Raw genomic sequence first — 57671 nt, 5'->3', positions numbered from 1 at the left:
GCGCTCAAGCGCCGCTACCGTGACGAGCTCCGGTCCGCCGCGACCGAGGTGTGGTGCCTGTACCTGGCCGTGAACCGGGACATCGCCCGGGGCCGCGTCGCGGGGCGCACCGGGCACTTCATGCCCGCCGCGCTCGTCGACTCTCAGTTCGACGACCTGGAGCCGCTGGAGCCGGACGAGCCCGGCGCCACCATCGACGCAGCGGGGGACCTTCACGTCACCCTCTCGCGGGCCCGTGCCGCCGTCGCGCACTTCGACGGCCGTACAGCGTCCTGAGGAGCTGAGCCGTCATCATCCTCCTCCCAGCAGCACCGCCACGTCCCCGTCCTGCGGTGTCGGTACGGCCGCGCGCGTGACAGGGAGCAGCCGGCCGTCGCCACGCACCAGGAAGAGCAGATCGGTGCCGACGGGGAGAGGGCCCCTCACGCGGCGCGTCAGGACACGGGCACCTCGGTCGTAGCGGCGAGCCAGCTCGGCTCCGGTCAGTGCCGCTCCGAAGAGCACGTCGCCATCCGAGTACGGGGCGAAGACGCCTTCGCTGTCCATGGGTGGCCTCAGGCGGTGGACCGTGCCCTCGAAGCCGGCAAGATTCGTGGCGGCCAGGGCGTTGAAGTCGTCCTCCTCGGTGAGCAGCAGGATCCCGGTGAGACCTTCCAGCTCCGCACCGGCGCCGGTGGCTGCCGCGAACAGTTCGCCGCGGGCGAGTTCCAGGCGGGCGGCTCCGATCCTCTCCCGCTCCTCTTCACGCCCTGCCCACATGAGGACCTCCAGCCCCGCCGACCGCAGCGCCTGCCCCAGATCGACCACCCAGGGAGCGCCGCCCACCAAGAGTGGCCGGGAGCGTGCCGAGCGCACCACGTGCAGCCGTCGCGCCATGGGCGCAGCGGTCAGCCCGTACAGCGTGACCGTCGCCACGATCACCACGAACGTGGCGGGCAGAATCATCGAAGCGCCACCGATCCCCTCGTCGACAAGCGACATCGAGAATGTGGAGGCGGTGGAAGCGGCCACGATGCCGCGTGGCGCCATCCACCCGAGGAAACCCCGCTCCCCGCGCGTCAGGTCCGTACGCAGGGATGCCACCTGCGCCGCGACGGGTCTGGTCACCAGGACGAGGACGGCGACGACCCCGAGCGTCGGCACAATGACGTGCTGCAGTGAGTGCGGGGTGACGGTCGCCGAGATGGAGACGAACAACAGCCCGATGACCAGATGGACGAGCCTTTCGAAGAAGGGCTTGTGGGCGGGCACGTCGGCGCCAGGCAGGTTCGCCATGGCCAGACCCATCAGGACGGCGGCGATGAGCCCGGTGTCGTCGCGGACGATGTCGCAGGCGGCGGCGACCCCGACCACCGCCGCCAGCTGCACCGTTGTGCCCAGCACCTCGGCCAGTCGCAGCCTGCGCAGCATCAGGAACAGCACGGCCGACCCGAGGACACCGCCCGCTACGCCGACCGCGGCGCTGGTGAAGAAAGCCGCGAGTTGGCTGCCGAGACCATGTCGCCCGCCGGCCACCACGGCGTGGAAGACCAGCGCGCCCAGGATGCCGCCCACCGGGTCGATCAAAGACCCCTCCCAGACGAGGATCCGCTGGACGCGGTCCGTGGGGCGCACGAAGGTGAGCAGCGGTCCCACAACCGTCGGCCCGGACACGACCACGATCGCGCCGAGCATCACCGCAGCGCTCCATGACATACCGAGCAGTGGCATGGCGAGCAGCGCCGCCGACAGCCACGTGACGAGCACACCGAACCACAGCAGGCGCAGCACGACCCGCCGGGTGTGCGCGGCAAACCGGCGCAGATCGAGTCCCAGCCCCGCGTCGTACAGGATGACAGCGACGGCCAGTGAGACCAGCGGCGAGAAGGTGCTGCCCAGCAGCCGCTCGGGGTTGACGTCATCGGTCAGAGCGCCGGCGGTGAAACCGACCGGCAGCAGGACGACCAGCGCCGGGATCCGCAGTCGGCTCGCCAGCACCTGTGAGCCCACCGCCAGTACGACGATCAGGCCGAGGCCCGTGAGTACCTGGTCGGTCGTCACCGCGGTGCCGTCCGGATGTCAGCCAACGGGTCCCGCTTCTGCAGCCCGCCGCCGGCTGCACGCGCTCCGTTGTGGGAACGTTCGTCTGCACGACGAGGCGCGTCGGCTTCACGCCCGGCCGGTCCCCGTGGCTGCGATACTGCGTCTGCGGCGGTGGCGGCCGGCTCTACGGCCGTCACGTCACGACGCGGCCTCGGCCGCTTCGAGCGAGGCGAGGACGTCCTGTACGGGGAGCCGCCCGGAGGCGACCAACTGGGCTCCGCCACGCCGCAGGGCGGCGGCGAAGGGCGCTGCCCACAGGTTCTCGTAGATCAGGAGGCCGGCGGAGTTGCCGGGCTCCACGGCGGCAGCGGCCTCCTCGAGGTCGTCCTGACCCAGCAGACCGGAGTGGACACCTTCGAAGACGGCGAGGTCGAGCCTGCCGTCACCGGTGAGATCGGCGATCTCCAGGGCGGCCACCGAGCCGTCCTCGTCCTTCCTGATGAACACCAGGTCGAGGATGCGTATGAGACCGCGGTCCACCAGATCGACCAGCAGCGGGAAGCCCTCGCCGGTCATTCGGTTGCCGGGGAACTCCACGACCACGTAGTCGATGGGTCCCATCTCGTCGTTCTTCTCGCTCACGGCGTCACCTCAGGTGCTCGTGGGCCCCCTGAACGCCATTGCATCACCGGACACCTGTCGTCGCACCCGGTACACATGTCACCCCGCCGGACCTTCCCACCTCGCTCTATGCCCCTCAAAGGGATCTCCTCGAAGGCATGACAGGCAGCGACATGCCTCGCATCTGCCGCCGGGAACGAACGCGGGCGCGCTGGCCCTGATCGCAGCCGGCGGGGCGCGGGGCGAGAGGTGGCCGCTCGGCGGGGCTGCGCCTGGGTGCGCTGGGGCGGTTCGTGCGCCGCTTCAAGCGGTGGATCGGGGCCGTGATCCCGGCGGTGGCCGCGATCGTCCTGTTCAGCTGGAGCCATCCGACGATGAGGGTCGTGATCTGGACGGCGGTGATCGTGCTGGTTGCCTTCGCCCTCCGCGAGTTCCTGACTCTGCTCCCGCGTGACGCCCTGTCAGCCTGATGGTGTCCGGTAGGCCGCGCGCTCGTCCCGGCGCTTGCCCACGCGCCGCCAGATCGCCCGCTGGCATTTGAGCGCGGCGGTGCCGACGGCGATCAGGATGCCGATGTTGAGGAGCAGCTGCAGCAATGAGCCCCGTGCCTCGCCCCAGCTGGCGAAAGCACACGAGACGCCGATGTCGGCCCCCGCCGGAATGGTGGTGACCGAGATGAAGACACCGAGCAGGGCGCTGGTCCGGGCCTCCGCCAGGGACACGATGCCGACGATTCCGGCCAGCACGGCGACCGCCACCGAGAAGAAGTTCGGCGTGTCGATCAGGCTCGACACCGGCCTGATCCCCAGCTCGAACGCCCGCGGCTGCAGGTCGAAGCCCCGGACGAGGAGGCCGAAGAGGAGGGTGGCGGCGACGGCCAGCAGGAACCCGACGAGCAGGGCGCCGAGCCCTCGCCGGATCCGGTGCCCCTCCCGCCGGTCGATGCCGAGCGCGACGCTGGTGATCGCCCCGTACTCCGGTCCGACGACCATCGCCGCGACGATGAGGATCTGGGAGTTCGTGATGATGCCCATCGCAGCGATGAGGCCGGCGATCACCAGGAACAGGTAGAAGCTCGGCGGATAGCGGCCTTCGGCCCGGATCCTGGCCTCCACCTGGTCCCACACCGGCGCTCGCAGGCGAGCCCCGAGCTGCTCCGCCCCGACCGTGGCCGCGCGGTCGGAGAAGGCGAAGTCGACCGGCGCCAGGACGATGGATCCGCGGTGCTCGAGCTCCAGGCCCCGCAAGCCCCTGAGCACTTCGTTCGCGGCCCCGGTCAGCACATCGCATTCGATGGAGTCGCCGTCGGGGTTGCGCACGCGGTCGAGGTGCAGGACGAGATTGAGGACACACGGCTCGGCTCTGAGCAGGGCCATCGCCCGCTCCGTGAGATCCGGCGGGGACACCGCCCGGACGTGCAGCATGTCCATCGCAACCTCCGGTTCTCGGGGCGCTCATCCAATTAACCCGGCGGCGCGGGGCCCCCGGCAAATCGGCGCCGCCGCTGCCAAAACCGCTCCGCGCGCGAGAAGCGGGGGTCTGCCGGATGGTGGGAGCATGCCGACGTCCAACCAGCTCAGCGAGGCCAACTTCCGGTCGCTGTACCAGCGGTTGCGAAACACCGCTCCTGGTGCCACATCCGCGCGGGGTGCCCTGGACACCCTCACCTCAGAGCGGTTGCTCACCGCCGTACGCGAGGTGCGTTCGGGTCGCACGATCTCGCTGGCCGCCCCGGTGAACACTCTCGCCGGGCCTGACGACCCGGAGCCTGCCGAGCACCGGCTCACCGCTCCGGCGGGCGGCGTTCCGAAACCGGGCGGAGGCCTGGACTTCGCCAGGGACCGCTTCGCCATGGACGTCCACGGCGATGTCAACAGCCACATCGACGCCCTGTGCCATGTCATTCACAACGGCACTCTGCACGGCGGCGTCCCGGCCGCCGACGCCCTTTCGCCCGACGGGTCGAGCGCCCTGTCACTCGACCTGGTCCGGGACGGCATCGTGGGACGTGGGGTGTTGCTGGACATCCCGGCACTGCACGGCCTGCCCTGGCTCGAACCCGGTTCCCACGTCACCGCGGAGGACCTCGCCGCCGCCGAGACCCGGCAGGGTGTCCGGGTGGGCCCCGGCGACATCCTGCTCGTACGCGTCGGACACCGGCGGCGCCGCGAGGAGCGGGGGCCGTGGGACGCTGCCTCCGCACGGGCCGGGCTGCATCCGCTCGCCCTGGAGTTCCTGGCCGAGCGGGAGGTGGCGGTGCTCGGGAGCGACGGCAACAACGACACGGCACCCAGTACCACACAGGGCGTGGCCTTTCCTGTCCACGTACTCGCCGTGCACGCCATGGGGCTGCATCTTCTGGACTTCCTGCGGTTCGAGGACCTCGCACCGGTCTGCGCACGAGAAGGGCGCTGGTCGTTTCTGTGTGTGATCGCGCCGCTGCGGCTGCCTTCCGCGACCGGCTCCCCGGTCAATCCGCTCGCCGTCCTGTAAGACCCCGGCCGCATCGCGCTCAGGACGTCAGCTGGTAGGTGCTCCTGCTCACCAGATACAGCCCCAACAGCAGTGATCCGCCGATGAGAGCCTGGTCCTGGTGAGCCTGCATCCAGGTGCGCAGCCGTCCGAGGCGCACGCGGGCGGAGTCGGGGGCGAACGCGGCGTAGATCTCCATCGCCAGCAGGCTGCTGGTGGCCAGCAGGCAGTAGCCGACCAGGGCGATGTAGGAGGAGCTGTGGGACAGGTCGGCGTTCACCACCGTCGCCGCTCCCGCCCCTACGAGCCCCCACGGCTGCAGGAGCGGCGCCAGCCCCGCCGCGGTCCACAGGGAGATCCGGTCGAACCGCGTCATCATGCCGCCGGAGGGCTTGGCCCGGTGGCCGGACCGGTGGCGGTGCACGGCGTACCAGAGCAGCCCCACGCCGATGGCGATCCTGGCGGCGAGCGAGGCCGTGGAGGGCGGGGACTTGGGAGCCGGAGGTTCACCGCCGGTGGTGAGCAGCACCGCGGCGAGAACGGCCACGAAGGAGGCCAGCCAGGCAAGGATGAAGACCAGCCCTTTCCAGATCCCGCGACGTGCCGACAGCACCAGGACGAACGCGGTCACCGGCAGCGGATCGACGGTGACCGCCAGGCCGATGATCATCAGGTCAAGCACCATCGCTGCCCCCGTGGTTCCACACGGGCCCCGCCGCGCAGTCGCTCATGGCCTCATCGTCACCGCCCCGCCAGGAGCCCACAAATCCTCCGTGCCCGGCAGACAACGGACCGGCCGCGCCTTCACCCGTTGGGCCGCCGCCGCGCTGCCGCCCCACGCGCGCCACGGGCCGCGCGGCCGCGGCGAACGGCACCCTGGCAGCATGCAGCCAGGCACGGGACCAGGACAGGACGACCTCCCCTCGCAGACAGGCCAGGAGCCCGGGCACCGGTGGGGCGCCTCGGTCCGGTCCCTGATTCTCGGGCTGCGTGCCGGGGCCGAGACGCGGTTCCCGGTGATCACGCGTCTCATGGCGCACCTGCTCTCGGTGAATGTGCTGGACTCCGCGACCCGGCTGGCCGCCCAGACGTTCCTCACGGCGGTACCGCTGCTCTTCTTGGTTGCCTCCTACGCACCGCAAGCGCTGCGCGACCAGTTCGTCAGCTCCCTGCACGACATCTTCGGACTGACCGGAAGCGCGGACGCCGAGTTGAAGAAGGTCTACCAAGGGGATACGTCCGAACTGCGCCAGAGCAGCGGGGTCGTCAGCGGGCTGATGGTGCTGATCTCGGCCACCGCGTGCAGCCGTGCCATGCAACGGCTCTGCCAGCGCGCCTGGAGCCTTCGGGCGGCGAGTGCGCGGGTGGCCGCGTGGCGCTGGCTCGCCTGGCTCGCCGCGTGGCTGGTCATGCTCGCGCTGCAGGGGGTCCTGCGGGACGGCTTCGGCCACGGACTGTGGCTGGGCGTACCGCTCCTGCTGGTCTCCGAGGTCGGCATGTGGTGGTGGACGCAGCACCTGCTCCTGACCGGCCGCGTGCCGTGGCTGCCGTTGCTGCCGGGCGCTCTCCTGACGGGAACGGCCCTGAGCGTCCTCACCGCGGTTGCGCAGCTGTACATCCCCAGGGCTCTCAACCACAGCCTCGACAATTACGGTTCGCTGGGCGCGGTTTTCACCCTGCTGTCGTGGCTGATCGCACTGTGCGTGGTGGTGACCCTCTGCATCGCCGTCGGCGCGGTCATCGCACGCGAACCCGCTCTGGCGCAACGCCTGGGCACTCCCGAGTCGCCGGGAGCATCGTCCGGAGATACGTTTGTAGACGGATAACAGCCCACCAATACCCCCGGCAGGACCGGAGCATGCTCCGAGGACGGCGGCCGGCATGAGCGACGCGCAACACTATGACGTCATCATCATCGGAACCGGCGCGGGCGGTGGCACTCTCGCTCATCGGCTGGCGCCCAGCGGTAAAAGAATTCTCATTCTCGAACGGGGTGACTACCTCCCCCGTGAACGAGCCAACTGGGATTCCACGGCGGTCTTTGTCAAGGGAAGGTACCGCGCTCCGGAATTCTGGTACGACAAACACGGAAACCAATTCCCGCCAGAGGTCAATTACTACGTGGGCGGAAACACCAAGTTCTACGGAGCCGCGCTGTTCCGGCTGCGGCCCGAGGATTTCGGTGAGCTCCGCCACCATGACGGTGTCTCGCCCGCCTGGCCGCTGCGGTACGAGGACCTGGAGCCGTACTACACGCAGGCCGAGCACCTCTACCTGGTGCACGGCCGGCACGGCGAGGATCCCACCGAGGGGCCCACGAGCGCGCAGTACGCCTACGAGCCGGTCCAACACGAGCCGCGCATCCAGCAGTTGAGCGACGACCTGGAGAAGCGGGGGCTGCACCCGTTCCATCTCCCGATCGGGGTGAACCTCACACAGGACGACCAGGGGCGGGCGATCCACGACAGCGTGTGCATCCGCTGTGACCGCGTCGACGGCTTCCCCTGCCTGGTGGGCGCGAAGTCCGACGCCCAGGTCATCTGCGTCGACCCCGCTCTGCGGTACGACAATGTCGAGTTGGTCACCGGCGCCGAGGTCCGTCGTCTCGTCGCGGACCCGGCCGGCCGGAGCGTCGCCTCGGTCGTCGCGGCTCTGCAGGACGGCTCTGCCGCGGAGTTCAGCGCCGACATCGTGGTCGTCGCCTGCGGGGCGGTCAACTCCGCCGTCCTCCTGCTGCGTTCGGCCGACGACCGGCACCCGGACGGCCTGGCCAACAGCTCGGGTGTGGTGGGCCGTTATTACATGCGGCACAACAACCTGGCGCTCATGGCGGTGTCCAAGGAACCGAACGACACCAAGTTCCAGAAGACGCTGGCCCTGCACGACTGGTACCTGGGATCCGACGACTGGGACTACCCGCTCGGCGGCATCCAGATGCTCGGCAAGTCGGACTCCGATCAGATCCACGGGGAGGCGCCCCGTTGGGCCGGGACCGTCTCCCCCGACATGCCCTTCGAGGTGCTCGCCCACCACGCGGTCGACTTCTGGCTCTGCGGTGAGGACCTGCCCGCGGCCGACAACCGCGTCACCCTCGACCGGGACGGCGCCGTGCATCTGGCCCTGGACGAGAAGAACAACATCGCCGGGCTGAAGCGCCTACGCCACAAGCTGCAGGGGATGCTCAGCCACCTCGGGATGCATGAACACCATCTGCTGTCGCACAGCATCTACCTGCACAAGGGGATGCCCATCGGCGCCACGGCACATCAGGCGGGCACCGTCCGCTTCGGCAGCGATCCGGCAAGCTCCGCGCTCGATGTCAACTGCAAGGCCCACGACCTCGACAACCTCTACGTCGTCGACACGAGCTTCTTCCCGAGCATCGGGGCGGTCAATCCGTCACTGACGGCCATAGCCAACGCTCTGCGTGTGGGCGACCACATCGCGGAGCGCCTGCAATGAGCGAGAAGCGCGTCCCGGAACTCGTACCGATCCGGTACGGCCGGATGAGCGAATACATGCTGAACTTCCGGCTGCCGGCCTCTCCGGAACGCCGCCTGATGTTCGACATCAACGACTTCGACGAGACGTTGCCCGGCCCGTGGGAGCGGGACGTCGAGCGCCTGTCCGCCAGCCTGGTCATCGCGGGCCGGGCGAACGGCTTCAGCTCCAAGGAGCGGGCGTCGGTGGTGCGGGCGGCCGTGCGGCCCTACCGCGAGCGGATGCGGAGCTTCGCGGGGCTGGGCAATCTCGACGTCTGGTACACCCGCTCCGAAGCGGACGAGTTGCAGGTGCAGTTCGCCCCGGCGCTCGGCGCCAAGGACCGCGACCGCTGGGAGCGTGCCCGGGAGCGGGCTCGCGCGCATGACACGCTGCAGGTCTTCGACAAACTCACCCGCGTCGTCGACAGAAAGCGCCGGATCGCCCCCGACCCGCCGCTCCTGGTACGGCTGGAGGATCTCGTGGGTGTGGGCAGCGTGGGGACCCGCTGCTGGATCGTGCTGTTGCTGGGCAAGGACGACGAGGACCCGCTGTTCCTGCAGGCCAAAGAGGCCGACGAGCCGGTGCAGGCGCCCTACGCGGGCGCTGCCGCCTTCCTCCCCCAGGGCGAACGCGTCGTTGCCGGCCAGCGGCTGATGCAGGCCACCAGCGACATCTTCCTGGGCTGGGAACGCACTCAGGGCATCGACGGCCGGCGCCGGGACTTCTACGTACGGCAGCTGCGGGACTGGAAGGGCATCGCCGTGGCCGGAACCATGTCGTACCTGGGCTGCGGTGACGTCTTCGACCGCGCGGTGGCGACGTTCGCCGAGTTGTACGCGGGCCAGAACGAGAAGGACCACCAGGCCCTGATCGATGCCATCCGGGCGGGAGGTGTCCCCGCCGAAGCGGCCTGAAGGGAGACTGCAATGGAACGCTACCCGCCCATCGCCGACCACGGACTGATCGGGGACCTGCAGACCGCTGCCCTGGTGACCTCCGAGGGCGTGGTCGACTGGTTCGCGGCACCGCGCTTCGACTCACCCAGCATCTTCGCGTCCCTGCTGGACCACGACGGTGGCGGACACTTCCTGTTCGCGCCCGATTCCTCCGAGGTGACGCGCCGACAGCTCTACTATCCCGACGCCGCCGTCGTCGTGACCCGCTTCATGTCTCCGGACGGGGTCGGTGAGGTCATCGACCACATGCCGGTCATCCAGTCGCGGACACCGTCCGACCGGCACACGATGGTCCGCATCGTCCGCACGGTGCGCGGTACCGTGCGCTTCACCCTGGAGTGCCGCCCGCGCTTCGACTACGCGCGGGCCGAGCACGAACTCGACATGACCGACCGGACGGCCACCTTCCGGGCTCCGGGTACGACCGCGTACCTGCAGGTCACCTTCCCGGTGGAGCGGGACGGCCGGGACGTCCGGGGCTCGGTCACGCTCGAGGCGGGGCAGGATGCCGTGGCCCTGTTCACCGTATGCGGCCCGGACGGTGCGGCACCGCCGCCGCCGACCGTCGACACGACCATCGAGGCAATGTGGAGCGAGATCGAGTTCTGGCAGCGCTGGGTGCGTACCTCCCGCTACCACGGCCGCTGGCCGGACATGGTGAACCGCTCGGCCATCACCCTCAAACTGCTCACCTACGCGCCGACCGGGGCCCCGGTCGCCGCCGCGACGATGGGCCTGCCCGAGCAGGTCGGCGGCGAGCGCAACTGGGACTACCGGTACACGTGGGTGCGGGACGGCTCCCTGTCGGTCCGGGCGCTGCTCGATCTGGGCTTCGTCGAGGAGGCCGGCCAGTTCGTCCGCTGGCTCGGCGAGCGGCTGCGGGACCGTGAGGGAATGGACGGGGAGCCACTGCAGATCATGTACCGGGTCGACGGGGACCCTCATCTGACGGAGGAGATCCTCGACCACTTCGAGGGCTACCGCGGCTCCAGCCCGGTGCGGGTCGGCAACGGCGCCGCCGACCAGTTGCAGCTCGACATCTACGGCGAGGTCCTGTACGCCATGTCCGAGGGCATGGAGGAGATCGGCCAGCAGGCGGGCTACCACGGCTGGAAGGGACTCGCGCGGCTGATGGACTGGCTCGCGGACCATTGGGACCGGCCGGACGAGGGCATTTGGGAGACCCGCGGCGGACGGAAGGACTTCACCTACAGCCGCGTCATGTGCTGGGCGGCCTTCGACAACTGCCTGAAGCTTGCCGAGGAGTTCAGACGGCCCGCCGACACCCAGCTCTGGACCCGGGCCCGCGACACGATCCTGGAGGAGGTCATGGAGCGCGGCTGGAGCCAGAAGGAACAGGCACTGGTCCAGCACTACGGCGGCGATGTCCTGGACGCCTCGCTCCTGGTCGCCCCTCGGGTGGGTTTCATCGCCCCGAAGAGCCCGGGCTGGCTGTCCACCCTCGACGCCATGGACCATCGGCTCGTCTCCGACAGCCTGGTCTACCGCTACGACCCCGCGGCCTCCCCCGACGGGCTGCGAGGTTCGGAGGGAACGTTCAGCCTCTGCACGTTCCTGTACGTCGACGCCCTCGCGCGGGCCGGCCGTCTCCCGCAGGCCCGCTACACGTTCGAGAAGATGCAGACGTACGCAAACCATGTGGGGCTGTTCGCGGAGGAGATCGGCCCCAGCGGCGAACAGCTGGGCAACTTCCCGCAGGCCTTCACCCACCTGTCACTCATCATGGCCGCGACGACTCTCGACGAGGCGCTCGACCGGCTGGTGACTCGCTGAAAGCCGGGATCCGCGGGCCCTGCGGCAACAGTTCGACCAAAACGAAGGACACGACCACCGCCAGCACCACGACCGGAACCGTGTCCACGTTGCCCAGCAGGAGGACGACCAGCACCACGCTGCTGACGGGCAGCCGCAGGGCCGCGGTGGCCGACGCCGCCATCCCGGCGGCCATGGCCGGCACCAGGCCGAAACCGGGCAGGGGCGCCAGCAGCGCGCCGGTCGCCCCGCCGAGGAACAGCGCGGGGAAGACGGGCCCGCCTCGCAGGCTTCCCAGGCAGAGTGTGTAGGCGATGGCCTTGAACACCAGCACCGCGGTGAGCGCGCCCACGGACCAGGCGTGCGGATCGGAGGCCAGCCGGGCGAGGGTGGCCTGCCCGGACAAGGCGACGTCGGCCGGCGAACGGCCCGTGGTGACGGTGTCGAGCGCGATGCAGCCCGCCGCCCCGAGTGCGCAGACGGTGGTGTTGCGCACCGTCCGTGACGAGACAAAGCCGGCCACGAACCGCCCGCCCACGAAGGCGCCGTGGATGAGGAGCGCGATGGCCGGCGCCATCAGCAGCGCCCACAGGACATCCCCGGCGTCTAGCAGCGGCGGCTTGGGCAGACCGATGTTCAAGCTCCCGGTCTGCAAGCCGGTCCAGCGGCCGAAACCGGTGAACACCAGCGCCCCGATTCCGCTGGACAGCAGGGCGGGCAGCATCACCGCGAAGAGCTGTGGCCCGCCCACTCCGGCCACCTCCATCAGGAGCACCGCGCCCACGACCGGATTCCCTAGAAGCGCCGAGATGGCCGACGCGGCGCCGGCCGCGCCGAGCAGTGCCGTGCTCGCCGGAGTCTGGGGTGCCCGTACGAAACTCGCGAAGAGCAGGGCGAGGCCGGTGCCCAGCGCCATCAGGGGCGCTTCGGGGCCCAGCACGGCGCCCAGCGGCAGGCTGAACAGAGCGGCGAGGACAACGCCGGGCAGCGAGTTCTTCGTGATCCCGCCCGAGTGCAGGCCGGCCGCCGGGATGTGACCGCCCAGACCCGGTAGCCGCGTGACGACCAGGCCGACGGCCACACCGGCCACCAGCAGCAGCGGGAACCCCCACCACCAAGGGGCCTGCTTCCAGCCCAGATCCCTTGGCCAGTCGATCCAGACCAGCTGTTCCAGCTCGTGCATCGCCACGAGGAACCAGAACGCGATCAGCGACACCGGAACACCGATCAGCCCGCAGAACACCAGCGCTTTGCGGTACTCGGGTCGGCGCAGCATGTTCTGCAGCTGGTCGGCCTCCTGGGGCTGATTCCCCGGCGCGGACACGGCCGCATCTGATTTCGGGCCGGCGATGGGACTCTCCTGAGATCCTGGCATAACAGACTATTCGGCTCACAGCAGAAGAATGCTAAGCAATCCGTCACTGATTGCCGACACCCACACCGCCGCCAATCCCGCGCTGGAACGCCTCCACGGGGTTCCCAACGCCCGGTTGCTCGGGCACCGGCTCGGCGATTTCCTGCCCGACCTCGAGGTTCATGGACGCACCCCTGCCGACCCCGGCAGGGATCACGTCCGGGTGGCGTCGTCGTTCGCGCTGACCGGACCCGACGGCCAGGCAGTGGGCGTCACCGACCTGGTCATCGACGGCACCAAGCGCTACCACACCCGGGCACGTATGGCCGTGCTCGACCAGGCCGCTGTCTGGTCTCACACCGACAGACCGCCAAGACACCCTCGCTCCCGAGCGGAGTCCGGCAATGGCTTGGACGATGTCGCTCATGTGCTCGCTGTCGGCCGGGAGCGTTCTTCTTGGGCCGGATCTCTGTCACCAGCGGGTGCTGTCACAGTTGGGGGCGTTTGCCCGGCCGAATGTCTGACGCTGTCATACAGATCGCCGGTCGGTACGCCGGAGGCGTTCGAGCGGAAGAGGACGCTTCTGAACGCGTGTGAACGGGCGCCGTCAGACCTCAGCCCAGCGGCCCATCATCTGTTGCGGCGCCTCGGGCCCCCCAGTGAAGTGGAGGCATGCAGCCCGAGCCCTCCGCCCCGGAAGACGACCACAAGCCACCGCTGGAGCAATCGCACTGGGTGGCCTTCGCAGGGATCCTGCTGTTTCTGAGCGGCCTGTTCGACATCACCAACGGCTTCGTCGCCCTGCTGGACAACGGCTACTACGAAACGACCTACGACCACGGCCAACGCCTCCTCATCTTCAACTACGACGCCTGGGGCTGGATCTGGATCGTCATCGGCATCGCCCAGCTCCTGGCAGGCGTGGGCGTGCTCGTGGGGTCGCGGGCGGCACGGATCACCGGGATCGTGCTGGCCTCGGCCTGCCTGGTGGGCCAGCTGATGTTCCTGTCCGCGTTCCCGTGGTGGTCGGTCGTCACCATGGCCCTGTCCGTGCTCGTCATCTTCGGGCTGGTCGCCGAACCTCGGCACATCCCGGCGGTACGGGTCTGACAACTGAGGCACCGGCCTGAGGCGTGCCGATTGCGAACAGCCGGGGTCGGCAGCACGACAACCGCAGGCCGGATGAGAAGTTCACATGCGCCCGCCCCCCAGCGCGATCCGTCCCCGCTCCCCGTGCCAGGGCGTCATCTCGATCCGCTCCGAAGCGCAGTGCGATGTGCCGGGCAGGCCGACCACCCTCGTGGTGGGGCTGGAGCAGCAGCCGGGTCGGGCAGCTGGGCTCCCCGGTGTCACGCCTCCAGCCAGAAACCCGTGCGGGTCAGCCAGAGGTCGAGCAGCGCCGTGTCGCCCTGCACCTGGACCGCGGGGGCAGGGCGCCGGTAGAGGAACAGCAGCAGGTCCGTGACCGGACCGTGTACGGCGACGGTGGCGTCGCCGGAGCCGGGGCGCCAGGCCGGGCGGTCGCCGGTGAGATCGACGAACCATGCTCCGCCGTCGGTCGTGCGGAAGCCGAGCGTGCGGTCGGGGCCGAGCAGGCCGGGCAGGTCCGGGCGGGGTGCGAACGCCTCGGAGACGGTCGAGAACTCCAGCCATTCCTGCACCGCGTCGGCGGCGAGGTCGTCGTCGAGCGTGAACTCCGCGCCGGTGACGAGTGCCGCGTCGGCCCGGTGCACAGCCGTCTCGTAGGTCATGCGCCGGGCCCAGAACGACGCGGAATCCCGGTCGTCGGCCGGAGTCCACACGCGTGCGTCGGGGCCGGCGGAGCGGAGGGCGGCGCTCAGGGACGCGGCGCCCTCGGTGAGCCACGGAGTGAGGACGGACTCCTTCTCGTGGGTGTAGGCGGACAGGTCCTCGGGGAACGGTCGGGCGTCCCCGGTCCGTACGACCTCCTGGGCCCATCGGTGGTCGCCTCCCACGTGCCGCAGCAGCTGGCCGAGATTCCAGCCGGGGCAGGAGGGCACCGGCGCGGTCGTGTCCGCGTCCCGTACGTGAGCGGTGAGCCGTTCGGTCTGGGTGACGATCTCGTCGCAGTAGCGGTCGAAGGTCAGCGAGGTCATCGCCTCATGATGCCGCAGGGCGCGGATCCGCTCTGTCAGTGGGCTCGGATACTGTGTGCCGTCTGAGCAAGATCAGAAGCAGGACCGGGTGGGGAGAGATCACGATGCTGGTGGGGGCAGGGCAGGTGCGGCGTCGGCTGGCCCAAGTGGCGTTGCTGGCCGGGGTGTTGACGGGCTGTTCGGGGGCGGCGGAGGACGACGCGAAGCCGTCGGCGAGCGCTCCCGCTTCGTCGGGGGCGGCGAGTGCCGGCGATACGGCGGTGAAGAGCGGCGGCACCATCGGCGCCGCCGGCTCCGCCTGCGAGCTGCCGGTCACCTTCGACATCGCCGAGTACTGGGAGGCGGAGGCCGTCGACGCCGGGGAGGCGCAGGAGAAGGCCGCCGGCAGCGGTGGCGGCTCCGCCGGTTCCGAGGAGAGCGAGCTGGCCCAGGAGGTCGCCGACGCACTCCTGCACCAGGGGCCGGTCACGGCCGCCTGTGAGGTCGACGCCAAGCCGGCGGGGAACATCGGCTTTCTCCGCATCTGGACGGGCGAGGCCGGCGAGGACGACGCACGCGGCGTGCTGGAGGCCTTCGTCGCGGCGGAGAAGAACACGAGCAAGGCCCAGTACAGCCCGTTCACGGCGGGCGGACTCTCCGGAGTCGAGGTCACCTACCTGTACACGAGCGAACTGCTGGAGGAGACGAAGGAGGAGTCCGCCCTGGCCGTCACCACCGAGAAGGGCCCGGTCGTCATACATCTCGGCGGGATGGACACCGAGGAGCACCGGCAGATGCTGCCGGCGTACGAACTCGCCAAGCGGACCCTGCGCGCCACGGCCTGAGCGAGGGGCGCGTCCGGCGCGGACCGGCCGAGTGCCGCGCCGGACAAGGACCCTACCCGCGCTCGGTGAGGAACCGGTCCAGTGCCGTCGTCAGTTCGGCGGGCTTCTCCACCGGCAGTTCGTGGCCGGCGTCCAGGATGCGGATCACCGCGTCCGGGTAGGCCTTGGCCATCCTCAGCATCTGGGCGACGGGCAGCTGGATGTCGTGGTAACCGTGCACCATCAGGGTGGGTGTCTGGATCTGCCCGACCCTGTCCAGCACATCGAAGGCGCGCATGGCGCCGTACAGCGTCATGACCACTTCTCGGGGCGTGTCGCCGGAGGCGCGGATGTACTCGCGGATCTCCTCACGCGGGTATCCGGGGGCGAAGGCGCGCTGGATGTTGGCGGCGACGAACAGCTTGAAGGGGGCGAGTGTCGAGGCGGCCATCAGCAGGGCGCGGCCCCGGCTGTAGGCCATCCTGCCGATGGAGTTGACCAGCACCATGCGCTCGACCCGCTCCGGGTGGGCGAGGGTGATGGTCTGGGCGATCATGCCGCCCATCGAGTGGCCGATGATCACGAACCGCTCGATCTTCAGGTGGTCGAGGAGGGCGAGGACGTCCTTCGCCAGGGCGTCGATCGTGCCCACTCCCGCCCCGCTGCTCTCGCCGTGCCCGCGCAGGTCGAGCCGGACGACCCGCCGCTTCTCGGAGAAGTGGGCCACCTGGTGGTCCCAGCGGTGCCGGTTCGCCGTCCAGCCGTGGACGAACACCAGGGGCACACCGTCGCCGTCGCGCGGGCCCTCGTCGTCATACGTCAGCGCTGCGCCGTCGACTTCGAGCTGCGGCATGGCCTGCCTCCTGGGCTGCAGTTTCTGGTTACTGCCGGGTAGGGTAACCGGCCGCACAGGCTTCCGTCATCGGCGTTCGCCCAGGAAATCGAGGATGTGCCCGAAGACGTCGAGGGCCGCTCCTCTGCCGAGGAAGGTGTCCAGGTGGCCGTAGCCCGGGATCTCGGTGTAGGTGACGTCCAGTTGGGGTTGGCGGTGGGCGAGGACGTCGCGGCACAGCCGCTGTGAGTCCAGCCAGAGGCCGTTCTCGCTGCCCGCCAGCAGCAGGAGCGGCGTGTCGATGCGGGCGGCCGCGTCCAGGGCGTTCTGCGGGAGCGCCCGGTAGCGGTGGTCGGTGTCGTGCCAGCGGACCACGGTGCGGGCCAGTTCGATGCGGCGCAGGTGCGGCAGGATCCACAGCGGGGCGGGGCCGAGGAGTTCGGCGAGGCGGCTGTGGGTGGTGTCGGTCAGGTGCTCGTGGACGAAGAGGGAGGCGCCGGTCCCCCAGGCCGAGTTGTGCAGGATCTGGCAGGTGGGGTCCGGGCAGGTCGCCCTGCGGGAGGCCAGCGCGAACAGCGGGGTGTACTTCGACCACAGGCCGACCTTGCGGAAGTCGACGGGGATGTGGTCGATACGGGACCTCAGCAGTTCTCCGGCCAGGGTCATCCGCAGGGAGGTGCGGCCCGCGAGTTTGGGGGTGAGGAACACGCCCTGGGCCACCACGCCCGCGAGTCCGGGGACGAGGCCCGCCGTCATGCTCAGGGACAGGGCGAGGGCGCCCATGCAGTGGGCGACGACGAAGAGGGGGCGGTCGCCGACGCGGGCGCGGATGTGGCGGACTGCCTCGGGGATGTCGTGGAGCGCGACGTCGTCGTAGGTGTAGCGGGGGCCCGTCTCGTTGTACGGCAGGCGGCAGCTGCCTCGCCAGTCGAGCAGCCACGGTTCGTAGCCCTCGTCCAGGAGGACGTCGACCAGGTTGCGGGTCTCGGGCAGCAGGAACATGTCGGAGGACGCGGTGTGTCCGTGCAGGAGCAGCACGGCGGGGCGGTTCGAGTCGCCGGCGCGGACGCGCGTCAGGCCGAGGCGTACACCGTCGGACGTGTGGAACGGGATCTCCTCGACCGACGCCGGGGCGAGGCGGTGGTGGAGGGAGCGCAGGGCCGTGGTGGTCCTGACCTTGCGCAGGACCGGCCTGGCGGTTCCGGGGTTGGATGTGCGGAAGATCATCGGTGGTGCTCCGTGGGGGTCGGGGTGCGGCGCAGGTCGAGGAGGTCCGCGGCGGCCCGGGCGAAGGGGCGGATCAGGCCGCGGCCCATCTCCAGTCCGAACCAGGCGAGCCACGTGAGCTTGGCGGCGCGCTTCTCCTGGCCGGTCAGCCGCGGGTCGACCTTGATGCCGTCGATCTGGTCGCGCAGGTAGGAGTCGGCGGGGACGACGACCTCGCCGGCCAGGCTCGCCGGTTCGCCCTCGCGGCCGAGTTCCACGGTGAGGGCGCGGGTCTGGCGCCAGACGTCGCGGCGGGCGCGGGCGTACTTGTGCCCCTCCAGCCACCAGCGGCCGCCGTCGCCGTCGGTCACCTGCAGGCGGTAGCGCAGGAGGGGGTGGCGCAGGCCGTGCCGGTGCGGGATGCCTTCGTCGGGGCTGATCCAGATGTCGCCGCGTGTCACGGTGAGCGGCTCGGGGTGCAGGGCGGGGCAGACGAGCTCGCCGCGGACGTCGATGCGGCGGTCCGTCACCAGCTGGTGCATGCTCGCGATGGACAGGGTGAGGGACATCGAGCAAGGGGTGTCGGGCCTGGCTCCGACCGGGCCGACGGTGCCCTCGGTGGTCTCCGTGAACCACAGGTAGGGCTGGTCGTCCCTGTGCGGGAGGCGGGCCAGGCCGTCGTGGGCGAGGCGTTCGAAGGTCTTCAGCTGGGCCCGGGCGTCGTAGCGGGCGGCGGGCGGGAGTCCGAGGGCCGCTACGAGGGCTGTGGTGCGTTCGGCCGTGGCGGCCGGGCCCGTGAGGGTCGCCTCGCACAGTTTCAGGGCGGTGGAGCTCTGCAACACGCGGGTGAGGAAGGCGAGTTCGGGGACCGGGTCGGCCTGGAGGCGGGCCAGGGCGTCGGTGCGCCACTCGTCCCAGTCCTGTACGCGGACGTGCATGCCGCCGAGGGCCATGTCCCGTACCACGTCGTCGAGCGTGTTGGGGACGCCGGTGAGGTTGTAGTCGAAACCCCAGGCGTCGGGTTCGCAGATGACGGCGACCGCGACCCGGCTGACCCAGTCGACGGGGGCGGCGTTGAGGTGGCGGAAGGCCGGGACGGTGCGGAAGCGGCCGAAGGCCGAGACGAGGCCGCTGCTGAGGTCCTGGGGGTTGTAGGCGCCGGTCCTGGTGTGGCCGCCGATGCCGCCGGGGCGCAGGGCCGTGACGATCAGGCCGTGGTCGCGGGCGCGGCGCAGGGCCACTTCGGCGGCCCACTTGGTCTGGTCGTAGCCGGCGACGAGGCGGTCGATGTGAGCGAGCGGGTCGTCCTCGCCCATGGAGGCGATGCCGACCTCGTTGAAGACGGCGATCGAGGAGATGTGGTGCAGGGGCTTGGGGCGGCCGGTCGCGGCGAGTTCGGCGAGGGTGAGGGCGCCGAGGACGTTGCCGGCGCGCAGGGACTGGTAGCCGCGCAGGAAGTCCACGGCGGCCGCGACCGAGACGACGCTGTCCAGTTCCTGGGCGAGGGTGTGCCAGACGTCGTCGCTGAGGCCCAGGCGGGGTTCGCGGATGTCGCCGGGAAGCACGGTGATGCGGCGGCGGACCTCCGAGGACCAGGGCATCGAGTAGCTCTTCAGGGCCTCGCCGAGCCGGGCGACGGCAGCCCCCTCATCCGCGGCGCGCACCAGGCAGTGGACGTGGGCGTCGCTGTGGCGCAGCAGGTCCAGGAGCATATGGCTGCCGAGGAAGCCGGTGGCGCCGGTCAGGAGGACGCGGCGGGGTGGCAGGGGGTCGGGTGCGGCGGTGAAGGGGAGGCGGTCGGCGAGGGCCAGGTCGGCGAGTATCTGGGTGAGGTCCTGGGGGCGGGCCGTGGAGTGTTCGGGGGCGTTGTCGACGGGAGTGTTGTCGACGGGAGCCGCGGTGGTGAGTGGGGCGGCGAGGGCGGGGGGCGCGAGCGGTGTGGGCGCCGGCGGTACGACCGCTGCGACGCCGGTGCCGGTGCCGACGCCGTCCAGCCCGCGCTTGGCCAGGCTGATCGGCCGGGCGTCGGCGAACACCTCGTCCAGGTCGAGCTCCAGGCCCAGCTCGTCCTCCAGCGCCGCGACGAGCTCCACGGCGTTCACTGAGGTGCCCCCGGCGTCGAAGAAGTCGGCGTCGGGCGACAGCCGGCCTGCGGGAAGGAAACGGCCCGCCACGGCTGCGATGACGAAGGCGAGGGTGTCCACATCACGTGGCCGTGTGCTGTCGGTGCCGCTGTCGATGTCGGTGTAGGTGTCGGTGTCGGTGTCGTCCGACGACGCCGTACTCGGGCCGGTCCGATCGGGCGCTGCAGGCTCCTCGGCACCCGGTCCAGCGGCCACAGCCGACGTGACCTTCGCGAGCAGGTCGGTGACGGTCAGACCGACACCACCCCGCTCTATCGCCTCCGCCGTCGCCCGCTGTTCGGCGGCTGCCGACACGTTCACTTCACGCATGAGAACCCTTCACCAAGTTGCCCTGCCCCTTCATCGCTGTTGTCCGAGCGGTCCGCGCCAGGAGCGGAACCCGCGCAGCTGCTCCGGCGTGACCACGGTCTCCAGCCGGTCGTCGTCCGGATCGCCGCCGCCCAGCGCCGACACCAGGCGGCGCGCCGGGGTGTTGCGCGGGGTGTGCTCCGCCGTCAGGCGGACCTTGGCGCAGTCGAGTTCCTCGGCGCGGCCGGCCAGCCACTGCAGCAGGCGTTCCTCGACGCCCCGGCCGAGGGCACGGCAGCTCATCAGCCAGGCCAGCACATCGAGTTGATCGCCCTCGCGGCGCAGGGCGAGGAGTCCGATCTGGCCGTAGTCACCGAAGCGGTCACGCGCCGCGGCCGTCCAGACCTCGCCCTGTGCGCGCCATCGGGCGACGTCGCCGCCGTCGGCGGAGCGGGCGCGGAGGGTGAACTGGTTGGTACGGCGGACGAGTTGCTCGGCCCGTTGCACATCCGCGTCGGACAGGGCCCGGATGTCCACCTCAAGTTGCAGCTGCTCCAGGAACTCCTCGAAACCGGCCTGTTCGCGTACGGCGTCCCGCTCCCGCTCCTGCTCGTAGAACCGCGCCCGCAGCGTGTCCTCGGCCGTCGCGGCGGCAGGGACCAGCGGCCACATCCGGCCCAGCAGATCGGGTAGTTCGGCGTGCGGCGGGCAGGTCACCGACAGCACCTGCGGCAGTGCGGCGCGCATCTTCGCGATCTCGGCCGGGTTGTCGTCGAGGAACAGGAAACTGTCCAGGCCGAGGTCGAGTGTGCGCGCGGCCTCGGCCAGGCGTTCCGGCTTCGGACCCCAGGCCGCGGAGAGCACGCTGAAGTGGTCCGCCTTCAGGAGGCTGTCCGGGCGGTCCAGTACGGCGCGGACGGTGTCCTCGTCGTTGTTGCTGACCAGCACGAGCAGCGCGCCCGCCGCCCGCCACTGCGCCAGCCTGCGGGCGAGCAGGGCACGGGGGCCGGTCAGGTCGACGGCCTCGGGGCCGATCTCCCCGGCCACGCCGCCCCACAGGGTCTCGTCGCCGTCGACCGCGATCACCTTCGGCGCGGGGCGCCGCACCGCCTGGACGATCTCGGCGAGGCGGAGGGCCACGGCCGCCTGGAAGTGCGGGGTGAACGGGAGGTGGGCCAGGCGTTCGGTCCGCTCGTCGAAGCGTTGCTCGACGGGCTGATGGCGGGTCCAGTCGTCGGGGCCGAGCACGGCGATGCCGGGGGTGTCGGCCAGTTCGGCGGCGATCTCCTGTTCCCACCGGCTGAAGCGGTCCTCTTGCCGTGCGGTGGGCAGGAAGCCGACGATCAGCGGCTTGCGGGTGCGCTCGGCCACCGCGCGCAGGGCGGCCGGGTAGGCGGCGCGCAGTTCGGCGAGCACCGCGTCGTCCACCGGGCCGAACCGCTGCAGGTCCGCCGCCCGCAGCAGCACGATGCCCACCGTGGTGGCCGGGTCGGCGAACACCCCGGACGGATCGCGCAGGCTCGCCAGAACATGGTGGTACGGCGCCTCCGCGACGGTCGTCACGCTGCCGTCCCGTAGCGACTCGTCGACGGCCGTCTCGCACATCAGGGGCAGAGCGCCCAGGGCGAACGTGGCGGCGAGGCCGAGCGTCCGGGACGGCACCGCGGAGTCTCCCTCGGCCGTCGCCCGCGTCACCCGCACCGGCCCCGTCGCCCGCACCGGCCCCGTCGGATCGTCGGCCGCCGCCCGCGTCACACCCACCGATCCCGTCGGATCCTCGGCCATCTCCGCGAGCAGGCGCAGCAGTTCCTCCCCCAGCCCGGTGACCGCCGCCGCGTCCAGGATGTCGAGGTTGTGGTCGAGGCGGATCCGTCCCGCGTCCGGCGTCATGGTGATCATCAGGTCGAGGTCGGAGTAGCCCGTGCCCGCGGGGAGCACCTCCAGGCCGGCCAATCTGCCCGCGGCGCGTACGTAGTTGAAGTAGACCTCGACCAGCGGCGCGTTCGCCCGGTACAGACCCTGCTGTGCCAGCACCGGCAGCACGTCGGAGAACATCGCGCCCTTGGTCAGCACCCGCTGCAGACGCCCGTCGGTGCGCCGCAGCACCTCTTCGACCGGCTCTTGCGCGTTCGCCTCGGCGGGGAACGGCACCGGCACGCCGAAGAAGCCGACCGCGTCGTAGGCATCGGCGTGGATACGGGTGTCGACGGGCACGGCGAGGACGAAGCGTTCGCGCTCGCGCTTCCTGGCCAGCAGGACGGTCAGGGTGCCGAGGCAGAAGGCGGCGGGGGTCACGGCGAGGCGGCTCGCGGCGGCCGAGATCCGCTCCATGAGGCCGTCGGGGATCGGCACGGTGACGCTGCCGGCGCGGTACGTGCGGGTCTGGGGGCGCGGTCGGCTCAGGGTCAGGTCGAGGCGGGCGCTGCCCTGGAACGCCTCACGCCATTCACCCGCGTCACCCAGCCCATCGGCCTGCTCATCGGTCTCCCCACCGGTCTGTTCGGTGGTCTGCTGGGCCTCGATCAGCAGGGTGATGTCGCGGTTGGTGACGGTGTCGCCCAGGGCCTGGCCGGACAGCTCGGCGTCGATCTCGCCCGCCACCAGCAGCAGCGACTGCAGATCGCTGACGGCGTGGTGGGCGCCGTAGACCAGGACCTGGCCGCGATCCCCGCCGTCGAGCAGTTCGAATCGCCACAGGGACGCCGCCGCCAGGTCGAAGGAGGGTTCCAGAAGCTCGCGCAGCCGGTCGGCGGCGTCGATGTCGGTGCCCTCCGGAACGACCGTCCAGTGCAGCAGCGGCCCCGCCAGTTCGCGGTCGACCCGCAGCTGCCGTCCGCCCTCGGCGGCGGTGACGACGGCGGTGCGCAGGGCCGCGTGCCGTGCGGTGAGGCGGGTCAGGACGCCGGTGAGGGACTCGCGGGTGGTCGGCGTGGTGAGGCGTACGGCGAGGCCGACGGCGTGGGCGGCGTCCGGCATGCCGGGCTGGGCGCTGCGCAGGAGCCGTACGACGTCACGGGTCGCGGGGTGCAGTTCGGTTGCCGGGACCTCGGTGGCGTGTCGCGGCCCGTCGGGGGCCGTGGCCCGCCGCTCGTGCGGTGCGGTGGTGTCCCGTTCGGGCAACGCCGTGCTCAAGGCCCGGGCCAGCCCGCGGATGTCGGCGGCCGAGAAGACGGTCGCGGCGGGGAGTTCGACGCCGAGCTCGCGGGCGAAGGCGTTGCGCAGTCGCACCAGCATCAAGGAGTCGAGGCCGAGTTCCTTCAGGGCCGTGGTCGCGGAGACCTGGACGGCGCCGCCGGAGACCTCGCCGACCCGGGAGCGGACGTACGCCTCCAGTCGCAGGGCACGTTCGGCGTCGGTCGTCGCGGCGAACACCTTCTGGACGAGGTCGTCCGTGCCCGGCGTGCCCGTGGGGGCGGTGACCAGGTCGGCCAGGATCGGGCGGGTGCGGGCCGCGTCCGGGTCGAGGGCCAGCAGGTCCCAGTCCAGCGCCATCGGGGCCAGCTGGCGGCGCGCGGTGGTCAGTACACGCTCGAAGAGCTCACCGCCGTCCTGCGCGGAGAAGGCGACCAGACCCGAGCGGGCCGTCCCGGCCTCGCGGGCGTCGGACTCGGACACCATGCCCACGCCCGACCAGGCGCCCCAGTCCAGGCTCAGCGCCCGGCGGTCCGTGCGGGAGAGGTGGTGCGCCCAGGCGTCGAGGAAGGCGTTGGCCGCCGAGTAGGGGCTCTGTCCGGCCGAGCCGAGCAGTCCGGCCGCCGAGGCGAAGAGGATGAAGTCCTGTGCGTCCGGGATCAGTTCGGTGAGCAGGGCCGTGCCCAGGACCTTGGGGGCGAGGACGCGCATGACGCGTTCCCCGGTCAGGTTGGCGATCGTGGCGTCGTCCAGGACACCGGCCGTGTGGACGACGCCGGTGATGGGGCCGAGTGTGTGGCGTACGGCGTCCAGGGCGGCGGTGAGGCCGGCCCGGTCGGCGACGTCCGCGCGTGCCACGTGCACGGTCACGCCCCGCTCTCGCAGAGCACGGATCCAGCCGAGGGCGTCCGCGGTGGGCTCGCTCCGGCCCATCAGGGCCAGTCGGCGGGCGCCGCGACGGACCAGCCGTTCGGCGACGACTCGGCCGAGGCCGCCCAGGCCACCGGTGATCAGGTACGCGCCGTCCGGCCTGACGGCCCCCTGCCCGCCGTCGTCCGGGCGGGTGCGGGTCAGGCGCGGTACCAGTCGTCCGGCGTCGCGCAGCGCGACGAGCCGTTCGTCGTCGGCGTGCCGCAGCTGGTCCCACAGCCCCTCGTCGCCGTCCGTCGGCGGGAGGTCGACGAGGGTGGTCCTCAGCTCCGGGTGCTCCTGCGCCACCGCGAGACCGAAGCCCCAGGCGAGCGCCTGCTGCGGGTGTGTCACCCGTGTGCTGTCCCCGGCGGCCTGGCTGCCCCGTACGACGACGAAGAGGCGGGGCGACGGGCCGTGCGTGCGGTCCGCGAGCGCGCGCACCAGGTGCAGGGTGCTCAGGCAGCACAGCCGGGCGGCCTCGTCGGCCGTGTCGGCGTCCTCGATCGGGGGCGCGTCGAGTGCCGACAGCTGGACGACTCGCTCGGGTGGTTCACTCGCGTAGGCCTCGTCGAGGAGGCGGGCCAGGTGCTGCGGGTCGGCCGGGTCGAGGACGTAGCGGCCGGCACCCTCGGCGGCGAACTCCTCGCCCCTGCGAGCGATCACATACGGCACCGTGGTGCCCAGCCGCTCGACGAGGCCGGCGGCCACACCCGACTCGTCGGCCAGGATCAGCCAGCCGCCCCGGGCGGGCGGCCCGTCGGCGACCGGGCGGGTTTGCCAGCGGGTCTCGAACAGGGCGCCGTCCAGGGGTGAGAGCGCGGCGAGTTCGAACTCCTCGGCCTCCAGGAGCAGTTGGTCCCTCTCGTCGTACAGCCGAAGGTCCAGCGTGGCGGTGTCGCCGGACACGGATCGCAGCTCGCACGTCACCCACGCGGGCGTGGTGCGCAGTCCGGTGTGGTGAAGGCGTCCGACGCCGGCGGGCACGAACGCCCGCCCCTGGGGTGCGTTGCCGGGCAGCGCGGCTGCGTGGAAGGCGGCGTCGAGGACGGCCGGGTGCAGCAGATGGCCGGCGGCGGGCTGGTCGGCCAGTCGGGCGAGGCTCGCGGACGAGGTGCGGTGGCCCGACTCCAGGCCTCGGAAGGCGGGGCCGTAGTCGATGCCGAGGGCGGCGAGAGCGGCGTAGACGGCAGGGAGGTCGACCTGGTCGGTGCACCGGGCGCGCAGTGCGGGGAGCGCGTCGCCCGTGGTGGAGTCGGGTTCGCCGGGGTTGACGGCGATGCGTCCGCTCACGTGGTGTTCCCAGCGCGTGGACTGCCCGCGCGCCGCGGGCGCCGAGGCGACGGTGAAGTCCCGGAAGCCGTCGGCGGCGGGGCGCAGGACCAGTTGCAGCCGTGTCGGCCGGGACTGGTCGAGGCGCAGCGGCCGGAGGAATCTCACCCGGTCCAGTCGTGCGTCGCCACCGTCCCGCACGGCCGACGCGGCCTCCAGCGCCATGGTGAGGAAGGCCGCCCCCGGCAGCCACACCTCGCCGGTGACCTTGTGGTCGGCCAGATAGGCGAAGCGGCTGTCGCGCAGGTCCACCTCGCTCTGGAAGAGGTGCCGGTCGGCTTCGTCGCTGGCCTCGACGTGCGTGCCGAGGAGCGGTGAGGCGGCGGTCGTGGCGGCGGGGGCGGGCGCGCGCCAGTGGCGTTCGCGGGCGAAGGCGTAGGGGGGCAGGTCGACGCGGCGGCCCGCCGGGAACAGCGCCGCCCAGTCGGGTGTGTGACCGGCGGCGTACAACTCCCCCAGCCTGCGCAGCAGTACGTCCCGCCCGCCCTGTTGGCGGCGCAGCGAGCCGACGCTCACCGCATCGATCCCGGCGTCGGCGGCCACGGCCTCGATGGACGCGCCGAGGGAGGGGTGCGGGCTCAGCTCGACGAAGAGACGGTAGCCGTCGTCCAGCATGCGCCGGATCGTGTCCGCGAAGCGGACGGGCTCGCTGAGGTTGGCGTACCAGTAGCCGGCGTCCAGGCGGTCGCCGGGCACGGGCTGCGCGAGCACCGTCGAGTACAGAGCAGTCGCGGTGTCCGCGGCGGCCCGGACACCGGAGATGCGGTCGAGCAGTTCGTCGCGCAGCGGGGCCATCAGCGGCGTGTGCGAGGCGAACGGCGTCGACAGCGGCCGCGCCTCGATCCCCTGGCCGTCGAGACTGAGGCGCAGCTCCGCCAGGGCTTCGCCGTCTCCGGAGACGGCCGTGGAGTGCGGGCTGTTGACGGCGGCGACGAACAGCCGCCCGGCATACGGGACGAGCAGCTCCTCGACGCGCGGGCGCGGCAGGTCCAAGGAGAGCATGCCGCCCTTCCCCGCGACCGGTACGACCGCCTGCGCGCGCCCGGTCACCACGGTCACGGCGTCGTCCAGGGTGAGGGCGCCCGCGCAGTACGCGGCGGCGATCTCGCCGAGGCTGTGGCCGGTCACGGCGTCCGGGGTGACGCCGAGCGCGCGCCAGGCGGCCGTCAGTGCCGCGTTCACCGCGAACAGCGTCGGCTGCAGATACTCGGTCCGCTCCAGCGGGGAGAACTCCTCCGGCGCCCGCAGCGCGTTGAGCACCGACCAGCCGACGCGCCGCCGCACCGCCTCGTCGATCCGCGTCAGCTCCTCTCGGAACGCCTCCGACTCGGCCATCAGGTCCAGGGCCATGCCGGGCCACTGACCGCCGTGCCCGGCGTAGACGAAGGCGACCTTGCCCGGGTGCTCCTCCCGGAGCGGGGGCGGGTGGATGCGTCCGTCCGCCAGCTCGCTGAGTGCGGACCGCAGTTCGTCTCGGTCCTGGGCCACGACCGCCGCGCGCCGCTCGAAGTGGCTGCGGTGGCGGGCGAGCGTGTGGGCGACGTTCGGCAGCGGGGCGGAGTCGGCGGCGAGGTGGCGGGCGAGGGCCGCGGCCTGGCCGCGCAGACCTGCCTCGCTGCGGGCGGAGAGGACGAACAGGTGCTTGCCCGCGCGCAGTTCGGCCACGGGCTCAGCTGCCGGGGACCGGGCTTCCTCCACGATCACATGCGCGTTGGTGCCGCTGATCCCGAAGGCGCTCACCCCCGCGCGCCGCACCCGCTCCGCCGACGCGGGCCAGGCCACCGCCTCCTGCAGCAGGTGCAGTCCGCTGTCGGCCCAGTCGACGTGGCGGCTGGGCGTGCCGGCGTGCAGGGTGCGCGGGAGGGTCTGGTGGTGCAGCGACTGCACCACCTTGATCAGGCCGAGGACGCCCGAAGCCGCTTGGGCGTGCCCGACGTTGGACTTCAGGGAGCCCAGGTACAGCGGGCGGCCCTCGGGACGCGAGCGGCCGAAGACCTCCGCGAGGGCACCCGCCTCGATCGGGTCGCCGAGGGTCGTGCCGGTGCCGTGCGCCTCGACGTGGTCGATGGCGGCGGGCGCGAGTCCGGACCGCTCCAGCGCCCGTCGGATCACCTGCTCCTGCGCGGGCCCGTTCGGCGCGGACAGGCCCTGGCTGCGGCCGTCCTGATTGACGGCGGTGCCGCGCAGCACGGCCAGCACCGGGTCGCCGTCGCGCCGGGCGTCGCTCAGTCGTTTCAGGACGACCATGCCGGCGCCCTCGGCCCAGATGGCGCCGTCGGCGGCGTCGGAGAAGGAACGGCAACGCCCCGTCGGCGACAGGCCGCGCAGCCGGCTGAACTCGACGAAGGTCTGCGGCGTGACCATCAGGGTGACGCCGCCGGCGAGCGCCAGATCGCACTCGCCCGCCCGCAGTGCCTGCGCCGCCAGATGCACGGCCACCAGCGACGACGAGCACGCGGTGTCCACCGTGAGCGCGGGACCGTTCAGCCCGAGCGTGTACGCGAGGCGGCCCGAGGCGACGCTCAGGGCCGAGCCCGTACCGACGTAGCCGTCCAGGTGGTCGAGCCGGGTGCCGGACAGGTAGTCGCTGCCGAACATGCCGACGTACACGCCCGTGGTGCTGCCCGCCAGGTCTGCGGGCACGATTCCGGCGCGCTCCAGCGACTCCCAGGCGGTCTCCAGCAGGAGGCGCTGCTGCGGGTCCATGGCCGCCGCCTCCTTCGGGGTGATGCCGAAGAAGCCCGCGTCGAAGGAGTCGATGTCGTCGAGGAAGCCGCCCTCGCGCGCGTAGGACTTGCCGGGCGCGTCCGGGTCGGGGTCGTACAGTGCCTCGACGTCCCACCGCTCGGCCGGGAACGGTCCGACCGCGTCCCGTCCCTCCGCGACGAGACGCCACAGGCCGTCCGGGTCACTCACGCCGCCGGGCAGGCGGCAGGCCATGGCGACGAGGGCCACCGGCTCCTCCGCGGAGGGCCGGGACGCGGGCGCGGTCCGGCGGCTCCTGCGGCCGGTCGTCGCCAGGGCGCTGGTCAGCAGGTACTCGGCCAGACGGCTGGGCGTGGGGTGGTCGAAGAGCAGGGTGGCGGGGAGTTTGCTGCCGAGGCGGCTGCTGATGCGGTTGCGCAGGTCGACCGCTGTCACGGAGTCCATGCCGAGGTCGCGCAGCGGCTGGTCGGGACGGACGGATTCCGCCGAGCGCAGGCCGAGGGCGTGCGCGGCCTCCTCGCGGACGAGGGCGAGGACGCGTGCGGCGCGTTCGCGCTCCGGCAGCCGGGCCAGCCGGTCCGCCACCGTGTGGCCGTCGGGGCGGGCGTGGCGGGGCGCGGGGAGGAGGGAGCGCCACAGTGCCTCCGTCGGTGCGGCGGTTCTCAGCCGGGGCAGGTCCAGGGCCCAGGCCACCGTGTGCGGGGCGTCGCGCCGCAGGCACAGCTCGGTCAGCTCACGGCCCTGGTCGGGGGTGAGAGCGCGGTGCCCGCGGCGGGCCATCCCCTCCAGGTCGGCGCGCTCGGCGGCGAGCCCTTCGCCCGCCCAGGCGCCGAAGGAGACCGAGACGCCGGGCAGGCCCGAGGCGCGTCGGTGATGGGCGAGTTGGTCGAGGAAGGCGTTGGCGGCGGCGTAGTTGGCCTGGCCCGGGTTGCCGACGACTCCGGCGGCCGAGGAGACCAGCAGGAAGAGGTCGAGCGGGTGGCCGGCGATGAGCCGGTGCAGGTGGGCGGCGCCGTCGACCTTGGGGCGCAGCACCTGTGCGAGACGCTCGGGGGTCAGTTCGGCCACCACACCGTCGGCGAGGACTCCGGCGCAGTGGACGACGCCGCGCAGGGGCGACTCGTCGCCGACGCGGTTCAGCACCACGGCCACGGCTGCCGCGTCGGCGACGTCGCATGCGGCGACCTCGACCTCGGCGCCGAGTGCGGTCAGTTCGGCGGTGACGTCGGGTGTGCGGGGGTCCTCCGCTCCCTGACGGGACGTCAGCAGAAGGCGGGGGACACCGTTCTCGGCCAGCAGGCGGGCGATCCGGCGGCCTACCGCGCCGAGCCCGCCGGTGATCAGCACCGTGCCGTCGGTGGGGATCGGGGCGGGGCAGGCGGATGGGGAGGGGCGGGCGCGCACGAGGCGCGGGACGAGCAACTCTCCCTTGCGCACGGCCAGTTCCGGCTCCTCGGCATACGGGAGTGCCGTGAGCGGCAGCGGTTCGTCGTCGTGGAGATCGAGCAGGGACAGCCCGAGATCGGGGTGTTCGGCGCGTGCGCTGCGCGCCAGGCCCCACAGCACCGACTGGGCCAACCCGGGAACCGTGTCCCCGTCGGCGGCCGCGATCGCCCCGCGGGTCACCCAGATCGTGCGGGCGGGCGCCTCGCCCGAGGGAAGGGCGATCAGGGCCTGCAGTTCGGCCAAGGCGGTCGTCGCCAGTTCGTGGGCCGCGGCGGCCGGTTCGCTGTCGGCCGCCGGTCGCGGCCAGAGCCGTACGACGGTCTCGGCGCCCTCGTCGGTGACCTGGACGCCCGCCGCACGCAGCTCGCCCAGGGCCGCCGCAACGGCCGGATCCGCCGGGTCGCCGTGCACGGCCCACCGGCCGCCGGACGCGTCGGCCGTCTCTTCCGGTACGGCCGTCCACGCCACCTCGTACAGGTGCCGGCCGTTCTCCGAGCCGCTGTTCGGTTCGGCCGGGTGCGCGGCCCGCAGGCGTACCCCCTCCAGGCGGCCCGCCGGGAAGCCGTCGGCGTCCCACAGGCTGACGTCCAGGACGAGGTCCGTGCCGGGGCCGTCCGTCCGGCGTACGGACGCGGTGAGGTCCGTCGCGCCGCCGGGCGGCAGCACGCAGCGCGCCACCGCGACCGGCAGCAGCACACGCTGGTCGGAGGAGTCGAGGGCGGCGGCTACGTGGAGGGCGGCGTCCAGGAGCGCCGGGTGCACCGGGTAGGGGTCGGCCGCGTCACGGGCGGCGAGTGGCAGCGAGAGACGGGCCAGCACGGTGCCGTCGCCGGTCGCGGCGGCCTGTCGTACGCCCCGGAAGGCGGGACCGTAGGCGAGGCCGAGTGCGGTCAGCCGCTCGTAGGTGTCCTCGCCCCAGGCCGGTCCGGCCGTCTCGGGCCACGGGGGTGGCTCGTCGGCCGGCGCCGGGGTGGAGGCTGCGGCGGAGGCGGTGGCGGTGGCGGTGGCGGTGGCGTGCAGCGTCCAGTCCGTGGCTTCCCCGCCGCGTGGACGGCTGTGGACCGTGATCTCCGGGACGCCCCCCACGGCGACCACCTCGACGGACACCTCGACCGTGCCGGCGGCGGGCAGGGTGAGGGGTGCCAGGAGGAGCAGGTCGGTGAGATCGGCCGGGGTGTCCGGGCGGGCCGTGGCGAGGGCGGCGCGGCAGAGTTCGATGAGGGTGGTGCCGGAGACGACGGTCCGGCCGAAGACGGTGTGGTCGGGCAGCCAGTCGGCGGTGGTCGGGGACCACTCGCCCCGGAAGGTCCAGCGGGTCTCGTCGGCCGACTGGAGCTGGATGCCGAGCAACGGGTGGGCCGCGCGGTCGAAGAAGCCGGGGCCGATGGCGGGGGCGGCGGGCTCGGTCCAGTGCCGCTGGGCGTCCCAGGCGTACGTCGGCAGATCCGCGGGGGTGGTGTGCGCAACCAGGCGGCGCCAGTCGATCCGCCGTCCGTGGACGTGGAGTTCGGCGGCGGCGCGGTCCAGGCAGGCGGGACCGTCCTCGTCGCGGCGCAGCGAGCCGACCGCGATCAGGTCCTCGTCGATGGTGCGCAGGGCGGTGAGCAGCGACGGGTGCGGGCTCAGTTCGACGAAGCAGCGGTAGCCGTCGGCGGCCATGCGCTCGACGGTGGGCGCGAAGCGGACGGGTTCGCGCAGGTTGGTGTACCAGTAGCCGGCGTCGAGTTCCTCGGTGACCGGCTCCCCCGTGACCGTGGAGTACCAGGCGACGGACGTGGGGCAGGCGGTGACTCCGTCGAGTTCGTCGAGGATCGTCATGCGGACCGGCTCGACCCGGTCGCTGTGGGAGGCGTAGTCGACGTCGAGGCGGCGGGCGAAGACCTGGTGCCGGTCGAGGTCGGCGAGCAGGGCCTCCACCGCGTCCACGGCACCGGCGACGACGGTCGAGCGACCGCTGTTCACGGCGGCGACGGCGAGGGTGCCGCCGTGGTCGGCCAGCCGGGTCTCGACCTCGGTGTGCGGCAGGGCGACGACGGCCATCGTGCCGGTGCCGGACAGTTCGGTCAGGGCCTGACTGCGCAGGGCGACGACCGCTGCCGCGTCGTTGAGGCTGAGCGCCCCGGCGACGCAGGCGGCGGCCACCTCCCCCTGGCTGTGCCCGACGACCGCGTCCGGCCGGATGCCGCGAGCGCGCCAGACGGCTGCCAGGGACACCATCACGGCGAAGATGACCGGCTGGACGACGTCGACGCGGTCCGGGGGCGGGGCGCCCGCGTCGCCGCGCAGCACGGCCGTGACCGACCAGCCGGTGAACGGGCGCAGGGCGGCGGCGCAGCGGTCGAGTTCGTCGGCGAAGACCGGGTCGCGGTCGAGCAGATCGCGCGCCATGCCGGGCCACTGGGATCCCTGCCCGGGGAAGACGAAGGCCAACTTCCCTGGGGGTGTCACCTGTTGGGGGCCGACGGTCAGGTCGGTGTCGGGCCGGTCCTCGGTGAGCGCTTGCAGGGCCGTGAGCAGTTCGGCGCGGTCGTTCGCCCCGACGACGGCTCGGTGCTCGAAGTGGGTGCGGTGGTGGGCCAGGGTCGCGGCCACGGCCGGGAGGGGCAACTCGGGCTGTCGCCGGAGGAGTTCGAGGAGGCGGTCCGCTTGTCCTCGGAGTGCGGTGAGGGTGCGGGCGGAGAGCGGGAAGAGGGTCGTACCGGAGGGGGCGGCGGGCGGCTGTGGCTGTTCCTCGGGCGCTTCCTCCAGCACCACGTGGGCGTTGGTACCGCTGATCCCGAACGCGCTCACCCCGGCCCGCCGCACCCGCCCGGGGTGCCGTGGCCAGGGCTGCGCCTCGCCGAGTACGCGCAGACCGCTGTGCGCCCAGTCGATGTGTTCGGTCGGGGCCTCGGCATGCAGGGACGCCGGCATCCGCTCGTGCTGGAGCGCCAGTACGGTCTTGATGACGCCGGCGATGCCCGCGGCGGCCTGGGTGTGGCCGAGGTTGGACTTCAGGGAGCCGACGCCGAGCGGACGGTCGGCGGTGCGGTCCGGTCCGAAGACGGCGGCCAGGGCCCGGCCCTCGATGGGGTCGCCCAGCCGGGTGCCGGTGCCGTGCGCCTCGATGTGGTCCAGGTCGTGCGGCCGCAGCCCGGCGGCGTCGAGAGCGGCGCGCACCACCCGCTCCTGGGCGGGGCCGTTGGGGGCGCTGAGGCCCTGGCTGCGGCCGTCCTGGTTGATCGCCGAGCCCTTGATGACGGCGAGGATCCGGTCGCCGTCACGGCGTGCGTCGGCGAGCCGCTTGAGCAGGACCACGCCGCAGCCCTCGGCCCACACCACGCCGTCGGCGTCCGCCGAGAACGGGCTGCACCGCCCGGACGGCGACAGTCCCCGCAGCCTGCTGAACTCGACGTGCGCACGCGGGGTCACCAGCAGCGTGACGCCGCCGGCCAGCGCCAGGTCGCACTCGCCGCCCGCCAGCGCCTGCGCCGCCAGGTGCAGGGCGACCAGGGACGAGGAGCAGGCCGTGTCGACGGTGACCGCCGGTCCCTGGAGGCCGAGGGTGTAGGCGATGCGGCCGGACGCGACGCTTGCCGCCGAGCCGGTGCCGACATGGCCGTCGAGCTGGTCCAGGGCGGCCGAGGCCAGGTATCCGCTGTCGTACAGGCCGATGTAGACGCCCGTGGAGCTGCCGTTCAGTGTCTGCGGCACGATCCCGGCGCGTTCGATCGCCTCCCAGCCGGTCTGCAGGAGCAGCCGCTGCTGTGGGTCCATGGCCGCCGCCTCGCGCGGCGAGATGCCGAAGAAGCTCGCGTCGAAGCGGTCGATGCCGGAGAGGTAGCCGCCGTGCAGGGAGTAGGCCTTGCCGGGGGTCTCGGGGTCGGGGTCGTGCAGCGCCTGCGTGTCCCAACGGCCCGCCGGAGCCTCGGTGACGGCGTTCTCGCCCGCGGCCAGCAGGCGCCAGAGCGCCTCCGGGTGGTCGGCGCCGCCCGGGAAACGACAGGCCATGGAGATCAGGGCGATGCCGTCGTCGCGCCGTGCGGGTACCTCGGCCGCAGCGGCCGGTCGTGTCCCTGTGCGGGCGGGTCCGTCGTCGAACACCGCTTCGGCGAGTGCCGCGATGGTGGGATGGTTGAAGATCAGGGAGGGATCCAGGGCCCGGCCCGTCGATGTCGAGAGCTCGGCGGCCAGCACCACCAACTGCCGCGACCCCAGCCCGAATTCGGCGACCGGGCGGTCCGGGTCGACCGTCAGCGGGTCGAGCCCGGCCGCCTCGGCGACGGCCGACTCCAGCCAGGCCCGCACGTCCTCTGGTGTCGTGAGGGACGGCTGGGGGGACTGCTTCGGGGTCTCGTGCGCAGACATGTAGACAGGCGTCCTCGTGGATTCGGGCAGGTCGGTGTGGCCGTACGACGTCGTACGGCTCGCGTGGCGTGGGTGGTACGGCGCAGGCGTCGGCGAACGACGGTGGGCCGGGCGGTGTCAGTTCAGGGCGGGGGCGTCGATCACGGCAAGGGTGCCCTCCAGGTACGCCGCCCTGGTGGCGTGGCGCTGGATCTTGCCGCTGGACGTCTTGGGGATGGTGCCCGGCCGGACCAGGACGACGTCGCGTACCGACAGGCCGTGGGCCTCGCCGATCCCGCTGCGGACGACGTCGGTGATCTTCTCCGCCTCGGACGCCGCGTCCGGGGCGATCTCGGCGACGACGACGGTCTGTTCGCCGCCCTCTTCCCCGTCCTGCGTGGCCCCACCATCCTGCATGGCCCCTCCGGCCCGCGCGCCCTCCCGGTCGACGGAGAACGCGGCGGTGCAGCCGGGACGCAGCGCCGGGTGGGCCATCTCGGCGGTCAGTTCCAGGTCCTGCGGACAGTGGTTGCGTCCGTCGATGACGATGAGGTCCTTCAGGCGACCGGTGACGAACAGCTCGCCGTCGCGCAGGAACCCGAGGTCGCCGGTGCGCAGGAAGCGGCCTTCGTGACCGGGCAGGGTGGTGCGGAAGGTCTCGCGGGTGGCGAGGGCGTTGCGCCAGTAGCCCTTGGCGACGCTCGCGCCGCGCACCCAGATCTCGCCGGCCTCGCCCTCGGGCAGTTCCTCGTGCCGCTCGGGGTCGGCGATGGCGACGGTGACCTCGGGACCGGGCCGGCCACAGCTGACGGCCGCCGCGTCGGTCTGGCCGGTGTGCGGTCCGGACGCGGGGGCCTGGAGCAGGGTGGGCGGTGTGTGGACGGTGCTGCCGGTGACCATGAGGGTGGCCTCGGCCAGGCCGTAGCAGGGATAGAGGGCCTCGCGGCGGAAACCGGCCGGGGCGAAGGTCTCGGCGAAGCGCCGCAGGGTGGCGGCCCGTACGGGTTCGGCGCCGTTGAAGGCGACCTTCCAGCTGCTGAGGTCGAGGCCGTCGAGGAGGCCCGGTCCGGCGTGCCTGAGGCAGAGCTCGTAGGCGAAGTTGGGGCCGCCGCTCGTGTGCGGCCGGTAGCGGCTGATCGCGGTGAGCCAGCGCTGGGGTCGCTGCAGGAAGTGCAGCGGCGAGAAGAGGGTGGCGGTCGCACCGAGATGGACGGTGTTGAGGACCGGGCCGATGAGGCCCATGTCGTGGTACACGGGCAGCCAGCTGACGAACATCTCGTGGCCGTACTCGGCGATGGTGTCCGGGGTGTGGCCCATGCGCTCGGTGATGACCCTCTCGTTGTCCAGCAGGTTGCCGTGGGTGACCATCACGCCGCGCGGGGCGGAGGTGGAGCCGGAGGTGTACTGGAGGAAGGCGACCGAGTCGGCGGTGAGGTCGGGCGCGCGCCAGGAGGCGGCCGCCTCGTCGGGGATGTCCTCGGTGGCGACGCACGTGATCCCGTCGAGCTCGGGCAGGTGCTCCGCCATGCCGGTCAGCGCCGCGATCACCTCGCGGCCGCCGAGGATCACCTTGGCGTCGGCGTCGGCGATCAGGCGCCTCGTCCGGATCAGGGCACGGTGGTTCTGCGCGCGGCCCTGCGGGGGGACGCCCGGTACGGCGACGACGCCGGCCGCGAGGCAGCCGAGGTAGCCGCAGATGAACTCCAGGCCGGGCGGGTACAGCAGCATGGCGCGGGCACCGGCCAGGCCGCGCTCCTGCAGCCAGGCCGCGACGGCCCGGGAGCGGTCGGCGAGACGGCCGTACGAGAGCTCCTGTGTCTCGCCGTCGGCATCGCCGCTGACGAGGTAGCGGTACGCGGTCCGGTCGGGGTGGTGCGCGGCGTGCTGGGTCACCAGATCGACCAGTGATCGAACCATGGACGAGTCTCACCTGTCTGGATCAGCGGGCGAGGGGAACTGGAGTTCGAGCAAGACATGCTGGATGTCCGCGGACACCGCGACCGACCGGCCCCCTTGCCGGACTTTGCGTCTCGACTCCACCGAGGAGCCCTGACGCCGGGCGGCGGTCTCCTCGCGTTCCCCGGACAACTTGCTACCGGCGAGTAGCACCATAGCAACTCCGTTCGGTCCGACGGGCCGAACGGATGTAAACCCTACGTGTCCAAAGGTTGTTGACCAAGTGAGGGGTGCGGCGCACGCTCCCGTCACCGCCCCCGCGCAGGCGAAAGCCCGGGCACCTCGGCTTCCCCGGGTGTCCGGGCCCTGCGGGCGGGGTCGATCAGCCGCCGTTCAGTCGTGCGCGCAGGAGCGCCTTGCCCATTTCGGCACCCTTGCGGCTGTCCGCCTGGGCCTTGCGGAACAGGTCGGCCACCTCGGTGTCCTTGCCGCGTTCCGCGTCCTCGATGTAGGTCTCCAGCCGCAGCGCGTTGCTCAGGCACGCCTCCACGTACCAGATCAGGTTGTAGTCCTTGTCCTGCGTACCGGTCACGCCACCGGTTTCCGTGCCACTGGTCACGCTAGGCCTCCTCCGGCGTTCTCGCGTTCTCGTTCCTGGCTTCGCCGAGTACCCGCCGTCCGCCCGGACACACACCGCCCCGCCGAAGACGGGCACCTGCGCCAACTCCCTGTTCTCCTCGGCAATTCCGACACTCGACGCAGAAGCGAGCAGAGTCCCGGCACTTTCGGAACGAAGTGGCGGTCGACCGTGCGAGACCGGTCGATGACGGTGTGTACTGTGCTGCGAGCGCCCCGCCCCACGGCCTCGGAACCAGCCCTGCCCGACCGCTCCCGAACCGACCCCCTGGGAACCGACTCGATGATCGAATTACCGGACCTGGCGACCGGTGCTCTCGCCGTCGGCATGCTGTCCGCGCTCGCCCTGGGCGTCGGCCTGCTGCACGCGCAGCGGCAACAGGCGTGCCAGCGCGCCGAGATAGCCGCGTTGCGCCGCCGACTCGACGGAGCCGTAGGGGCGTTCACGGCCGAGGTCGAGCATCTGGCGGCTCGGCGCGTCCCGGCCGCCGCCCGGCAGTCGGCGCATCCCCACGTCACCGTGCCGGGCCCGCTGCATCCGCAGACCGCGCAGACGCCGTTGAACCTCGCGCTGGAGCACGTACTGACCGGGCTGCGCACCGAGTTGGCCGCACAGCGCACCCGGATCGACGCGGCCGCACAGGCCGGTATGCGCGGGGCGACACGCGAGATCCAGGCCGCCCTGTACCGCCTGCAGGACGCGTTGCGCGAGCTGCAGCAGACGTACGACGACCCGGAGTTGGCGCAGACCCTGTTCCGGCTCGACCACGAGAACGAGCAGTCGCTGCGGCGCGCGCAGGTCACCGCCGTGGTGTGCGGGGCATGGGTCGGGCTCGCCCGCGAGGAGTCGCACCTGGTGGACGCGGTGACCGGCGGCCAGGCCCGGCTCGCCGGCTACCACCGGATCCGGGTCCACAACCACCTGGAGGCGGGGACCGGGCTGGTCTCCCACGCCGTGGAGCCGGTCGCGATCATCGTCGCCGAACTGCTCGACAACGCCTTGCGCCACTCCGCGCCGGACACGGACGTCGTGGTCAACCTGGAGCATGTGCATCACGGCGTCTGCGTCACGGTCGACGACGCGGGCCTGGGCATGACCCAGGACGAACGCGCCCGGGCACAGCGGCTGGTGGCCGGTTCCGAGCCGATTCTCCTCACCGAGCTGGGCGATCCGCCGCGCATGGGGTTCGCTGCGATCGGGCAGCTGACCCGGCAGTTCGACCTGGGCGTGGACCTGTCGTCGCCGTCGCCGTACGGCGGGGTGCGGGCGGTGCTGCGGGTCGACAGCCACCTGCTCAGCCGCATTGACCCCGACGAGCGGCCGCCCGCGGCCAGTGCCCCGCGCTCCACGCGCCCCGCCTCCCGGGACGCGGCACCCGCCGACACCCGGAATGAGACGTCCGCCCCCGCTCACGGGTACGGGGCGGAGCATGACGACGACGCCTCCGGCGCCGCATCGGGGCATCACGCTCGACGTGACGCGGGCGGTCTGCCGCAGCGCCGCCGCCGCACACCAGTGGCCGCCGCATCCGGTGACACGCCGGCGCCGCGATCCGCGGAACCCCGCCCGGAGCAGGCCGCCGCCGCGCTGGGCGCCCTGCAGGCCGGGACCGCCGCCGCGCGCGCCACGGCCGGCGAAGGAACCGACGGCGCCGCCACCGCCGTACCGGACACCGCGCGAGCCGCGCGGCAGCGGGCCGAAGCCGGCACGGACGACGCCGATCAGACCGACCACGAAGGAGGAACGACTCGATGAGCAGCCGCGACACGGGAGACACGGCATGGGTGCTCGAACCGATCCTGCAGGTGCCGCACGTGGTGGCCGCGGTGCTGCTCACGCGGGACGGCCTCGTGACCGGGTACACGGACGCGCTCAGCCGGCCGTCTGCCGAGCGGGTGGCCGCGATCACCAGTACCGTGCAGGGTGCGTGCCGGACCGCGGCGGCCGCGTTCGCCGACCGGGAGCGGGCCGAGGTGCGGCAGGTCGTCATCGAGTCGGACCACGGCTATGTGCTGATCGTGCCGACGGACCACGGCACGTGCGTGGCCGCGTACGGGGACCCGGAGGTGCGCCTGGATCTGCTCGCGCACCGGGTGCACTCGCAGGTGGCCCGGCTGGGCGAGAAGGCGATGGCCGCAGCGCCCCGAGGTGCCGACGGCGGCGCGCCGGCATGACCGGCCGCCGTGGCGGCCGCCCCTTGGTCCCCGCGTATCTGTCCACCGGCGGCGTGGCCCGGACCGGCCGGACCCACCTGGAACGGCTGTCGGTGCTCACGCGTACCCGCACCTCCTCCCCTGCCGATCTGCCCGCCGCCCAACTCGCCCTGCTGGACGCCCTGGACGAGGGCTCACTGACGGTCGTCGAGGCCGCGGCGCTGCTCCGGTTGCCGGTGTCCGCGGTACGGGTCCTCGCGGCCGAGCTCATCGACCGGGACCTGGTGCTGGCCCGTGCGCCGATCCCGCCCGCCGAACGCTTCGACCCCGACCTGCTGAAGAGAGTGGCCGATGGCCTTCGCGCCCTCAAGCACACCCAGTGACACCCGCGTCCGCGACACGGCACGCGGCACGGCGGACGTCCACCTGCCCGACACCGCCCGCGACCTGGTCAAGATCCTGGTCGCCGGGCCCTTCGGGGTGGGCAAGACGACCCTGATCGACTCGGTCTCCGAGATCCGGCCGCTGCACACCGAGGAGCCGCTCAGCGAGGCGTCCGCGCAGGTGGACGATCTCGCCGGGGTGCGGGACAAGTCGACGACGACCGTCGCCGTCGACTTCGGGCGGATCAGCCTGCCGGGCGGGGTCGTGCTGTATCTGTTCGGCACGCCCGGGCAGGAGCGGTTCCGGGCACTGTGGGACGACATCGCGTACGGCGCGCTGGGTGCCCTGGTGCTGGTCGACGGCCGCCGGATCGACGCGTCGTTCGACGTGCTGGGGCTGGTGGAGGAGACAGGGCTGCCGTACGCGGTCGCGTTCAACGCGTTCCCGGACGCGCCCCGACACCACACCGCCGAACAGTTGCGCGCCGCCCTGGACCTGGAGGCGGGCACGCCGATGGTGACGTGTGACGCGCGGGACGCCGACTCCTCCGTCGACGCCCTGCTCGCGCTGGTCCAGCACCTGATCGCCCGTCACACCCCGGAGGACCGGTGACCCGGATGACGACCACCCAGCCCCCCGACGAGCACACCTTCTCCCGCTCGACGCCTGTGCGGCTGTGGGAAGACGGATTCGCGCTGGATCCCCACCGCTACTACGACGACCTGCGCGCCCAAGGCCCCATCGGCTGGGCCGAGTTGGCGCCGGGCGTACCGGCGTACGTCGTCACCGACCGGCGGGCGGCGCTGGATCTGCTGCATGACACGGACACGTTCTCGCACGACCCGCGGCCGTGGGAGGCCACGGTCGCCGACGACTCGCCGGTCCTGGGCATGATGCGCTGGCGGCCCAACACGCTGTTCGCCGACGGCGCGGCCCATGTCCGCTACCGCACCTCGCTGATCGACACCTTCGAGCAGATCGAGCCGCACGATCTGCGGGCGCGCGTGCACCACGCGGTGCGGGTGCTGGTGGGCCGGTTCGGGCCGAAGGGCGAGGCCGATCTGGTGGGCGAGTTCGCGCGGCCGCTCATGGCGCTGGTGTTCAACAACCTCTTCGGGCTGCCGGACAGCCAGAGCGACCGGCTCGACGTGGCGCTCGGCAAGATGATGGAGGGCGGCGCCGAAGCGGCGGAGGGCGAGGCGGAGTTCGGCGGCTACGTACTGGAGCTGATCGCCGCCAAGTCCGGGCAGCGCGGCGACGACCTGCCGAGCCGGCTGCTGGACCACCCGGCCGCCCTGACACCCGAGGAGGTCACCTGGCAGGTGTTCCTCACCCTCGGGGCGGGCCACGAGCCGACGGCCAACCTGGTGTCGAACGCACTGTCGCGCATCCTCGGCAACCCGCAGTACTACTCCACCCTCACCAGCGGGGCCCGCCCGATGATGGACGCGGTGGTGGAGGTGCTCCACCACGAGACGCCGCTGGCCAACTACGGCATCCACTACGCCCGCAGGTCCGTGTCCTTCCACGGCGCGTGGATCCGGGCCGCGGTGCCGGTGGTCGTCTCGTACGGGGCGCTCGCCCGCCCCCATGACCCGAACGGCATGGGAGGTACCCCCATCGCCGAAGGGGAGGTCACCAGCGGCCGCCACCCGCGGGACGCCTCGCACCTGTCCTGGTCGGCGGGCCCGCACGCCTGCCCCGTCCGGCAGCACACGCTGCTCATCGCCACCGAGGCGATCGAGCGGCTCACGCAGTGGCTTCCCGACCTGGAGCCCGTCCTGCCGCGCGCACGCCTGACCTGGCGGCCCGGCCCCTTCCACAGATCGCTGACCGCCCTGCCCGTCCGGTTCAGTCCCCGCTCCCCCGACCAGCCAGGAGGTCCGTCGTGACCGTGACCGACCGCATCGACCGCTTCGCCATCGACCCGTTCGGCGCCGACATCGCCGAAGAGAGCGCCCGGTTGCGCGCGCTCGGCCCGATCGTGCCCGTGGAACTGCCCGGCGGTATCCCCGCCTGGGCCCCCACGGGCTACGACACGCTCAAGGAACTCATCCTCGACCCGCAGGTCAGCAAGGATCCCCGGCTGCACTGGAAGCTGTGGCCCGAGATAGCCGAACACCCCTCCTGGGGCTGGATCCTGGGCTGGGTCGGGGTGGTCAACATGCTCTCGACGTACGGCGCCGACCACACGCGGCTGCGCAGGCTGGTCGCACCGAGCTTCACCCAGCGGCGTACGGAGATGATGCGGCCGCGGGTGGAGGCGATCACCGCGGAGCTGCTCGACGCACTCGACGCGGACGGCGCGGGCGGCGCCGTCGTCGACCTCAGGGCCGGTCTCGCGCATCCCCTCCCGATGCGGATGATCTGCGAACTGTTCGGCGTGCCGGAGGAGTTGAGGGAGGCCACCGGGACGCTCATCGCAGCCATCATGGACACTTCCGACCCGAGTCCGGAGCACGCGGCGTTCGTGCAGCAGCAGATCGGTACGGTGCTGGGGGCGCTGATCGCCCACCGCCGCGCGCACCCGGGGGACGATCTGACGACCGAGCTGATCCGGGTGCGCGACGAGGACGGTGACCGGCTCAGCGACGAGGAGCTGCTGTACACGCTGCTGCTGGTGATCGGCGCCGGCTTCGAGACGACCGTCAATCTCATCGGCAACGCGGTCGTCGCCCTGCTGACCCACCCCGAGCAGCTGAGGGCGGTGCGGTCCGGGGAGATCGGCTGGGACGCGGTGATCGACGAGACGCTGCGCGTGCATCCGTCGATCGCGTCACTGCCCCTGCGGTTCGCCGTCAGCGACCTCAAGGTCGGGGACGTGACCGTTCCGGCCGGGGACGCCATCATCACGACGTACGCCGCCGCGGGACTGGATCCGGTGCACTACGGGCCGGACGCGCACACCTTCGACGCCTCGCGCGGGGCCGACGACCATCTGGCGTTCGGGATCGGTGTGCACCGCTGCATCGGTGCTCCGCTGGCCCGCGTCGAGGCCCTGACGGCGCTGCCCGCCCTCTTCGACCGCTTCCCCGGCCTGCGGCTGGCCGTCGGGGAGGACGAGTTGCGTCAGGTGCCGTCGTTCATCGCGTTCGGCTGGCAGGAGATACCCGTGCGGTTCGGGGCCTGAGCGCCGGGATGCGGGGACGCGACCGGTCCCCCGTTCCGGTCGTGCCCCCGCGGCAGGACGAACTTACGTCCAGGACGGCCGGATTGGTATCGCATTTGTGCCCGCTGAACCGTCCTCAGGGCTCACCTGTGCACAAGTGAGTCCGGAAGGCCCGGTTTCGTCTCGTGCAGGTCGGGCTGATCCAGGTCACCGACGGCGAGATGGGCCAGGACGACCTCGTACAGGTCGGCGCCGCCGGCGAGCAACTGCCGTTCGAGGACGGGCTCCGCGCTGCGGACGTGCTCGCGGACGGTCTGCGCGTGGACCCCGAGGGTCTGCGCGGCGCGTTCGGCGTTGCCGCCCTCGGCGATCCAGGTTCGCACGGTACGGCGCAGGTCCCGGGTGTTCTGGTCCAGGCGGGCGAGGAGGTCCTGCGCCCATGTGTGCATGGCGGGCCCGGAGAGCAGGTCGCACAGCGAGAGGGGGGACGCGTCCGACGCGCCGGTGCCGGCCGGTGCGTCCGCCAGGCTCACCTGCGTGTTGAGCGCCAGGTGGACCACGGCACGGGCGGTGAGGTCGGCGAAGTCCGCCCGCAGCAGGGCCTCCACGCGCTCCATGCGGGCGCGCACGGTGTTGCGGCTGACGCCGAGGACCTTGGCCGTGTTCACCGCGGTGAACTCCAGGCCCAGCCGGGTGGTGGCGAGCAGTTCGGCGCGCGTGTGGTGCGCCAAGGTGTCGAGCGGGCGGAGCAGGCGGTCCGTCCAGTCGCGCAGTGCGGCGGGGTCGATCAGGCGCTCGGGGTGGGTGCGTTCGGCGTAGACCGCGGACTTGTCCGGGCGGAAGTGCGCCACGGCGAGGGCGCTCACGGCCTGCCCGTACGCGGTGGCGGTGCGCGCCAGGCTCTGCCGGGCGCTGCCGCCGAGGTAGGTGTGCGGGCGCGGGCCGATCAGCGACCGCAGGTCCTGGGCCTCGGCCTCGCCGGGCGTCACGACGATCACGTGCTGCTCCACCGCCGGGCAGAGCACGACCAGTGCCCGCTCCCCCGTCGCCTCGATGCACTCCTCGGCGAGCCGGTCGCGATCCTCGGCGGTGCCCTCCACGACGTGGACGCACGCGGTGTCCGTGTCGAGCAGGCCGGGCCACAGTCCCGCGGCGACGCGGCGTGCGGAGACGGTGTCCTCCACCATCAGCAGTTGCAGGATCGCCAGCCGCAGGTCGGACGTCGCCCGGGCGAGCCGGCGTCCGGCGGCGGCCGTCTCGCCCGCCCTGAGCAGGAGTTCGATCACCTGGACGGTGTGCATGACGATGTCGGAGGCGTGCCGGTCGAAGGGCGTCTCCCGCGACACCGAGAGGACGCCCGCCGACGGCCGGTTCGGCCACTCCACCCGCACCAGACGCAGGTGACGTCCCTGTCCCTCCCAGGCGGCGGAGGCGATGCGGCCGGCGGCGACGGCGGCGACGAGGTCCTCGTCCATGGGTGCCCACGTGCCGGCGACGAGCGTGCCGGTGTCGTCCCGCAGGGCGGCGGTTCCCTGTACGGCGTCCGCGAGCCACGTGACGACCCGGCGGACGTCGCGCCCGGTCGGCCGCAAGTGGTCCAGCAACTCCTGCGCCCACACCGAGCCGCCGGCCCTGCTCACCCCCGCCCGACGGACCCCGTCCTCTCTGCCAGCCACGTCGGCCTTCACCTCGTCCTGCGCTTCCCTCACGGCATACCGCCCGGTACGTTACCTCACCCTCCTGAGGCCGCACGCCGACGTTCGTTCCGGGACTGAGTTCCCCGGAACACGCCGCTCATCCCGACCGGTTCCGCATGGAGCGAGGGCTGACCGGGGACGGTCCCGGTGTGATCCGCCCCGAGTTCCGCGGGCGCCCTGCGGTACGGCGCCACCCCCGAGCCGCCGTCATCGTGTTGCCGCCGGGGATACCCGTCACGGCGTGCGCGTCTGCCGGGCGTTCAGGGCATAGGCTCGCCCAATGGCGAAGTACTTCGACGTGCACCCCGACAACCCTCAGCCGCGCACCATCACCCAGGTCGCCGACAGCGTCCGCTCCGGTGCGCTCATCGCGTATCCGACGGACTCCTGTTATGCGCTGGGCTGCCGGCTGGGCAGCCGTGACGGCATCGACCGGATCCGGACCATTCGCCGTCTGGACGACCGGCACCACTTCACCCTCGTCTGCCAGGACTTCGCGCAGCTCGGCCAGTTCGTGCTGGTCGACAAGGACGTGTTCCGCGCGATCAAGGCGTCGACGCCGGGCAGCTACACGTTCATCCTGCCCGCGACGAAGGAGGTGCCGCGCATGCTCCAGCATCCGAAGAAGAAGACGGTCGGCGTGCGCATCCCCGACCACGTCGTCACCCAGGCGCTCCTCGCGGAGCTCGGGGAGCCACTGCTGTCCAGCACGCTGCTGCTGCCCGACGAGGAGGAGCCGATGACGCAGGGCTGGGAGATCAAGGACCGGCTCGACCATGTGCTGGACGCGGTGGTCGACTCCGGGGACTGCGGCACCGAGCCCACGACGGTGATCGACTTCTCGGGGGGCGAGGCGGAGATCGTGCGGAAGGGAGCGGGCGACACGTCCCGGTTCGAGTAAAGCCGTTCTCAAGCGGGTGGGGGTGCCGCGGCCCGGTTGCATGGTGCGTGAAACCATGCGTGCGGCCCGGCTCCGCCGGGTCGGCGACCTGCTCGCCGTGGACTGCGCAGAGAGGCACCCCCATGACCTCCGTACAGGCAACAGACGTGGACGTCCGCACCGATGACGGCGTGGCGGACGCCTACCTGGCCCATCCGGGCGACGGTCTTCCCCGGCCAGGGGTCCTTCTCTACCAGGACGCCTTCGGGCTGCGCCCCCACCTGCGGTCGATGGCCGACCGGCTCGCCGAGGCCGGTTACACGGTCCTCGTGCCCAACGTCTTCTACCGTCACGGCCGCAGCCCCGTCTTCGAGTTGCCCGAGTTCATCGACCCCGCAGCGCGGCCGGAGCTGTGGGAGAAGATCGTCCCGGTCCTGCAGTCCCTGACCCCGGACCTCGCGATGCGGGACGCCGGCGCCTATCTGCGCTGGATGGCCGAGCGGCCCGAGGTCGCCGACGGTCCCGTCGCCCTCACCGGCTACTGCATGGGCGCGCGGCTGGCCCTGCGCACCGCCGGTGCCTACCCGGACCGGGTGGCCGCCGCGGCCGGTTTCCACGGCGGGCAGCTGGCGACCGATGCACCGGACAGCCCGCACCTGGTCGCCGAACACATCACCGCCGAGCTCTACTTCGGGCACGCCGACGCGGACCAGTCGATGCCTCCCGAGCAGATGGAGCGCCTGGCCGACGCGCTGACCGCGGCGGGGGTCCGTCACCGGTACGAGGTCTACGAGGGCGCCCATCACGGTTACACGCAGGCCGACACCTCCGCGTACGACGAGGCCGCGGCCGAGCGGCACTGGGCGGCGCTGCTCGAACTGCTCAAGCGGACGTTCTGAGCGACTCGGCGGTCACTTCGGCAAGCGGTACTTCACGTGGGTGGCCGACGGCGTGTCGACCACCCTGACCGGCTCGAGCCGCCGCTGTGCGCCCAGTCCCTCGAAGAGCCGCAGTCCGTCACCGAGGAGCGCGGGCACCACGTGCAGCTGCAGCTCGTCGATGAGCCCTTCCCGGAGGTACTGCTGCACCGTGCTCGCACCGCCCGCGATGTCGACGTTCCTGTCGCCGGCGGCGGCCTTCGCCTGGTCGAGGGCGCTGTGGATGCCGTCGGTGACGAAGGTGAAGCTGGTGCCGCCCTCCTTGACGAGGGTCGGCCGCGGGCGGTGGGTGAGTACGAACACCGGAGCCCTGAACGGCGGGTTGGCCCCCCAGAACTCCTCCCCCGTGTCGTACATCATCCGGCCCATGACCACCGCTCCGGTGGCGTCGAACCACTCGCGCATCAGCTCCGAGTCGCGGTTCTCCACTCCGCCGGTCATGCCCTGGCGCTCCCGCCAGCTCGCCAGACTGTGAATCCACTCGAAGAGCGGCTCGGCGCCGTCGCCGCCAGGGTTGTCGATGGTGACGTCGGTGCCGGCGACGTAGCCGTCGAGGGAGACGGCCATATCCGCGGTGACGGTCATGCTGGGGTACTCCTGAAGTCGTGGCGTGTGATGCCTTCACTCTCGCGTCGATCGGGAACCGGCGAATTCGACAGGCTTCGGACTCCGGTCGTTCAGTGACTAGGATCTACGGCGGCATCGCGTGTCGGTCACCGGCTGGGTGAGGCATGGAGGTGCCGGGAGATGCCCTCGGAGGCATTCCTTGTCAGTCGAGTTGAACCACACGATCGTCCATGCCCGGGACAACCGGGAGTCCGCGGAGTTCTTCGCGGAGTTGTTGGACCTTGAGATCACCGCCGAGTGGGGCCCGTTCATCGCGGTCGAGTTGAGCAACGGCGTCACGCTGGACTTCGCCACGATCCCCGCGGACAGGATCACCCCGCAGCATTACGCCTTCTTGATCTCCGAGGAGGAGTTCGACGCGGCGTACACGCGGATCAGGGAGCGCGGCATCGAGCACTACGCCGACCCGCGCCGGGAGGAGCCCGGCACGATCAACCACAACGACGGCGGCCGTGGCGTGTACTTCATGGACCCGGTGGGCCACGCGATGGAACTCATCACCGTGCCGTACGGCGGCCGGACCTCGTAGCGCGTGCGCCGAGGGCCGCACCCCGGCTGCGGGTGCGGCCCTCGACCGCTGTTTCAGTTCCCCGCGTGAGGACCACGCTCGGACTTGTCAGCCTGCCGCGGCGTCCAGCACCGGCTCGATCCGCTCCAGCACACCCGGCCAGCCGCTGCCCATGCCGTCGTAGGCGGTCTTGGCGAGCGGTGAGTCGAGATCGAAGCCGGAGTGCTCCAGGAAGAGGCGGGTGCCGGTGCCTTCGGGCTCCAGGCGCCAGGTGATGGTGGTGTCCAGGGTGCCCGGTGCGAAGCTGTAGCGCAGCAGACGCTCCGGCTCCACCGCGAGCACCTCGCACTCCTGGTGGCCCCACGGCCCCATGTCCAGGGTGAACCGGTGCCCCACCTCCGGGCGTACGTCTCCGGCGGCCCACCAACGTGCGTGCAGCTCCGGGTCGGTGAGCGCGCGCCACACGGCCCGGGGCGGGTGGGCGATGAACTGGTCGCAGTGGATGGTCCGGGGTTCCACGGTCATGGAGAGTCGTCCTTGCTGTCGCTGGTCATGCTGATCTCGTCCAGTACGTCGCTCAGGGCACCCATGCGGGCACGCCAGTAGCGCTCGAAGGGATGCAGCCATGCGCCCACTTCGGCGAGGGGCTCGGGCTGCAGGTGGTAGTAGCGGTGACGGCCACGGGGCTCCTCGCGGACCAGTCCGGCCTTCCTCAGCACGGAGAGGTGTTCGGAGACCGCGGGACGGCTGAGCGAGAACTCCCCGGCCAGGTCGCCGGCCGCACGCGCTCCCCCTATCAGCCCTTCGAGCAGTTTGCGCCGGACCGGATTGGCCAGGGCGCTGTACACGTCGACTGGTGGCATGCCCCGAGAATGCGTCGGAAGTCTCCGACGTGTCAACTTTTTCCGACGCGTCAGTCGCGCTTCGATGCCCTCGAGACCTTCGGTGCCTTCAATGTGTGAGAGGTACTGCTTGCGGCGTTATGGTCGGCGGGATGGACGGTGATCGGCAAGGATGGCGGGAGTGTCTGCTCGGCGGAGCGGTGTTCGCCGTGTGCATGGCCGGCACCACGCTGCCGACTCCGCTCTATCCCCTCTACCAGGAGAAATTCGGATTCTCCGAGTTGACGGTGACCGTCGTGTACGCCGTGTACGCCTTCGGAGTCATCGGCGTGCTGCTGCTGATGGGCAACGCCTCGGACGCCGTGGGCAGGCGGGCCGTGCTGATCTGCGGTCTGGGCTTCGCGGCGGCGAGCGCCGTCTGCTTCCTGTGCGCCACCGGTCTGGGGTGGCTCTATGCGGGGCGGCTGCTGTCCGGGCTGTCCGCCGGTCTGTTCACCGGGGCGGCCACGGCCTATGTGATGGAGCTGGCGCCGTACGGCGGCGCCTCGCGGGCCACGTTCGTGGCGACGGCCGCCAACATGGGCGGCCTGGGCTGCGGTCCGCTGCTCGCCGGGGTCCTCGCGCAGTACGCCGCCTGGCCGCTGTACCTGCCGTTCGCCGTGCACCTGGTCCTGGTGGCCGGCTCGGCGGCCGTCCTGTTGCGGCTTGCGGAGACGGTGCGGGAACGGGTGCCACTGGGCACCGTACGGCCGCGGTGGCCTGCCCTGCCCGCGCCCGTACGTGCGGTGTTCGGGCCCGCGGCGATCGCCTCCTTCGCGGGCTTCGCCCTCTTCGGGGTGTTCACATCGGTCAGCCCGGAGTTCCTCGCCCAGTCCCTGGGGGTGCACGACCACGCCGTGAGCGGGCTGGTCGTCGCGCTGGCCTTCTTCGCCTCGACCGCAGGGCAACTGGCGGTCGGCCGCGTCGGAGCCGGGCGCTCGCTGCCACTGGGCTGCGCCGCACTCCTCGCCGGTCTGGCGCTGCTCGCGGGGGCGCTGCGGTGGGACCTGATGTCGCTGGTGGTGCTCAGCGCTCTCGTCGGCGGGGGCGGTCAGGGACTGGCGTTCCGCGGGGCGCTGGCCGCGGTGGCCGAGGCGTCTCCGGCGGACCGGCGCGCGGCGGTGATCTCGACGCTGTTCGTGGTGGCCTACGCGGGTATTTCGGTGCCGGTGATCGGTGTCGGGGTGCTGTCGGAAACGGTCGGCCTGGAGACGGCAGGGCTGGTCCTCATCGCCTGCATGGCCGTCCTGGTCTCGACCGCGGCCGCCTATCTGCTCCGGCGGCCGGTACTGGCGAGGACGTGAGCGCGCACGGAGCGGCGCCCGCGAGGCTGTCGCGACCGCGTGGTCGCCCCGCTGAGGAGCGTGGGCGGTATCGGCCTTCGATGCCCGACCTGGCGGCCGACATCCACCGCGAGGACTCCAATGCCTTCGACATGAGCGGCGTGACCGTCTTCGGTGTCCGCGAAGGCCACATCGCTGAGAAGCCGCACTCACGTGAGTGGCTGACTGCTTCCTGGCTCAGTTCAGTGGGTCCAGCCGTTCCCGGCCAGCCGGGAGCCCTCCGGTGTACGGCGGTAGAGCACCGACCGGCCGGACCGGGCGCGGGCGACGAGACCGGCCCGGTGCAGTACGCCCAAGTGGTACGACACCGTGGCGGGACTGAGGAAGTGACGTGCCGCCAGCTGCGTGGTGGAGGCAGGTTGGGCGAGCGCGGTGAGCAGCCCGGCGCGGGTGGGGCCGAGCAGCGAGGCCATCTCGGCGGAGCGGGCCGCCGGGGCGAGGGACTTGGCGATCGCCGGGCCGCGCACGGGATGGACCAGCATGGGCGGCCTGCGTCCGCCCCGCGTCGGGTCCACGGCCACGCCCGGCCCCGCCGACACCAGTGAGGGCACCACGACCAGCATCGGCACGGGCAGGGCGACCGTGAACCGGCTGTCGACGCGCAGCGTGCCGTCGTCCCAACGGATGCCCTGGTGCAGCGAGTTGAAGAGCACGGCCGCTCCGTGACGGGCCAGCACGCCGGCGCAGCGGTCGACCTCCGCGTCGAGGACGGCCTTCGCGGCCTCCCAGTGCGGGGCGAAGGCCAGGTCCCAGTAGCGCCGCATTTCGTCGGCCGCCTGCCGGGCCACGAATGCGCCGCCGCGCGCCATCGCCCGCCGCACGGCAGAGGGCAGCTCCGCACCGGCCAGACCGTTGCCCGGGCGACCGTCGCGCAACACCTCCAGCTCGCCCAGCACCCGTTCGGGCGGAGTGGCCCGGACCTGCTCCAGCTCTTCCTCAAGGGTGGGCGAGGGCCCGGACGGATGCGGGCTCAGGAAGTCCGGTACGTAGCCGCCGCCGTCCAGGGCCAGTTCCGTCAGCAAGGGCAGTCGCGCCCGTCGCAGTACACGGCGGGCGCGGGCGACCCACGGTTCGGCCTCCGGGCCCGGGCGCAGGCCCCAGGGCAGCAGCGTGGCGGCGGCCTCGTGCAACGGCGAGACGGCGAACCGGGAGCGGGCAAGCCCGGCGGCGTCCACGGTGAGCTCGATCATGACCCTCCCGCCGCCCCCTTCGTCTCTCCCCGGGCATCTCTTCCCCGGCCATCTCTTCGAACCTGCTCGAATCGTGGCACGGAACCTCGCGGTGGCAGGCCTGCTTCGCGCAGTCTGTTGGCCTGGTCATGGAGCCGAACCGAGGGGGAGCGGACATGCGGCGGACACGGGTGGCGGGGCTGCGAAGAACGCCGCGGGCACGGGGGATGCGCCGGCCCGGATCGCCGGCGGCGGTCGCCCTGGCCGCCGCAGGCGTCCTGCTGCTGTCGGGGACCTGCACCTCGGCGGCGCAGGACCGACAGGACGGGGCGGCCGGGGAACACGTCGGGGAGAGTGGGGGACTCTCCGGCGCCGCGGCCTGCCCCGGCCTGGAGGGCTACACCTGCGCGACACTGACGGTCCCGCTCGACCACAGCGGCCGTACGCCTGGCCGGCTGGGCCTGAAGGTCGCGATGGCGGACAACGCCGACGCCCCGAAGGGCGTACTGCTGTTTCTGACGGGTGGTCCAGGGCAGCCGGGTGTGCCGTATGTGACACGGCTGAGCGAGAAGCTGGCGCCGGTACTGAAGGACTACCGTCTCGTCATGGTCGACCAGCGCGGCACGGGCGGGGGCGCGCTGCAGTGCCCGCAGTTGCAGACGGAGATGGGGGCGTCCGATCTCACACCGCCCACCGCGCGAGCGGTGACGGACTGCGCCGCCGCCATCGGTCCGAACCGCCGCTTCTACAGTACGGGTGACACGGTTGCCGATCTGGAGCTGCTGCGCCGGGCGTTGGGCGTACGGAGGATGACGCTCGACGGCGTCTCGTACGGCACGTACACCGCCGAGCGGTACGCCCTGGCCCACCCGGGGCATGTGGCACGGCTGGTGCTGGACTCGGTGGTGCCGCAGACCGGCGCCGACCCGATGGACCTCGCCGCGATGCGGGCGGCGCCGCGCGTACTGACGGCGGCGTGCAAGGCGATCGCGTGCAGGACGGACCCGGCGGCGGACCTGGCCGAGGTGGTGGACACCTACGGCAACGGCGACGGTGTCGACGTACTGGATGCCCTCACCACCTGGGAGTTCGTGGACCCGAACTACGCGGCGATGATCGACGCCCTGCACAAGGCGGCCGGCGGCGACCCCGGACCGCTGCGGGGCCTGATCGCGGGTACGCGGCAGGGGAACGCGGCGACTGCGGAGGAGTTGAGCCAAGGGCTGCACGCCTCCACCCTGTGCCTGGACGTCCGCTATCCGTGGGGCAGGTCGGACGCGCCGGTGGCCGGGCGGCAGGAAGCCCTGGAGAAGGCAGCCGCACAACTGACGCCGGCCGACCACGGCCCCTTCGACGCCGCAACGGCCATGGGCACCGGCTTGATGCTGACCTGTCTGCACTGGCCGCGTACGCCCGCCCCGCCCCTACCGCCCGACCACCGCCGCCTGCCGGGCGTACCGGTCCTGCTCCTCGGCGGGGACAGAGACCTGTCGACCCCGCTGGAGTGGCTCTACGACCAGAAGAAGCTGACACCGCGGGCCCAGGTCGTGGTGGTACGGGGCGCCGCGCACTCGGTGCAGAGCAGGGCGGCGAGCGACGAGGGGCGTGAGGCGGTGTTCGACTTCCTCCTGCGGGGCTAGCCTCTTCCGGGCCGCCACCGCACTCGGCTACGGCGGCATGTTCGGTGTGCCGTTCAGTGATCGGGGGGCGTGCCGGTGGCCGCCTCCCACCGACGATCGCCGGCCCGTGTGAGAGCTCCTGACGTGCCAGAGCCCGGGATGCGGGGTCACCGACCGCGGGAGACGCTGGTGCCATGGTGTGGCACGAAGGCGGGTCAGGGGTGTGGGCCCCCTGAACGAGCGCAAGGGCGCGCGGGGTGACCGGGAGGCCGAGGCGGAGGCCGCGCTGGACGAGCTCTACATCACGCCTCCGGCCGACTTCGTCGCGCGCCGTGAGGAGTTGGCGACCGCGGCCAAGGCGGACGGCCGGGTTGAGGACGCCCGCCGTATCCGCGCTGCCCGCCGTCCCACCCTGGCGGCCTGGACCGCGAACCTGCTGTTGCGCTCCCGGCCGGAGGAGAGCCGGCGGCTCCTGGAACTGGGACCGGCTCTGCGCGAGGCGTACCGAACGCTGGACGCCTCCGGCATCAGTGAACTGTCGGAGCAGCGACGACGCATGGTCTCCGCACTGTCCCGGCAGGCCGCGCAGCTGGCCCGGCAGGCCGGGCACCGGCTGTCGGCCGCCGTGCAGCAGGACGTCGAATCCACCCTGCGTGCGGTGCTCGCCGACCCTGAGGCCGCCGACCAGTGGGCGGGCGGACGCCTGACCGGTGCCCTCACCCCGCCATCGGACTTTCCCACCGGCACGGCCCCGCCGTCCGGCACCAGCCGGAAACCGGCCCGGCCGCATGCCCCGCCGCCGTCGGCCCGAACACGACCGACGGACGAACTCTCCGAACGGCGCCGCCAACGGCAGGAGCAACTCGACGAGGCCCGGAAAACGGCCGAAGTGGCCGAGCGGCGACTGCACGGCAAGCGCGCCGAGCAAGCCGACGCCGAGGCCGCCGTGCAGCGGGCCCGTGACCGACACGACCAGGCCCAGCAGCAGGTGCTGGCTGCCGAGCAGCATCTGGAACAGGCCCGTGAAGAGCTCCAGCGAGCGGACCGAGCACAGCGGGAGGCACAGGAACGAAGCCGCGCGACCGCGGACGCACTCGCCAGGGCCGAACGGGAGGCACGCGAGGCCGCGCAAGCAGTGAAACGTCTGAGCCCACGCAAGCGGTAGGCAAGTCGGCGGGGTGCGCCGCGCGGACGGTCAGACGTTGGGGACCCGCAGCTTGTCCCAACTGGTCTTGCCCGGGACGCCGTTGGCATCGTCACCTTTGAAGCCGAGCTTCCGCTGATAGGCGGCGTAGGACTTCACATCGCCCGGGCCCCATACGTCGGCGTTGGCGCTGGACTGGTACCGGTTGCAGTCTTCGGCGACGAGCCGATGGTGCATCGCGGCGATGATCGGCGATTTCCGTCCGGTATGGAAGAACGACGCACCAGGGAACGGCTCGAATTTGCTGTGGCCGGTGACGGGGTGTGAATCCCTGAAGTGGTCGTAGGCCTCCTGAGCCGCTGCGAGGACTTTGTCGTAGATCTTCTCCATGTGCGGTCCGGCGCATTCGGTCGAGGACCAGTGATGGTGGTAGAAGAGGTTGCTCTTGCTGGGGCGTTCACCGATCACCTTGGCGAAGTGCCAGCCGGCGAGACGTGCGGCGCTCTTCCAGGTGACCTCGGCGACCGTCCAGCCGGGCGCGAGCGTCGCGTTCGCCATTTCGATGCTGATCGAGCGCTGGTTGCCGGCCACGTTGCCGACGGCCCAGGCGTACTCGTTCACCTTGACGTACTGAGCGACGCGTCCGGCGGCGTCCACGTCGAAGTGGGCCGAAGCCGGACGCGTCTTCCAGACGTCGAGCATGCCCTGGTGCGACATCCGGCCGGCATTGTGGTGCAGCGTGACCGACGTCTTCTTGTAGGACTTGTGGGTGACGTGGCCCGTCGCACTGAGCTTGTCGATGAAGTTGGAGACGGGACGGTCGTACGCGATGGTGGCGGTCACTTGGCGTCCTCCGCTTCGTTCTCGACGCCGTCCTCGGCGAAGGCGACGAAGTCACTCTCCGGAAGGTCATCGAGGTTGTCGGTGCCGGGTCCATCGCCGGTGTCGGTCTTGTCGAGGGCCGCCTTCACGTCCTCGTCGTCGAAGTTCTTCTCGGGCATGACGCCGTCCTTCCAGTCCCACAACTTTGTGCCGCCGGTTCCACGCCTTCTCGCGTCACCGGCCGAGATGTCGTCATGGCCTCGGTCTTCAGACGTTGGGGACCCGCAGCTTGTCCCAACTGGTCTTGCCCGGGACGCCGTTGGCATCGTCACCTTTGAAGCCGAGCTTCCGCTGATAGGCGGCGTAGGACTTCACATCGCCGGGGCCCCATACGTCGGCGTTGGCGCTGGACTGGTACCGGTTGCAGTCTTCGGCGACGAGCCGGTGGTGCATCGCGGCGATGATCGGCGATTTCCGTCCGGTATGGAAGAACGACGCACCAGGGAACGGCTCGAATTTGCTGGGGGCGGCGGGCCCGCCATCCATGTACTGCTTGTAGGCCCCGCTCACAAACGTGGACCATTGGTTCCAGTTGTGTGCGTCCTTGATGGCCCTTGCCGTCTTGGCGTTGTAGAGCGGGTCCTTGAGCTTCCCCTCAACCCTGAGGGTGTCCGGCGGGGAGAACTGCCCTGGATGCTTGAGGGAGCGTATCTGGAAGAGACCAATGGACGGCCCCCACTTGTGGTCGACCAGACCCTGGTCTCCGATGGCGCCTGGGTCGCCTTTGGACTCTGCCATGGCGACGGCCGCAGCGAGTTTGACGTCGTTGCCGGTGAACCCTGCCTGCGTGGCGAGGGCGCGCAGCTCGGTCAGGTTCATTCTCATTTTCCGACGCCCCTCTGACATGGCGCATCACGGTGACGGTTCGAGGACCGGGGATCGGCCGGAATTCTCGACCGGCAGGAGACACTCCCGAAATGTGATAACTGCGCATGCAGTCCTGTGAGTCGCGCCTCCGTGGGGTGCGAGGCGGCTTTACGGGGCGCGAAAGATGACTCATTGCCACCATAAGACGATGTCAGGGATCGCGCAAACAGAGTGCCGACGAGCTCATGCACAGCAGGCGGTGAGACGTCGGGGGCTTCGATGTGGTTCGGTGCTCACCTTTGCCGTGCCGTTGCGCTCGCGGCGGCCGCGGTGACGGGCGAGGACCGGCCAGTACCTCGCCGGTGACCCGTGCGATGGTGGAGCGGTCCCGGGACGCAAGCCGGACCTGGTGCGGTTCGTGCCGCACCGTCATCACCGGTCTAAGAGCCCGCCACCGCCTAACCGACAAGAAGGGCAACGACGAAAGGCACGGCTCCGGTCAAGAGGGCCAGCACCATGGATGCCAGCGTCTGACTGTTCACCATGCCGGTCGGACCACTGCTGATGTCCTTGAGGAGTCCGTGCACCTTTTGAAATTCGTCGTCGTACTCATGCGGGTGCACAGGAGGTCGACGTGGCAGGGCTGCATTGAGCCGGCGGAGCGTCGACATGCGCCGCTCCGCGACAGCCAGCGACAGCCGCCAGTGAGAATACAGAACCAAGAGGACCAGGGCGGCCATCAAGGTCACCGCGAGAGTCCACTTCACCGCTGTCAGCAGGCCGTTGTCGGGTGCGATCCGGGAAAGGTTTATCACCGGTACAAAAGACACGGTCAGACCGATCGCGGACCAGGCGGTGACCAGCCTGTACCAGCGGGCCAGACTCTCCATTCCGGGCGTGCTGGCCGGGGCGACCCACCAGAGTGAAAGGCAGCCGGTGGCCGTGATGACACGGGAGAGTATGGCTGCCCGCAGGATCCAGTAAAGGCAGTTCGCCCCCGCGGCCCCGGTCATGGCCACAGCGGCATAAGTCGCGGCAAGGACGAGCCTCTGGTTGGTGAACGGATATGCCGTGGTCGCGAGGAACAGTGCCGCCATGGAGACCAGCGAGCCACCGGCCATGTACCGCAACTGCCGCGCAGGAGCTATTCCGTGGTCGATCCATTCATTGAATCGGAGTCGCCCTCGTGCCGTCATCATTTCGTCCACGCTGCGAATGACATAATTGAGCACTCGACAGCCCGACCATTGACAGAGGACGATGATCAGATTCAGCGTCGAGTAGTACAGCAGCCAGGGAAAGAGCCCACCGTGGATCAGGAGGGACGGGTTTCGCACCCGTGATACGGCGACGACGACGGGCGGTGCATAGCTGACGGCGATGAACAGAGCCCCTGATTTTCGGTTCCAGGAATTGCGTGCCCCTTCCGCACGCACGCCGAACAGGCGGAGAACCATGACTCGGGAGATGTCGGTGGGAAGTCGCTCGCGCAGCGGGGGCGCCATGGCAGACACGATCGGTAACCTCCGTGCGGGCGGGCCACGCAGTAATTGCAGCGCATGACGGCCACCGCGTAAAGACCGGCTGGGCCCAGGTCCCCGCCAGAGGCAATCGCCCTGGTCGGGGCCCCACGAGTCCCGATTGCGCGGCAACTGGCCCGGCATCAGCGACCTTTCTGCGGATCGGCGACGAGCTGATCCACGCATATTCCACCGTCGGCCGGGGGCATCGAAGAGTTCCACTACGGGCCTCCCTTACCTCGACCTCACCGCGACGCCCCGTACCGACAGCCCCCGGCGCAGGCACCCGGCCAAGCGGGCGGCGACGGTGCCGTCCGGGTCGAGGCGGGGGTTGAAGATCGTGACGTCGAGTCCCACGGCGCGCGGGTCGGCCAGGGCCGTCCGCAGGACGCTCTCCAGTTCCTCCCATGTCAGCCCGCCGGGCTGGCGGTAGTCGACGGCGGGCATGACCGCGTCGTCCAGGACGTCGACGTCGAGGTGGACCCAGAAGCCGTCCCCCGTACCGGCCGTCAGCCTGTCGACCGCCTCACGCGCTGCCGCGGCGGCGCCGGACGCGCGGACGCCGCCGAGGTCGACGGCGTGCAGGCCGGGCGGGAGCGGCTGCATCCCGGCCAGGGCGGACTCGGCGGCGTCGCGGAAACCGAGGACGACGACGTCCTCGTCCCGCACCAGGGGGCCACGGCCTTCGAGGTCGGTGAGCGGCCGGGGCCCGCGGCCCGTGGCCAGGGCGAGTTCCATCGAGGCCGCCTCACCGTTCGGCTCCGCCGACGGCTGGTAGAAGTCGGTGTGACCGTCGAGGAACAGCAGGCCGTGGCGTCCGCGGCGGCGCAGAGCGAGGAGGTTCCCGAGGAGGATGCTGCAGTCCCCGCCGAGAACGACGGGGAAACGGCCGGCGTCGAGGGCACCGCCGACCGCGTCGGCCAGGCGGGTGGAGTACCGCACGATGGCGTGCGGGTTGAGAACTCCGGTGCCGACGTCTCTCGTCGGGTCGTACGCCGGTGGATCGACGCGGCCGGCTCGTACCGCCTCGAAGCCGACGAGCAGACCGGCGCCGAGCAGAGCCGCCGGCAGGTCCTGCACCCCGGAGGGCCGCAGGCCGAGCACGGACGGCGCCTCGACGATCGCGAGCTCCTGCATTGTCCGGTCCCTTCCGCCGCCGACCGTCTCCTGCCGCCACCCGCCCTCACTTCAGCCTCCCATAGCAGGCGTTCCCGAGCCGGGCCCGCGTCTGGCCGGAACCCGCCCCCCGCGTGACCGGAGTTCACTCAGGGTGATACGGAATTCAACGGCTACCGGCGGTAAAGGCTTGCTTTCACACAACATTGCCCCGTACACCTGGTCCACAACTGACGCGGCTCTGGGGGGAGTTGCCTTATGGAAGGCACGGTTGACGGGTTCCGCTACGGTGCGGTGACCCCGGTGGCGGCCTATCTGATGGCCTGCCTGGGAGGGGCGTTGGGGCTGCGGTGCATCGTCCGGTCCCTGATCGCCGAGCAGACGTGGAAGCCGGGCTGGCTGGCGCTCGGCGCCGCGTCGATCGGCTGCGGCATCTGGA

The 57671-nt window shown here is 71.6% G+C and carries 45 protein-coding genes (2 of these 45 cut by a window edge); 22 read left to right on the top strand and 23 right to left on the bottom strand.

The window, feature by feature from the left end; genetic code table 11:
* Positions 1-276 carry the 3' portion of a gluconokinase gene (locus tag ACIBU0_RS35175; protein WP_398826835.1) on the top strand. It extends 258 nt beyond the left edge of the window, so only the last 276 of its 534 coding nucleotides appear in the window; its start codon lies beyond the left edge, outside the window; the stop codon is at positions 274-276.
* A 15-nt stretch (positions 277-291) separates the two neighbouring features.
* Here ACIBU0_RS35175 and ACIBU0_RS35170 read toward each other — a convergent pair whose 3' ends face one another.
* Positions 292-2040: a cation:proton antiporter gene (locus ACIBU0_RS35170; protein WP_398826833.1), complete on the bottom strand. Its 1749-nt coding sequence runs from the start codon at positions 2038-2040 to the stop codon at positions 292-294.
* A gap of 180 nt (positions 2041-2220) precedes the next feature.
* The gene (locus ACIBU0_RS35165) at positions 2221-2643 is read right to left on the bottom strand and encodes a DUF6325 family protein (protein WP_398827109.1); all 423 of its coding nucleotides are present in this window, start codon (positions 2641-2643) and stop codon (positions 2221-2223) included.
* Between the two features lie 293 nt (positions 2644-2936).
* On the opposite strand from ACIBU0_RS35165, the gene ACIBU0_RS35160 reads away from it, so the two are divergent.
* Positions 2937-3113, top strand: a complete 177-nt coding sequence (locus ACIBU0_RS35160; RefSeq protein WP_398826831.1) for a hypothetical protein — start codon at positions 2937-2939, stop codon at positions 3111-3113.
* Here ACIBU0_RS35160 and ACIBU0_RS35155 read toward each other — a convergent pair.
* The gene (locus tag ACIBU0_RS35155; protein WP_398826830.1) at positions 3105-4073 is read right to left on the bottom strand and encodes a DUF389 domain-containing protein; all 969 of its coding nucleotides are present in this window, start codon (positions 4071-4073) and stop codon (positions 3105-3107) included. The genes ACIBU0_RS35160 and ACIBU0_RS35155 overlap by 9 nt on opposite strands.
* 127 nt (positions 4074-4200) lie before the next feature.
* Between ACIBU0_RS35155 and ACIBU0_RS35150 the strand changes: the two genes are divergently transcribed.
* Positions 4201-5136 carry a cyclase family protein gene (locus ACIBU0_RS35150; protein ID WP_398826828.1) on the top strand — a complete coding sequence of 312 codons (936 nt, stop codon included), beginning with the start codon at positions 4201-4203 and terminating at the stop codon, positions 5134-5136.
* Positions 5137-5155: 19 nt separating this feature from the next.
* Here the strand turns inward: ACIBU0_RS35150 and ACIBU0_RS35145 are convergent, their stop codons facing one another.
* Entirely contained in the window at positions 5156-5800 is a 645-nt protein-coding gene (locus ACIBU0_RS35145) for a GAP family protein (RefSeq protein ID WP_398826826.1), read from the bottom strand.
* A gap of 199 nt (positions 5801-5999) precedes the next feature.
* Here ACIBU0_RS35145 and ACIBU0_RS35140 point away from each other — a divergent pair, with 199 nt between their 5' ends.
* The 4 genes from ACIBU0_RS35140 to ACIBU0_RS35125 are packed head-to-tail and all read left to right on the top strand — an operon-like array spanning position 6000 to position 11348.
* Positions 6000-6941, top strand: coding sequence for a YhjD/YihY/BrkB family envelope integrity protein (locus ACIBU0_RS35140; RefSeq protein WP_398826824.1), 942 nt, complete (start codon positions 6000-6002; stop codon positions 6939-6941).
* Between the two features lie 55 nt (positions 6942-6996).
* Positions 6997-8577 (top strand): GMC oxidoreductase, encoded by a 1581-nt coding sequence (locus ACIBU0_RS35135; RefSeq protein ID WP_398826822.1) that lies wholly within the window; start codon positions 6997-6999, stop codon positions 8575-8577.
* Positions 8574-9512 (top strand): DUF2252 family protein, encoded by a 939-nt coding sequence (locus tag ACIBU0_RS35130; RefSeq protein ID WP_398826820.1) that lies wholly within the window; start codon positions 8574-8576, stop codon positions 9510-9512. Before ACIBU0_RS35135 ends, ACIBU0_RS35130 begins: the two co-directional genes overlap by 4 nt.
* Positions 9513-9524: 12 nt before the next feature.
* A complete protein-coding gene (locus ACIBU0_RS35125; RefSeq protein WP_398826818.1) occupies positions 9525-11348 on the top strand; it encodes a glycoside hydrolase family 15 protein in 1824 nt (607 codons plus the stop codon).
* Here ACIBU0_RS35125 and ACIBU0_RS35120 read toward each other — a convergent pair.
* Together ACIBU0_RS35120 and ACIBU0_RS35115 are read right to left on the bottom strand one after the other, a co-directional pair.
* Positions 11296-12603 carry a chloride channel protein gene (locus ACIBU0_RS35120; protein ID WP_398827107.1) on the bottom strand — a complete coding sequence of 436 codons (1308 nt, stop codon included), beginning with the start codon at positions 12601-12603 and terminating at the stop codon, positions 11296-11298. The genes ACIBU0_RS35125 and ACIBU0_RS35120 overlap by 53 nt on opposite strands.
* Positions 12604-12745: 142 nt before the next feature.
* Positions 12746-13108, bottom strand: a complete 363-nt coding sequence (locus ACIBU0_RS35115) for a hypothetical protein (protein WP_398826816.1) — start codon at positions 13106-13108, stop codon at positions 12746-12748.
* A gap of 245 nt (positions 13109-13353) precedes the next feature.
* Here ACIBU0_RS35115 and ACIBU0_RS35110 point away from each other — a divergent pair, with 245 nt between their 5' ends.
* Positions 13354-13791 carry a hypothetical protein gene (locus ACIBU0_RS35110; protein WP_398826814.1) on the top strand — a complete coding sequence of 146 codons (438 nt, stop codon included), beginning with the start codon at positions 13354-13356 and terminating at the stop codon, positions 13789-13791.
* Between the two features lie 239 nt (positions 13792-14030).
* On the opposite strand, the gene ACIBU0_RS35105 is transcribed toward ACIBU0_RS35110, so the two are convergent.
* Positions 14031-14798, bottom strand: coding sequence for a maleylpyruvate isomerase family mycothiol-dependent enzyme (locus ACIBU0_RS35105; protein ID WP_398826812.1), 768 nt, complete (start codon positions 14796-14798; stop codon positions 14031-14033).
* A 104-nt stretch (positions 14799-14902) separates the two neighbouring features.
* On the opposite strand from ACIBU0_RS35105, the gene ACIBU0_RS35100 reads away from it, so the two are divergent.
* Positions 14903-15622, top strand: coding sequence for a lipoprotein (locus ACIBU0_RS35100; RefSeq protein WP_398826810.1), 720 nt, complete (start codon positions 14903-14905; stop codon positions 15620-15622).
* A gap of 52 nt (positions 15623-15674) precedes the next feature.
* On the opposite strand, the gene ACIBU0_RS35095 is transcribed toward ACIBU0_RS35100, so the two are convergent.
* The 6 genes from ACIBU0_RS35095 to ACIBU0_RS35070 all read right to left on the bottom strand — a co-directional run bounded on the left by ACIBU0_RS35095 (position 15675) and on the right by ACIBU0_RS35070 (position 36437).
* Positions 15675-16454 (bottom strand): alpha/beta fold hydrolase, encoded by a 780-nt coding sequence (locus ACIBU0_RS35095; RefSeq protein ID WP_398826808.1) that lies wholly within the window; start codon positions 16452-16454, stop codon positions 15675-15677.
* A 66-nt stretch (positions 16455-16520) separates the two neighbouring features.
* Positions 16521-17660: an alpha/beta hydrolase gene (locus tag ACIBU0_RS35090; RefSeq protein ID WP_398826807.1), complete on the bottom strand. Its 1140-nt coding sequence runs from the start codon at positions 17658-17660 to the stop codon at positions 16521-16523.
* Complete coding sequence (locus tag ACIBU0_RS35085) at positions 17657-20092, bottom strand: thioester reductase domain-containing protein (protein ID WP_398826805.1); 2436 nt, start codon at positions 20090-20092, stop codon at positions 17657-17659. Before ACIBU0_RS35085 ends, ACIBU0_RS35090 begins: the two co-directional genes overlap by 4 nt.
* Positions 20093-20122: 30 nt before the next feature.
* Positions 20123-33943 carry an SDR family NAD(P)-dependent oxidoreductase gene (locus ACIBU0_RS35080; RefSeq protein ID WP_398826803.1) on the bottom strand — a complete coding sequence of 4607 codons (13821 nt, stop codon included), beginning with the start codon at positions 33941-33943 and terminating at the stop codon, positions 20123-20125.
* Between the two features lie 117 nt (positions 33944-34060).
* A complete protein-coding gene (locus ACIBU0_RS35075; protein WP_398826801.1) occupies positions 34061-35839 on the bottom strand; it encodes a fatty acyl-AMP ligase in 1779 nt (592 codons plus the stop codon).
* Between the two features lie 361 nt (positions 35840-36200).
* On the bottom strand, positions 36201-36437 hold the full coding sequence (locus tag ACIBU0_RS35070) for a hypothetical protein (protein WP_398826799.1): 237 nt from the start codon (positions 36435-36437) through the stop codon (positions 36201-36203).
* 300 nt (positions 36438-36737) lie between these two features.
* Between ACIBU0_RS35070 and ACIBU0_RS35065 the strand changes: the two genes are divergently transcribed.
* The 6 genes from ACIBU0_RS35065 to ACIBU0_RS35040 are packed head-to-tail and all read left to right on the top strand — an operon-like array spanning position 36738 to position 42122.
* Positions 36738-38210 (top strand): ATP-binding protein, encoded by a 1473-nt coding sequence (locus ACIBU0_RS35065; protein ID WP_398826797.1) that lies wholly within the window; start codon positions 36738-36740, stop codon positions 38208-38210.
* Positions 38207-38629 carry a roadblock/LC7 domain-containing protein gene (locus ACIBU0_RS35060; RefSeq protein WP_398826795.1) on the top strand — a complete coding sequence of 141 codons (423 nt, stop codon included), beginning with the start codon at positions 38207-38209 and terminating at the stop codon, positions 38627-38629. The genes ACIBU0_RS35065 and ACIBU0_RS35060 overlap by 4 nt, the downstream gene beginning before the upstream one ends.
* Positions 38626-38991, top strand: coding sequence for a DUF742 domain-containing protein (locus ACIBU0_RS35055; RefSeq protein ID WP_398826793.1), 366 nt, complete (start codon positions 38626-38628; stop codon positions 38989-38991). Before ACIBU0_RS35060 ends, ACIBU0_RS35055 begins: the two co-directional genes overlap by 4 nt.
* Positions 38960-39604 carry a GTP-binding protein gene (locus ACIBU0_RS35050; RefSeq protein ID WP_398826791.1) on the top strand — a complete coding sequence of 215 codons (645 nt, stop codon included), beginning with the start codon at positions 38960-38962 and terminating at the stop codon, positions 39602-39604. The genes ACIBU0_RS35055 and ACIBU0_RS35050 overlap by 32 nt, the downstream gene beginning before the upstream one ends.
* Before the next feature lie 5 nt (positions 39605-39609).
* Entirely contained in the window at positions 39610-40884 is a 1275-nt protein-coding gene (locus ACIBU0_RS35045) for a cytochrome P450 (RefSeq protein ID WP_398826789.1), read from the top strand.
* A complete protein-coding gene (locus ACIBU0_RS35040) occupies positions 40881-42122 on the top strand; it encodes a cytochrome P450 (protein WP_398826787.1) in 1242 nt (413 codons plus the stop codon). The genes ACIBU0_RS35045 and ACIBU0_RS35040 overlap by 4 nt, the downstream gene beginning before the upstream one ends.
* A gap of 122 nt (positions 42123-42244) precedes the next feature.
* Here the strand turns inward: ACIBU0_RS35040 and ACIBU0_RS35035 are convergent, their stop codons facing one another.
* Positions 42245-43777: a helix-turn-helix domain-containing protein gene (locus tag ACIBU0_RS35035; RefSeq protein ID WP_398826785.1), complete on the bottom strand. Its 1533-nt coding sequence runs from the start codon at positions 43775-43777 to the stop codon at positions 42245-42247.
* A 301-nt stretch (positions 43778-44078) separates the two neighbouring features.
* Between ACIBU0_RS35035 and ACIBU0_RS35030 the strand changes: the two genes are divergently transcribed.
* A complete protein-coding gene (locus ACIBU0_RS35030) occupies positions 44079-44699 on the top strand; it encodes an L-threonylcarbamoyladenylate synthase (RefSeq protein ID WP_398826783.1) in 621 nt (206 codons plus the stop codon).
* A gap of 122 nt (positions 44700-44821) precedes the next feature.
* Positions 44822-45577, top strand: coding sequence for a dienelactone hydrolase family protein (locus ACIBU0_RS35025; RefSeq protein WP_398826782.1), 756 nt, complete (start codon positions 44822-44824; stop codon positions 45575-45577).
* A gap of 12 nt (positions 45578-45589) precedes the next feature.
* Here ACIBU0_RS35025 and ACIBU0_RS35020 read toward each other — a convergent pair whose 3' ends face one another.
* On the bottom strand, positions 45590-46201 hold the full coding sequence (locus ACIBU0_RS35020) for a dihydrofolate reductase family protein (RefSeq protein WP_398826780.1): 612 nt from the start codon (positions 46199-46201) through the stop codon (positions 45590-45592).
* 181 nt (positions 46202-46382) lie between these two features.
* Between ACIBU0_RS35020 and ACIBU0_RS35015 the strand changes: the two genes are divergently transcribed.
* A complete protein-coding gene (locus ACIBU0_RS35015) occupies positions 46383-46772 on the top strand; it encodes a VOC family protein (protein WP_398826778.1) in 390 nt (129 codons plus the stop codon).
* 87 nt (positions 46773-46859) lie between these two features.
* Here ACIBU0_RS35015 and ACIBU0_RS35010 read toward each other — a convergent pair whose 3' ends face one another.
* Complete coding sequence (locus ACIBU0_RS35010) at positions 46860-47276, bottom strand: SRPBCC domain-containing protein (protein WP_398826776.1); 417 nt, start codon at positions 47274-47276, stop codon at positions 46860-46862.
* A complete protein-coding gene (locus ACIBU0_RS35005) occupies positions 47273-47614 on the bottom strand; it encodes an ArsR/SmtB family transcription factor (protein WP_398826774.1) in 342 nt (113 codons plus the stop codon). The genes ACIBU0_RS35010 and ACIBU0_RS35005 overlap by 4 nt, the downstream gene beginning before the upstream one ends.
* Positions 47615-47745: 131 nt before the next feature.
* Here ACIBU0_RS35005 and ACIBU0_RS35000 point away from each other — a divergent pair, with 131 nt between their 5' ends.
* Complete coding sequence (locus tag ACIBU0_RS35000; RefSeq protein WP_398826772.1) at positions 47746-48936, top strand: MFS transporter; 1191 nt, start codon at positions 47746-47748, stop codon at positions 48934-48936.
* 221 nt (positions 48937-49157) lie between these two features.
* On the opposite strand, the gene ACIBU0_RS34995 is transcribed toward ACIBU0_RS35000, so the two are convergent.
* Positions 49158-50165: a helix-turn-helix domain-containing protein gene (locus ACIBU0_RS34995; RefSeq protein WP_398826770.1), complete on the bottom strand. Its 1008-nt coding sequence runs from the start codon at positions 50163-50165 to the stop codon at positions 49158-49160.
* A 155-nt stretch (positions 50166-50320) separates the two neighbouring features.
* Here ACIBU0_RS34995 and ACIBU0_RS34990 point away from each other — a divergent pair, with 155 nt between their 5' ends.
* Together ACIBU0_RS34990 and ACIBU0_RS34985 are read left to right on the top strand one after the other, a co-directional pair.
* Positions 50321-51784, top strand: coding sequence for an alpha/beta fold hydrolase (locus ACIBU0_RS34990; RefSeq protein ID WP_398826768.1), 1464 nt, complete (start codon positions 50321-50323; stop codon positions 51782-51784).
* 202 nt (positions 51785-51986) lie between these two features.
* Positions 51987-52928: a hypothetical protein gene (locus ACIBU0_RS34985; RefSeq protein WP_398826766.1), complete on the top strand. Its 942-nt coding sequence runs from the start codon at positions 51987-51989 to the stop codon at positions 52926-52928.
* Positions 52929-52958: 30 nt separating this feature from the next.
* On the opposite strand, the gene ACIBU0_RS34980 is transcribed toward ACIBU0_RS34985, so the two are convergent.
* The 5 genes from ACIBU0_RS34980 to ACIBU0_RS34960 form a co-directional block, all read right to left on the bottom strand.
* Positions 52959-53750, bottom strand: a complete 792-nt coding sequence (locus tag ACIBU0_RS34980; RefSeq protein WP_398826764.1) for a peptidoglycan-binding protein — start codon at positions 53748-53750, stop codon at positions 52959-52961.
* On the bottom strand, positions 53747-53908 hold the full coding sequence (locus ACIBU0_RS34975; RefSeq protein WP_398826762.1) for a hypothetical protein: 162 nt from the start codon (positions 53906-53908) through the stop codon (positions 53747-53749). Before ACIBU0_RS34975 ends, ACIBU0_RS34980 begins: the two co-directional genes overlap by 4 nt.
* A gap of 88 nt (positions 53909-53996) precedes the next feature.
* Positions 53997-54608 carry a peptidoglycan-binding protein gene (locus ACIBU0_RS34970; RefSeq protein WP_398826760.1) on the bottom strand — a complete coding sequence of 204 codons (612 nt, stop codon included), beginning with the start codon at positions 54606-54608 and terminating at the stop codon, positions 53997-53999.
* 446 nt (positions 54609-55054) lie between these two features.
* Positions 55055-56101: a hypothetical protein gene (locus ACIBU0_RS34965; protein WP_398826758.1), complete on the bottom strand. Its 1047-nt coding sequence runs from the start codon at positions 56099-56101 to the stop codon at positions 55055-55057.
* 249 nt (positions 56102-56350) lie between these two features.
* A complete protein-coding gene (locus tag ACIBU0_RS34960) occupies positions 56351-57253 on the bottom strand; it encodes an arginase family protein (RefSeq protein ID WP_398826756.1) in 903 nt (300 codons plus the stop codon).
* A 237-nt stretch (positions 57254-57490) separates the two neighbouring features.
* Here ACIBU0_RS34960 and ACIBU0_RS34955 point away from each other — a divergent pair, with 237 nt between their 5' ends.
* Positions 57491-57671, top strand: the 5' portion of a protein-coding gene (locus ACIBU0_RS34955; RefSeq protein WP_398826754.1) for an MHYT domain-containing protein. It continues 725 nt past the right edge of the window; 181 of the gene's 906 nt are visible here — the first part of the coding sequence; the start codon lies at positions 57491-57493; its stop codon lies off the right edge, out of view.

The organism is Streptomyces sp. NPDC049627, from assembly GCF_044465645.1.
GTDB lineage: Bacteria > Actinomycetota > Actinomycetes > Streptomycetales > Streptomycetaceae > Streptomyces.
This window is presented reverse-complemented; position numbering and strand designations above follow the sequence as displayed.

Excerpts from the sequence above, each read along its gene's own strand:
- ACIBU0_RS35165 (WP_398827109.1), bottom strand. The coding sequence starts at position 2,643 with ATGGGACCCATCGACTACGTGGTCGTGGAGTTCCCCGGCAACCGAATG.
- ACIBU0_RS35155 (WP_398826830.1), bottom strand. The coding sequence starts at position 4,073 with ATGGACATGCTGCACGTCCGGGCGGTGTCCCCGCCGGATCTCACGGAG.
- ACIBU0_RS35150 (WP_398826828.1), top strand. The coding sequence starts at position 4,201 with ATGCCGACGTCCAACCAGCTCAGCGAGGCCAACTTCCGGTCGCTGTAC.
- ACIBU0_RS35145 (WP_398826826.1), bottom strand. The coding sequence starts at position 5,800 with ATGGTGCTTGACCTGATGATCATCGGCCTGGCGGTCACCGTCGATCCG.
- ACIBU0_RS35140 (WP_398826824.1), top strand. The coding sequence starts at position 6,000 with ATGCAGCCAGGCACGGGACCAGGACAGGACGACCTCCCCTCGCAGACA.
- ACIBU0_RS35135 (WP_398826822.1), top strand. The coding sequence starts at position 6,997 with ATGAGCGACGCGCAACACTATGACGTCATCATCATCGGAACCGGCGCG.
- ACIBU0_RS35130 (WP_398826820.1), top strand. The coding sequence starts at position 8,574 with ATGAGCGAGAAGCGCGTCCCGGAACTCGTACCGATCCGGTACGGCCGG.
- ACIBU0_RS35125 (WP_398826818.1), top strand. The coding sequence starts at position 9,525 with ATGGAACGCTACCCGCCCATCGCCGACCACGGACTGATCGGGGACCTG.
- ACIBU0_RS35120 (WP_398827107.1), bottom strand. The coding sequence starts at position 12,603 with ATGCTGCGCCGACCCGAGTACCGCAAAGCGCTGGTGTTCTGCGGGCTG.
- ACIBU0_RS35115 (WP_398826816.1), bottom strand. The coding sequence starts at position 13,108 with ATGAGCGACATCGTCCAAGCCATTGCCGGACTCCGCTCGGGAGCGAGG.
- ACIBU0_RS35110 (WP_398826814.1), top strand. The coding sequence starts at position 13,354 with ATGCAGCCCGAGCCCTCCGCCCCGGAAGACGACCACAAGCCACCGCTG.
- ACIBU0_RS35105 (WP_398826812.1), bottom strand. The coding sequence starts at position 14,798 with ATGACCTCGCTGACCTTCGACCGCTACTGCGACGAGATCGTCACCCAG.
- ACIBU0_RS35100 (WP_398826810.1), top strand. The coding sequence starts at position 14,903 with ATGCTGGTGGGGGCAGGGCAGGTGCGGCGTCGGCTGGCCCAAGTGGCG.
- ACIBU0_RS35095 (WP_398826808.1), bottom strand. The coding sequence starts at position 16,454 with ATGCCGCAGCTCGAAGTCGACGGCGCAGCGCTGACGTATGACGACGAG.
- ACIBU0_RS35090 (WP_398826807.1), bottom strand. The coding sequence starts at position 17,660 with ATGATCTTCCGCACATCCAACCCCGGAACCGCCAGGCCGGTCCTGCGC.
- ACIBU0_RS35085 (WP_398826805.1), bottom strand. The coding sequence starts at position 20,092 with ATGCGTGAAGTGAACGTGTCGGCAGCCGCCGAACAGCGGGCGACGGCG.
- ACIBU0_RS35080 (WP_398826803.1), bottom strand. The coding sequence starts at position 33,943 with ATGTCTGCGCACGAGACCCCGAAGCAGTCCCCCCAGCCGTCCCTCACG.
- ACIBU0_RS35075 (WP_398826801.1), bottom strand. The coding sequence starts at position 35,839 with ATGGTTCGATCACTGGTCGATCTGGTGACCCAGCACGCCGCGCACCAC.
- ACIBU0_RS35065 (WP_398826797.1), top strand. The coding sequence starts at position 36,738 with ATGATCGAATTACCGGACCTGGCGACCGGTGCTCTCGCCGTCGGCATG.
- ACIBU0_RS35060 (WP_398826795.1), top strand. The coding sequence starts at position 38,207 with ATGAGCAGCCGCGACACGGGAGACACGGCATGGGTGCTCGAACCGATC.
- ACIBU0_RS35055 (WP_398826793.1), top strand. The coding sequence starts at position 38,626 with ATGACCGGCCGCCGTGGCGGCCGCCCCTTGGTCCCCGCGTATCTGTCC.
- ACIBU0_RS35050 (WP_398826791.1), top strand. The coding sequence starts at position 38,960 with ATGGCCTTCGCGCCCTCAAGCACACCCAGTGACACCCGCGTCCGCGAC.
- ACIBU0_RS35045 (WP_398826789.1), top strand. The coding sequence starts at position 39,610 with ATGACGACCACCCAGCCCCCCGACGAGCACACCTTCTCCCGCTCGACG.
- ACIBU0_RS35030 (WP_398826783.1), top strand. The coding sequence starts at position 44,079 with ATGGCGAAGTACTTCGACGTGCACCCCGACAACCCTCAGCCGCGCACC.
- ACIBU0_RS35025 (WP_398826782.1), top strand. The coding sequence starts at position 44,822 with ATGACCTCCGTACAGGCAACAGACGTGGACGTCCGCACCGATGACGGC.
- ACIBU0_RS35020 (WP_398826780.1), bottom strand. The coding sequence starts at position 46,201 with ATGACCGTCACCGCGGATATGGCCGTCTCCCTCGACGGCTACGTCGCC.
- ACIBU0_RS35010 (WP_398826776.1), bottom strand. The coding sequence starts at position 47,276 with ATGACCGTGGAACCCCGGACCATCCACTGCGACCAGTTCATCGCCCAC.
- ACIBU0_RS35005 (WP_398826774.1), bottom strand. The coding sequence starts at position 47,614 with ATGCCACCAGTCGACGTGTACAGCGCCCTGGCCAATCCGGTCCGGCGC.
- ACIBU0_RS35000 (WP_398826772.1), top strand. The coding sequence starts at position 47,746 with ATGGACGGTGATCGGCAAGGATGGCGGGAGTGTCTGCTCGGCGGAGCG.
- ACIBU0_RS34995 (WP_398826770.1), bottom strand. The coding sequence starts at position 50,165 with ATGATCGAGCTCACCGTGGACGCCGCCGGGCTTGCCCGCTCCCGGTTC.
- ACIBU0_RS34990 (WP_398826768.1), top strand. The coding sequence starts at position 50,321 with ATGCGGCGGACACGGGTGGCGGGGCTGCGAAGAACGCCGCGGGCACGG.
- ACIBU0_RS34975 (WP_398826762.1), bottom strand. The coding sequence starts at position 53,908 with ATGCCCGAGAAGAACTTCGACGACGAGGACGTGAAGGCGGCCCTCGAC.
- ACIBU0_RS34970 (WP_398826760.1), bottom strand. The coding sequence starts at position 54,608 with ATGAACCTGACCGAGCTGCGCGCCCTCGCCACGCAGGCAGGGTTCACC.
- ACIBU0_RS34965 (WP_398826758.1), bottom strand. The coding sequence starts at position 56,101 with ATGGCGCCCCCGCTGCGCGAGCGACTTCCCACCGACATCTCCCGAGTC.
- ACIBU0_RS34960 (WP_398826756.1), bottom strand. The coding sequence starts at position 57,253 with ATGCAGGAGCTCGCGATCGTCGAGGCGCCGTCCGTGCTCGGCCTGCGG.